The sequence below is a fragment of the Rhizobium sp. BK512 genome (assembly GCF_014194915.1).
Lineage (GTDB): Bacteria > Pseudomonadota > Alphaproteobacteria > Rhizobiales > Rhizobiaceae > Rhizobium.
In genome coordinates, this window is the sequence record NZ_JACIAS010000003.1 from 342,769 (window position 1) to 400,439 (window position 57,671).

Genomic DNA, 57,671 nt, shown 5'->3' on the forward strand with positions numbered 1-57,671 from the left:
TCTAGACTTCTCAGCTCATGCTTTAGCCCGCTCGCCCGCCGGTGCAGCGCAGGATTCACGAAGGATCAGGTTTGGAGAAAAGATCGTCCGCGCACCGCTTGGCGGCGTCCTGCTGGAGATCTCGCTGAGAAGGGTGGAGATGGCCTGCTGCGCCATATCGAGCACCGGGGCGGCAACGACTGTCGGCGGCGGGTTCATGATGTTAGCAAAATCGAAATCGTCTATCCCGATGACCGAGACGTCATCAGGCACTCTGAAACCCAATTCGCGCAGCGCATTCAGGACGCCGAGCGTCATCATGTTCGATAATGCAAAAATCGCGGTCGGCGGATCAGGTTCGCGCATGCGGCGGATCGTGCTGTCATGCGCACGCGCCTGGTCGAAACGCCCCTCAAGCAACAGCCCCGGATCAACGGGCAGGCCATGGGCGGCATGGGCCTGCATATAGCCGGCAAGACGATCTTCACCGGTGATGATGTTGGCGCGTCCCGCAGTGACGGCGATCCGTCTGTGGCCAAGGCTGATCAGATGTTCCGTGGCCATGCGGCCGGCTGCGATATTGTCGAGCTTGATCACGTCATAGGGCAGGCCCTCGATGAAACTGTCGAGCAGGATCGTCGGCACATGGATCTTGTCGACCATGCGGGCGCCATGCTCGGCATCCGAGCGTGTCGGAATGATGATGAGCCCTTCGACGCGCTGCATGCGCATCATGGTCAGGATCTGCTGCTCGCGGTCGTGATCCTCGCTCGTCGAATAGACCGCCGCCATGTAGCCGGCATTGAGGCAGGCGGACTCGACGACCTTGGCGACCTTGGCAAAATGCGGGTTGGTGATATCAGGCAGGATCAGACCGATCAGCCGGGAGCGGCCCATGCGCAGGCTGCGCGCGCCGCCATGCGGGATATAACCGATGTCGCGGACAGCGGCCTCCACCTTGGCGATCACCTCGTCGCTGACGGGCGCTGAACGATTGAGTGCCGCCGATGCCGTCGATATGGCGACACCCGCTCGTTTCGCCACATCCTTGATGGTGGCCATGCATCCTCCAGCTTTTTCTCAGGCCCTCTTGCCACCGGGCCGTTCTGATGCTCTTATACGAAACGTTTCGACTAAGCAAATGACGCCATGCGGGACCGGGGAGGAACTGGGTCCGCAATATTTCAGTAGGAATACACGAAACGTTTCGACCGGTGGAGGCCGGGATACGTGGCAACGCGCCGGAGGAGGCGCATCAGGGAGGATCACATGCATGAGTTCTCGCGGCGTTCGCTGCTGATTTCGTCTGCCGCTCTTGCTGTCGGCGCAAGTGTCGGGCGCGCCTTCGCGCAATCGGATGTCACGGCGACCCTGAAGATGCAGGGCTTCGGCGGTGACGCCGAGCTATCGGCCATGACCAACGCCATTGCGCGTTTCAACAAGAAATACCCGAACGTCAAGGTCGAGCTTTCCGTCGACCCGATTTCGACGGGCTGGGGCGACTACGTCACCAAGGTCTTCAGCCAGTTCAACTCCGGCCAGCAGGCCGATGTCTACGGCACGGCGATCGAGACCTTCCAGAGCTTCTCGTCGCGCGGCCTCTTTCTGCCGCTCAATGATTTCGTTGCCGCCAATCCCGGCTTCTCGGATTTCGCTCCGAGCCTCTTCAAGCAGTCGAGCTACAAGGGGGATATCAACTATATCCCGATCGGCTGGAACAACATCATGATCAACTACAACAGGGATCTGTTCGACAAGGCCGGCATTGCCTATCCCAAGGACGGCAAGTGGACCTGGGATGAGTTCCGCGACGTCGCCAAGAAGCTGACGATCAAGGATGCCTCCGGCAACGTTACCCAGTTCGGTTATGAAGTGCCGAACCAGAACTTCTTCATCCAGCCCTGGTTCTTCTCGAATGGCACGGGCATCATCAACGACGAGTGGACGGCGTCCAACATGCTCGACCCCAAGGTCGCCGAAAGCCTGCAATTCCTGCATGACCTCATCCATGTCGACGGCGTCTCGCCAATCCCCGGCAAGGATACGATGGACAACCAGTTCATGGCCGGCCAGGTGGCCATGATCAGCCGCGGCCACTGGATCATCCAGAGTGCCAAGAACAACAAGCTCAACATGGATGTCGCCATTCCGCCAAGCAAGGAAACCGACACAACCGTGATCGGCTTCGGCGGCTATGCGGTCGCCAAGACGAGCAAGCAGCCGGATCTTGCCAAGGCGCTGATCCTCGAACTGACAAGCGAGGAAACGCAGAAGGAGGAAGGGGAGAAGGGCGGTGGTGTTCCCGGCCGTAAGTCGGCCGCCGAGACGCCGGGCTTCCTGAGCTTCCCGCCGAGTGCCGCGCTCTATTACCAGACGTTGCCGAACACCAAGGCTGTGCCGTCTCCTGCCAATTTCCAGGAAGTCGAGAAGATCTTCATCCGCTATTACACGGCGATGATGGCCGGCGAGGTCAAGATCGCCGACGGCGTGAAGCAGGCGGATGCCGAGCTCAACGCTTCCTTCGAACGGCTGAAGAAGCGCATGGGCGGCTGATCGATCAAGGGTTCTCACGATCTTCCTCCCGCCGTCGCGGCCGGGTGGCAGGTTGCCGTGACGGCATCTGCCATTCCGGGCGCGGCGAATGACAAACCATGTCCGCTATCCGAACCAGGTGCCATGACCGCGACCATTGAAAGACGCCAGACATCGCAGCTGCGCCGTGCGCAGGCTGCAACCGGCTACCTCTTCGTGCTGCCAGCGACAGTGCTTTATCTGACTTTCGTCATCGCGCCGGTCATCGTCACGACGATCCTCGCCTTTGCCTATTACGATCCCATGCTCGGCTCGCAATGGGTCGGTTTCGACAACTTCATTCGCTTCTTCACCGATCAGCGTTCGCTTCAGATCCTCTGGAACACCCTGCGCTTCGCACTCTTTGCCGTCACGTTCAACGTGTCTATCGGGCTTGTGCTGGCGCTGGCACTGAACCGCGCCATGCCGGGCTGGCTGCTCTATTTCTTCAGGCTCGCCTTCTTCCTGCCCGTCATCATCGCTGCAGCCTTTGTCTCGATCGTCTGGACCTATTTCTACGGCGATGATCTTGGCGTCATCAATTATTACCTGCGGCTCATTGGCCTTCCTGGCGTGCGCTGGCTCACCGATGCCGGCCAGGCCATGACCTCGATCATCATCATGGACGTCTGGAAGAATACCGGCTTCTTCATGATCATCTTCATTGCCGCCCTTCAGGGTGTACCGAAGAACATCCTGGAGGCGGCTGTGATGGACGGGACGCCGGCCTGGCGTCAGTTCTTCCGCATCACGCTGCCCTATATCTCGCCCGTCGTTTTCTTCTGCATCGTCTATGCCTCGATCGGTGCTTTGCAGGTGTTCGAATCTATCGTCATCCTGACACAGGGCGGTCCGGGCGACGCCACGCGCTCGCTGTCTATCCAGATCGTCGAGGAAGGCTTCGGCAGTTTCCAGATCGGCTATGCGGCCTCGATCTCTGTCGTCATGACCGTGATCATCCTCATCATCACGGCAATCCAGCAGATCCTCTCGCGTAAGTGGGTGCAGCAATGAGCAATATGATGCAGACTCGCGCCGCCCAACGCTGGATCGACTGGGCGATCATCGCCACCATGGTGGTGATGGCGATCGGCATGCTCTTGCCGTTCCTCTGGCTGTTCTCGATGTCGTTCCGTCCGGTTTCGGATGCCTACAAGCTGCCGCCGAGCTTCCTGCCGCCGAACTTCGATCTCACCAACTACCGGCAGGTACTGGCCTCGCGTGTACCGTTCCTGGAAATCTACTTCAACTCGGTGATGATCGCCGTCATCGTCACCGTCGGCCAGATGGTGACCTGTACGCTTGCGGCCTTCGCCTTCGCCAGGCTGAATTTCCGCGGCCGCGACACCCTGTTTTTCATCCTGCTCATCGGGCTGATGTTTCCAGCACAGGTGACGATCCTGCCGATTTATCTCGGTTATGCGCGCCTCGGCCTGCTCGACAAGCCGATCGGGCTGGCGCTCATGTACCTCACCTCCAGCTTCGGCATCTTCCTGGTGCGGCAATTCATGCTCAGTCAGCCGAAGGCACTGGAAGAGGCGGCGCTTATGGATGGTGCCGGCTATTTCAAGATCTTCTGGCGGATATCGCTGCCACAGCTTCGCCCGGCGCTCTCGGCGCTCGGCATCATCACCTTCACCCAGACCTGGAACTATTATTTTCAGGCGAAAGTGCTTTTGAGCTCGAATGAATCGCTGACGCTTCCGGTCGCGATGGATGTGCTGCGCGGCTACATGGCGTCAGGCAATCTCTCGGTCGTGATGGCCGCAATGAGCATGTCCATCCTGCCCGTCGTTCTCCTCTTTCTCCTCGCCCAGAAATTCGTGATCGAAGGCATCACGATGAGCGGTATCAAGAACTAACATCAGGGATATTGATTTCATGTGGGATGATCTCGCCTCCATAGAACCCCGCTTTGCCTATAAGGGCGAGCGCACGCGCTATATCGCCTTTCCGCTCGGCGGCATCGGCTCCGGCGGCCTGTCTATCTCCGGCAGCGGCCGGCTGATTGATTGGTCAATCCGCAACCGGCCTGCGCTGCAGGGCTATAACGGCTACTCGCATTTCGCCATCAAGGCCGAGAAGAATGGGGAACTCGTCGATGCCCGCGTGCTGAACGGGCCTTATGACCTGAACCCTTCCGGAGCGCCGGGGCTGCGCAAGATGTTCGATGGCTTCGGTCATGGCGCCAACCGCCAGACGCTGGTCGGCGTGCCGCATTTCCGTGAGGTCGATTTCTACGGCCGCTTCCCGACCGCCGATCTCGTGTTCAGGGATCAGCGTTTTCCGGGCGGTGTCAGGCTGGCGGCATTGAGCCCCTTCATTCCCCACAACGACCGCGATTCCTCGATGCCGGTGGCGATGTTCGAATTCGAGATCGTCAACGATACGGCGGACGAACTGACCTACACGCTTGCCGGCACGCTCGGCAATTACGGCTCGAACAGCGGTATCCATACCTTCAGGCAGGAAGGCGGCATCAGCAGCCTGCATCTGACTTCGTCCGATACGACGTTGTCGGCAACACAACGCGGCGATCTGACGATCGCAACGGACGCTGACGATGTCGACCATACGGACCATCATTATCGGGGCCAATGGTTCGATGATCTCTCTGTCTACTGGAAGGAGTTTGCAAGACCCGGTCGCCTGCCGAAACGGCACTATGATGAGCCTCGCACCTCTCGACATATGAGCCTGCAACCGGAACACGGCACGCTCGGTGCCCGCTTCGCCGTCGCCCCTGGCGAACGCAGGAAGGTGCGCTTCGTCATCACATGGAACTTCCCGCATGGGGATGTCTATTGGGCCTATCGCGACAAGCCGGATGGCGCCATTCCCGATCGGCCGACGCCGAGCTGGACGAACTATTATGCGACGCAATGGGCAGATTCCACCGCTAGCGCCACCGAGGCGCTAACATGTTGGGACACGTTGCATGCGAATACCGCGGCCTTTCGCGATGGATTGTTCGACACAACGCTTCCGGCGGAAGTCAAGGATGCGGCGAGTGCGACCCTGGCGCTGCTGCGCACTGCCACCTGCATCCGCCTGGAAAATGGCGCGCTCTGGGCCTGGGAGGGCCAGCATGCCCAGGATGGCTCCTGTGAGGGAACCTGCACCCATGTCTGGAATTACCAGCAGGCGGTCTCGCACCTCTTTCCCGCCATCGAGCGGACGCTGCGTGAGACCGAATTTACCTATAATCAGTTGCCGACCGGGGGGCTGACCTTCCGCCAGAAGCTGCCGCTGGGTTCCGGCTTCGATATTATCGGCCCCTGCGCCGACGGCCATTTCGGTGCGATCATCAAAACCTACCGGGACTGGAAGCTCTGCGGCGATACGGATTGGCTCCGCCGCTACTGGCCTAGTGTCAAACGGGCGATCGAATATGCCTGGTCGTCCGAAAACCCTGACCGCTGGGATCCCGACCAGACCGGTATTCTCTCCGGCCGCCAGCATCAGACGCTCGACATGGAACTGTTCGGCCCGAATTCTTGGCTCGCCTCCATGTATGTGGCGGCCCTGCTCGGTGTTTCCGAAATGGCGGCGGTCCTCGGCGACACGGAACTGTCGGAAAAGACGGCGCGCATGGGCAAGGCTGGTGCGGCCTACATCAATTCCGAGCTCTTCAACGGCCGCTGGTTCATCCAGAAGGTCGACCTCTCTGACAAGGGCGTGCTGATACCCTTCGATGTCGGCCGCGCGGCCGGGGTCCTCGCCGACGGTTTCATGGAAACCTATTGGTCGGAGGAGTTTCAGGAGCTCAAATATCAGATGGGCGAGGGCTGCATTTCCGATCAGATCCTCGGCCAGTGGCATGCTGAGGTCGCCGGTATCGGCGGGTTCCTTGATGCAGACAAGGTGAGGACCGCGCTGAAATCGGTGCACAGGAACAATTTCCGCCCGACGCTTGAGGATCACTTCAATCCCTGCCGCAACTATGCCTATGAAGACGAGGCAGGGCTTTTGATCGCAACCTATCCTGAAGGCATCCGCCAGCCGATGGTCGCGGCTCCCTATGCCGAAGAAGTCTGGACCGGCATCGAATATATGGCTGCCTCGCATCTCATCATGCACGGCCTTGTCGAAGAGGGCATGGATATCGTCTGCGGTGCGCGTAACCGGCATGACGGTTCGCGCCGCAATCCCTGGAACGACATCGAATGCGGTTCCTATTACGCACGCTCGATGTCGGCCTGGCAGTTGGTCAATGCCTTCTCGGGGCTCACCGCCGATTTCGTCTCGGGCACGCTCGCCTTCACACCGAAAGTGAAGGGCGATTATCGTCTGTTTTGGTCAGCCGGCAGCGCTTTCGGCACATTGACCCGCGAAGGTGACGGCCTCATTCTCGCCGTGCTCGGAGGCAACCTCAATGCCGCCGAAATCTCGGTGGACGGGCTGACGCATCGTCTTGCGAGCACGACGTCCATCGCAGCGGGCCAGTCGATCGAACTTAAGACGGTGGCATAATGGCCGGTATTGAACTCAGGGCAGTCCGCAAGGCCTTTCAAAGTCTCGAAGTCATACACGGCATCGACCTGACTATCGCCGACGGTTCGTTCACCGTCTTTGTCGGGCCTTCGGGCTGCGGCAAGTCGACCCTGCTGCGCATGATGGCAGGGCTGGAGGAAGTCACGTCGGGGGAAATCCGCATTGATGGCATGCGCTGCGACCATCTTCTGCCATCCGCGCGCGGCATGGCGATGGTCTTCCAGTCCTATGCACTTTATCCGCATATGAGCGTCGAGCAGAACCTCAAATTCGGCCTGGAGAATCAGAAGCTCGCCAAACCGGAAATTACCGCCCGCGTCGCCAAGGCGGCCAATATTCTGCAGATCGAGCACCTTATGGCCCGTCGCCCGAGCCAGCTTTCCGGCGGCCAGAGCCAGCGCGTCGCGATCGGGCGCGCCATCGTCAAGGAACCGAAGGCCTTTCTCTTCGACGAACCGCTCTCCAATCTCGATGCCGAGCTGCGTGTGAAGATGCGCGGGGAACTGATCAGCCTTCATCGGCGGCTGAAGTCGACCATGGTCTACGTCACCCATGATCAGGTTGAGGCAATGACCATGGCAGACCAGATCGTCGTGCTCAACGAAGGCCGCATCGAACAGGTCGGCCCGCCGATCGAGCTATACGCACGCCCGGCCAACCTCTTCGTCGCCCGCTTTCTTGGTGCGCCGCCCATGAACCTTCTCACGGGCCGCATCGCGCGCATTGGTGGCCTGATGGGGATTACGCTGGAGGACGGCACCCATATTCCCTTGCCCGGTCGGCAGGTCGATCTGCCTGACGGCGCTCCGGTCACGTTCGGCGTAAGGCCCGAACATTGCGAGATCGGGGAGGGCAGCCTGGAGATCACTGTCGGCGACACCGAAATCCTTGGATCGGAAACGATCATCCACGCCGAGACTGCGACCGGAAATGGCTTTACCGTGGCACTGCGCGGCATCAGCCGGGCAGCCGCCGGCGCACGAATACCGATCGTCATCCGCGAGTCTTTCGTTCATTTGTTCAACGAGGCCGGTGTGACGATCGGTTCAGACGGTGATTGGCGTGATGCCTATCTGAACTGAACCAAGCTTAAAGCAGCCACTGCAGTATCGGTCGGTGCCGAGTCCTTGATGGGCTCTTTCCCGCAGGCTATTCCGGCGCCGACCGACGGCAGCATTCGACGTCAGCGAGACAGGAAGTTTGAGACCGTCAGGTCGACGAGTTCGTCTCCACGGCCGTTCATCACCGCGCGAATGGCCCAGAGACCGAAACCTTTCACCTGCGCCGCTTCGATCCGGGGTGGCATCGACAGTTCCTGCGTATTGGTGACGACGTCGAGCAGTGCCGGACCAGGATGCGCCAGAATTTCCCTGATGGCACCGTCGAGTTCGCCCGCGCTCTCCACGCGAACGCCATGGACTCCCGCCGCCCGAGCAACAGCTGCAAAATCCGGATTCTTGAGTTCGGTACCCGTCTCGAGGAAGCCTGAAGCCTTCATTTCCATTGCCACGAAACCGAGAACGGAATTGTTGAATACAACAACCTTCACCGGCAGGTTCTGTTGAACGAGCGTCAGGAAGTCGCCCATCAGCATGGCAAAGCCGCCATCGCCGGACATGCTGATGATCTGGCGTCCCTTGTATGTTGCCTGCGCCCCGATCGCCTGAGGAAGTGCGTTGGCCATCGATCCGTGAACCAGGGATCCGATGAGGCGACGCTTTCCGTTCATTTTCAGGTAGCGGGCCGCCCAGATCGTGGGGGTTCCGACATCGAAGGTGAAAACCGCATCGTCGGACGCATGCTCGCTCAGAAGGCGTGCCACATATTGCGGATGAATCTTGCCGCCCTCTCGGCCTGTGGCGAGGTCGTCGAGACCCTCACGTGCCTTCCTGTAGGCGGCAAGGCAAGCATCGAGATGATCCCTGTCGGTTCGCTCCGTCAGCTTCGGCAGCGTTGCCGCCAGTGTCGACTTGACGTCGCCGACGATTGCAAGATCGAGCGAGGCCCGGCGGCCGAGATTCTCCGGTCGAATATCCACCTGCACAATCTTGGCGTCGGTTGGGTAGAACTGCCGGTATGGGAAATCGGTGCCGAGCATGAGAAGCGTGTCGCACTCCAGCATGGCCTTGTAGCCCGAGGAGAAGCCGATCAGACCGGTCATGCCGACATCGAAGGGATTGTCCCACTCGACATGTTCCTTGCCGCCGAGCGCGTGGACAACAGGCGCCTTCAGCCGGTCCGCAAAGGCGATCAACTCGTCATGCGCTCCTTCGCAGCCGCGTCCACACAGAAGGGTAACCTTCGAGCTGTTGTTGAGTAGTTCCGACAGTCGATCGATCTGATCGTTCGCCGGCACGACGTTCGGTTGGGCCAGCGTGAGTGCGGCCGGTGTCGAAATCTTCGCCGTGAAATCGGTCAATGCCACGTCGCCCGAAATGACCACGACGGCAACGCCTCGCTTTCCGATGGCGGTGCGAATGGCCGTTTCGATGACTGCGGGCAATTGCTCGGGATGGCTGACAAGCTCGCAATAGTGGCTGCATTCCCGGAAAAGCTGGTCCGGATGCGTTTCCTGGAAATAGCCCCTGCCGATTTCGGCCGACGGTATCTGGGCGGCAATGGCGAGGACCGGGACGCGTGAGCGATGGCAATCGAACAGGCCGTTGATGAGGTGGAGGTTGCCCGGGCCGCAGCTTCCGGCGCACACGGCCAGTTCGCCGCTGAGATGAGCTTCGGCCCCGGCCGCAAAAGCGGCTGTCTCTTCATGGCGGGTATGAACCCACTCGATGTCGCCTCTCTTTCGCAGCGCTTCCGTGAGCCCGTTCAAGCTGTCGCCGACCACCCCATATATCCGCTTGACGCCGGCCGAATGCAGCACCTCTGTCAGGACATCAGCTACTTTGGATTTCATCGAAAGGCTCCCGGGCTCTGGGTTTCAGGTGAATGGTAAAAGGAAGCTAGGCCTCGCTCTGAGCTTCTCAACCCGGAGAGATATCAGAGTGGTGGAGACACCCAACTGGACCTTGGTATAGGCGCTCGCCGTGAAAGGGCCGCTTGCCTGATATCCCGTGGAACGGCCTGCCAGCCGAGCGCACAGGCGCGCTCGGCTCTCCCATTAGCGTCCTTTTATCGCGACCTATGCCTCGATCCGTTCCCGCCCCTTCATCGCTTCCGCGACAAGTTTCATGAAACGCGGATCCTTGCGCAGGTTGTCCAGGTCTGAATCATGAGTGAACCATTTGATATGGTAGACCGAAGTGCGGGGCAGCAAGCCCTCCAGGATATCGATCGCACGTTCCACATGGCCGAGCACGGAGTGGACGCAGGCGAGATTATATTGGGCGACGATATCATCGGGATCGATGGCGCTCGCCCGAGCGGCCCAGTCGCAGGCTCGCGCTGCTTCGCCGAGATGGGCAAGGGCAAGCGCGCCGCGATGGGCGGGGCCGGAATTTTCCGGGTTCTGATTGAGCGCCCGCTCGGCTCTTTCAATACCTTTTCGTGCCCAGCTTTCCCGGTCCGCCGTCCGTCCGAGAGAGTGGTATGAGGACATCAGATGGATCGGCGAAACATAGTCGTCGGGGCGGATTTCGGCGGCGCGGCTAAAGTAATGCACCGCTTCGGCGAAATTCCCGTGCATGAAGAAGATGCGGGCATAGTGGAAATTTGCTTCATAGAGGTTGGGATCGAGGGAAAGCGCCCGTTCGAAGCATGCCGTTGCCTCGTCGTCCTCGCCCTTCTGATGCAGTGCGAGGCCGCGGGAGGCATGGGCCTCGGCGAGGTCGGGATCGAGTTCCAGGGCCTTGGCGCTCATGGCGAGGATGCGCTCCAGGGGCACATCGTCGGGGGCCCAGTCGCGGATCGCTGCATCGCAATCGGCAATGCCTGCATAGGCACGGCCATAATCCGGATCCAGTTCGACGGCCTTGTAGAACATGCGCCGGGCAAGCTGCAGATAGGACTTGGTCCAGCTATGGGAGAGCTGTCGGCCTCTCAGGTAGTAGGTATAGGCCTCGACATTGGCCGTCGGCTCGGCGGCAATGGCCTTGCGCTCTTCCGGCAGCAACCGCACCTTCAATTGGCTGACGATCGCGTTGGTGATCTCATCCTGGATGGCGAAGATATCGGTGAGGTCTCGATCAAAGCGTTCGGCCCACAGATGATCACCGTTCGCCGTGTCAATCAGCTGGCCGGAGATGCGCACCCGCGTGCCGACGATGCGCACACTGCCTTCCAGCATGTAACGCACGCCGAGTTCCTGGGCGACCTGCTTCACCCTCACCGATGTGCCCTTGTACGTGAAGACGGTATTGCGCGGCACAACATGGAGGCTGGAGACCTTGGAAAGATCGGTGATGATGTCCTCGGTGATGCCGTCGGAGAAGTAATCCTGATCGGCATCGCCGCTCATGTTGGTGAAGGGCAGGACGGCGATGAAACAGGTATTGCGGTTCTGCGCGACAAAGCGGGTAGAACTCGGCTTGTCGAAGGAAACCGTGTAAACCTGCACCGGCTGCCGGATGTTTTTGAACACGTGTTCACCTAAAAAATCGAAGCCGAGATTGAGGCGTGTACCGACTTGATCCCGCACGATTGCCGACACCGCAATGCCGCCGGCCGGAGCAATACCTTCCAGACGCGCGGCAACGTTGACGCCGTCGCCGAAGATATCGTCATTTTCGACGACGACATCGCCGAGATTGATGCCGATGCGGAATTCGACGCGCTCTTCCTTGGCCACGTTTTCATTGCGCACGGCCATGGTGCGCTGGATTTCTGCGGCGCAGGCCACGGCGTTCACGACGCTCTGAAACTCGGCCAGGATGCCGTCGCCGGTCAGCTTGACGATGCGGCCCTTGTAATCGGATATGCGGATGTCGACCAGTTCGCAGCGATGGCGGTTCAAAGCCTGCAGAGTGCCCGTCTCGTCTATGCCCATGAGCCGGCTGTAACCGACCACATCGGCAGCGAGGATGGCACTCAATCGCCGCTCCATGATCCTCTCCATGGATTGTCTCATGTCAGTGTCTCGCTTTTTCCAGATTTTGACCGCGCTAGGGCTCCCTCCCATGCAGCCGAAATCTTTCGATTCGGCATGCTGTCACGGCGGCGCAGAGCCTATATCGTTACGGCTCAGCATCAATACTCCGAACGGGCGAAGATTGCGCCAAACGATAGCTCTTTCGGATGGGAAAGACCCCGGCCTTGTCGTGGTGCTCAATTTTGAGGCCGTGCATCGATTTTGGACGGCGTCTCGGAGGAAGGGATCCGGAGCACATCGTTCGAAGCGGCCTCGGGTGTCGTCTCGTTGCCCGTTGCTCGGAAGAGCGACTTACGTTCCGCGAAGAGGATTTGGCAATGGAGAGCGACTGATTGCCAGTTGCTAAGTCTCCAAGGCAGCAAGCTTTGCCGGGTTTGCCAGCAACGATTCGCAATGCGAAGCAGATCCGACCGTCGCACCGCTCGTCCCTCGGCGAAAGGCAAGTTACGGCTCTGCGCAAAAGGCCGTTTGCCTTAAAGGATGCCGCCTCTAGGTCAAAATGGGTAGGATATACTCGTCCATTTTCGATTATAATTGGAGGTCCGCGTATCGAACGATCCTCATAGATTTGGTCCTGACAATTTCGCGAGAGGGCACGCCATGTATCGCAACGCTCGCCGGTGGGCTTCGCGCTCACTTCTGCTGGATTCGTGGGCTCCCCGTTGGTTGGGTGTCGGTGGAAAGGCAAAGCATGGTAAGAACGCCGAGCGGCCCGAGGATAGTGCTCAGCTTGCCACCTCCGTGCAGACAACGGGCGAAACCACGGGCAGCACCCTTGTCGGCAGTCCCGACGACAGCTCTGCGCTCAGCGGACATGATAAAGAATCAAGAGCGGACGCGATCGGCGAAGCAGATCTTCAGAGCGATCTGGACCCCGTGTCCCCATCCTTGGCCGAGGCTTTCGCGGCCGCGCGCGAAACGGGCGTTCGAAGCGGAGGCTTAGCCGCGTCTGTCCTGTCGGCCCATGGACCGGTTTTTGCAGCTTTTGGGCAGAACGCGAATGGTTACCGCAGTTATGCCGGCATTGGCACCATGGGCGAGGATCCCCTGGCCCCGTATCTGCCGCAGAGCCCCGGACCGGCAGTATCAGGACAAGGTTCCGCTGCCGTAGCAGGCGGGCGCTCTCACTCCGGCAAGGTGGTCATCCTCGAATCGAGCCCGTCGGCAGCAGCGGTGGCTGCACATCACGGCGGATCGAATTCACTGGCGTTCGGCATGCCTTTCGGTGTCTGCGGCTGCGGCTACTTCACATCCCCCACGCGGATTCTCGATTGGGCCCATGGCGGCGCCCTGCTTCAGCAGGATGGTCAATTGCCGGGGACAAGGCTGACCGAAGGGCCGGACTATGTAGCCACGATCAAGCGAGCCATCGGCGCATCAGTCAGCGACCCGCTTCTCGATCGCAACTTATCCCCGCTGTCGAACTGGCGGGCGACCGTTACCTCGACGAATTTGTCGAACTTCAACGGATCGTTGCCCGGCGGCGGAGAAATGGGAACGTTAACCGGCACCAAGGGTCGAGGGGTCCTTTCCGGCTCGGTCACCACACCCCCGATCACGCAGCGGTCTTTGGCGACGCAAAGTCTGGCAGCCGCAGCGGCGCCCGCCAACAAGGTCGTGGCGGAAAATCTGCTGCAGGGCAATCCGGAGAGCGAGTGGGGCATCGACGGCGCCGGCAGCTCCAATATCGAGGGATTCGCGACCGATATCAGCGTCGATAACGGTAAGACGATCAGCTTCAAGATCGACACCGATTCCAACAATTACAGGATCGATATCTACCGCCTCGGCTATTATGGCGGCATGGGTGCGCGCAAGGTCACGACCATTCAGCACACCGGCGTGCAGAACCAACCCAATCCGTTGCGCAATGCCACGACCGGCACCGTGGATGCCGGTAACTGGGCCGTGTCGGCCTCTTGGACCGTGCCTGAAGATGCCGTTTCAGGCGTTTATATCGCCAAGCTCGTGCGACAGGACGGCACCTTCGGCGAAAATCAGATCCCTTTCATCGTGCGCGACGACGACAGCCACAGCGATATCGTCTTCCAGACCGCTGACCAGACCTGGCAAGCCTATAACGGCTGGGGTGGTGCAAACTTCTACGGCGGCAATGGTCCGGCAACGGGGCAGGGCGCTGGTCGCGCCTATGCTGTCAGTTACAACAGGCCGATTGCGACCCGTGGCGGGGTTGGCACGTATGCCGGTCCGCAGGACTACCTGTTCGGCGCTGAATATGCAGGTATCTACTGGCTGGAGCAGAACGGCTACGATGTTTCGTACCTGTCAGGTGTGGACGTCGACCGCTATGGCAGCCTGCTGCTCAATCACAAGACCTATATTGATGCCGGGCATGACGAATACTGGTCCGGTCAGCAGAGGACGAATGTCGAAGCCGCGCGCGATGCGGGCGTCAACCTGATGTTTTGGAGCGGTAACGAGGTCTATTGGCGCACCCGTTGGGGCAATGCCTACAGCGCCGACGGCACGCCTTATCGGACCCTGATTTCCTACAAGGAGACCTGGTCGCCCGGCGCCAGCATCGATCCTTCCAACCAGTGGACGGGTACCTTCCGCGATCCGCGTCTCAGCCCACCCGCGATCGGCGGCGGAAACCCGGAAAACTCGCTGACCGGGCAGTTGTTCAAGGTCGATGATGTCGGCAGCAATCTCAGCGCGATCACCGTTGGATATGATGATGCCAACCTGCGTTTCTGGCGCAATACCAGCGTCGCCAATCTTCAGCCCGGCCAGACGGCAACGCTGACCAAGAACTATCTTGGCTACGAATGGGACGAAGCGCCTGACAACGGCTTTGATCCGGCCGGCCTCGTCAAGCTGTCGTCGACGACGCTTCCGGTCAGCACCTATTTGCTCGATTACGGAAACACGACCGGCAACGCGACCGCGACCCACAATCTGACGCTCTATCGTGCGCCGAGCGGCGCACTGGTGTTCGGCGCCGGCACCGTCTACTGGACATGGGGCTTAAGCAACAATCACGATAACGAGGCAACCCCGACCGATCCCCGCGTACAGCAGGCAATGGTCAATCTGCTGGCCGACATGGGCATTCAGCCCGGGACGCTGCAGTCCGGCCTTGTCGCCACGACAGGCTCCACCGATCACGTCGCACCGACTTCCATCATCACCGTGCCATCAACGGCGACCGTTGGCTCTACAGTTACGATCACCGGGACCGCCACCGACACGGGCGGCGGCGTCATTGCCGGTGTCGAGGTCTCGACCGACAATGGGGCGAGCTGGCATCCGGCGACGGGCGATGAGAACTGGACATATACATGGTCGCCGCAGGTGGCGGGCAGCTACACGATCCGGTCACGGGCCGTCGACGACAGCATCAACCTTGAGACCCCTTCGGCGGGACGCACGGTTACCGTCACCGGGGCGAGCTACACGTCGCTCTTCGGCTCGGCGACGCCGGCTGTCGTCAACACCGATGATACGTCGGCTGTTGAGCTCGGGGTCAAATTTCAGACCTCCGCGGCGGGCACCGTCACCGGCATTCGCTTTTACAAGGGCAGCCAGGATACCGGCACGCATACCGGTTCACTCTGGTCGAGCACCGGTACGCGGCTTGCGACTCTCACCTTCACGAACGAAACTGCCAGCGGCTGGCAGATCGCCTACTTCTCGAGCCCGGTGGCGCTGACGGCCGGGCAGACCTACACGGCGTCCTACCACACCGACACCGGCCACTATTCGACAACCGCCAATTACTTCGTCTCCAACGTGACGAGCGGCTCCCTGACGGCGCCGGCCAGTGGCAACGGCGTATATGCTTATGGCAGCAACAGCCTCTTTCCTACGAGCACCTTCGAACAGACCAACTATTGGGTCGACGTGATGTTCACCACGCCGGGCTCCAACACGACGCCAACGGCGGTTGCCGATGCTGGCGACGCGACCGAGAAGGGTGGGGTTGCCAATGGTTCGGGCGGTGCGGTTGCGAGCGGCAACGTGCTGACCAACGACACCGATCCGGATGCCGGCGACACCAAGACGGTCACGGCCGTGGTCTTCGGTTCGACATCGGGCACGCTCGGCACGGCGCTGAACGGCACCTATGGCAGCCTCGTGCTTAATGCATCGGGTGCCTACAGCTATGCCATCAACGAGACCAATACCGCCGTCCAGGGACTGCGCCAGTCGACCAATACGCTGAGCGATGTCTTCAGCTACACGATGCGTGACACGGCCGGGGCCACCGCCACGGCCAGCCTGACCATCACCATCCATGGCGCCAATGACGCACCGGTGCTGGCCGTCCAGACGGCGACCCAGAATGCCACCGTCGGCTCTGCCTTCTCCTTCGCGGTTCCGACCACGACCTTCACCGATGTCGACAGCGGCGAGACGCTGACCTACTCGGCAACGGCCGCCGACGGTACGGCACTGCCCACCTGGCTGAGCTTCAACGCCACGACCCGGACGTTCAGTGGTACGCCGACGACGGGCGGAAGCTATGGCGTCAAGGTAACGGCGACTGATCTCGGCGGTCTCGCAGCCAACGAGACCTTCAGCATCGCCGTATCGACGCCCGGCAATGCGACGCCAACGGCGGTTGCCGATGCGGGTGACGCGACCGAGAAGGGTGGGGTTGCCAATGGTTCGGGCGGTGCGGTTGCGAGCGGCAACGTGCTGACCAACGACACCGATCCGGATGCCGGCGACACCAAGACGGTCACGGCCGTGGTCTTCGGCTCGACATCGGGCACGCTCGGCACGGCGCTGAACGGCACCTATGGCAGCCTCGTGCTCAATGCATCGGGTGCCTACAGCTATGCCATCAACGAGACCAATACCGCCGTCCAGGGACTGCGCCAGTCGACCAATACGCTGAGCGATGTCTTCAGCTACACGATGCGCGACACGGCCGGGGCCACCGCCACGGCCAGCCTGACCATCACCATCCATGGCGCCAATGACGCACCGGTGCTCGCCGTCCAGACGGCGACCCAGAACGCCACCGTCGGCTCTGCCTTCTCCTTCGCGGTGCCGACCACGACCTTCACCGATGTCGACAGCGGCGAGACGCTGACCTACTCGGCAACGGCCGCCGACGGTACGGCGCTGCCCACCTGGCTGAGCTTCAACGCCACGACCCGGACGTTCAGTGGTACGCCGACGACATCAGGCACCTATGGTGTGAAGGTAACGGCGACCGATCTCGGTGGTCTCTCGGCCAACGAGACCTTCAGTGTCGCAGTGTCGGCAGCACCAACGACCTACAGCCTGTTCTCCGCCTCCAGCACGCCGACCCAGACGAACCTCAACGATGGCCAGCAGCTTGAGTTGGGCGTCAAGTTCCAGTCGAATGTTGGCGGCGACATTACCGGCATCAAGTTCTATCGCAGCGCCAACGACAACGGACAAAACGTCGTCGACCTGTGGAGTTCCACCGGCACCAAGCTCGCGACAGCCACCTTCACCAACACCACGGCAAGCGGCTGGCAGACGGTCAACTTTACAACACCCGTCACCATCACAGCCAATACCACCTATGTCGCCTCCTATCACACAACAGGCGCTTACGTCGCGACGGATGCCTTCTTCAACAATGCCGTGACAAATGGTCCGCTGACGGCCCAGTCCAGTGCCGCGGCCGGCGGCAACGGTGTCTACGCTTATGGCGGATCGGCGACCACGGGGCTCTTCCCGAGCAATACCTATGATTCAGCCAATTACTATGCCGATGTGATCTTCCGCCCGCAGCTTGCCGCATGACCTATCACAAGGAGATTACGAAGGATTCGAAGGAGGCTTATACGACGCAAACGCCAATCGCTCCGGGCGGCCATATCCAGGGCATGCCGATGAACAGGATCGAGCGGCTGCCGGTGACCGTGCTTGCCGGCTTTCTGGGTGCTGGCAAGACGACGCTTCTCAGTCACGTCCTGAACAACCGGGAGGGTTTGCGGGTTGCCGTCATCGTCAACGACATGAGTGAAGTGAACATAGACGCAAGCCTCATTCGAGACGGCGGCTGCAACCTTTCGCATACGACGGAGGCATTGGTCGAGCTCAGTAACGGCTGCATATGCTGCACCTTGCGCAACGACCTGCTGACGGAAGTGCGGCGACTGGCCGAAGAGGGGCGGTACGATTATCTGTTGATCGAGGGTACTGGCATCGCCGAGCCCCGCCCAATCGCAGCAACATTTTCCTTCCGCGATGAAAACGGTGTTTCGCTTTCCGATTTTGCCAGGCTCGACACGATGGTCACTGTGGTCGACGCCGCGAACCTGTTAGCCGACTACGGTACTGCCGATCTGCTTGCCGACCGCGGCCTGCAACGCGACGGCGAGGACCGCCGCACCCTCATTGACCTGCTGGTCGACCAGATCGAGTTTGCCGATATTGTGGTTATCAACAAGATCTCGGACGCGACTGAAGAGATCCGCGCGGAGGTCCGCAAGATCGTTGCGTCCCTCAACCCCGATGCACGCCAGGTGGAGACGGATCTCGGCAAGGTCTCCCTGGCAGCAGTTCTCAATACCGGCCTTTTCGATGAAGAAAAGGCCGCTGCGCATCCCTTGTGGCACAAGGAACTGTACAGCCCGGGCGAACATGTTCCGGAGACGGAGGAATATGGGGTATCGAGCTTTGTCTACCGCACGCGGCGTCCCTTCGACCCCAAGCGGTTTCGCGCATTCCTCGACGAGCCCTGGCCGGGAGTGCTTCGCGCCAAGGGCCATTTCTGGCTTGCCACACGTCCGCGCCACGTAGGCCTGATGTCGGCTGCCGGGGTGCAACGTCGGTGCGAACCCATGGGTCTCTGGTGGGCGGCCGTTCCGCGACAGGATTGGCCGAACCATCAACAGTTTCAACAACACCTGCAGAGCCGATGGGACAGCGCCTGGGGCGACCGCCGGCAGGAACTGGTATTCATCGGCGTTGGCATGGACGAGACGGGCGTGCGGACCGCACTGGACGATTGCCTCGCGAGTGCCGACCCGCGCGACTGGGCGGACCTCGAAGATCCGTTCCCGGCCTGGTAGGCGAAAGCTCTCAGTCGTCGAGATAGCGTTCAGTTAGCCGTGCCCACATCGCGGCGCCCGCCGTCAGGGATTTGTCGGCAAAGTCGTATTTGGCGCTGTGCAGGATCGCGGATTCCACACCGTTGCCGAGCCGCAAGAAACTGCCGGGTTTGTGCTCGAGGAAATGCGAGAAGTCCTCACTACCGGGGATGAGGTTGCAGAGGGCTACCTTGTCGGCACCGACCAGCTCTTCTGCAACCTTGCGGGCGAATTCGGTTTCCGTCTCCGAATTGACGACCACGGGGTGTCCGCGCGTGTATTCGATTTCCGCGGTTGCGCCGTAACCGTCTGCAATCGTCTCAGTGAGCCTGCGGATCCTGGCCTCCAAGGTGTCGCGCACCTTCGGATCGAAGGAGCGGATGCTGAGCAGTAGTTTTGCGCTTTCGGGGATGACGTTTGCGGCTTCGCCGGCGTGGATTGCGCCGACCGTGACGACGGCGGTCTGCGTCGGATCGATGCTCCGGGAGACGACCGATTGCAGGCTGACGACGAGGTTGCAGGCAACGACCACCGGATCGACGGTCAGATGCGGCCGCGAGGCGTGGCCGCCCTTGCCCCTGATGACGATCTCGGCGCTGTCGGCAGCGGCCATCAGCGGGCCCGATCGCATCAGCCAGGTGCCCTCGGGTGCGCCCGGATGATTGTGCAGACCGAAAATGACGTCGAAGGGGAAGCGTTCGAACAGCCCGTCGGCGATCAAGGCGGGTGCGCCACTCAATGCGCCTGCCTCTTCAGCGGGCTGGAAAATCAGATTGACGGTGCCGTTGAAGCGGCGCGTGCGCGCCAGATATTCGGCTGCACCGAGAAGGATCGTCGTGTGGCCGTCATGCCCACAGGCATGCATCTTGCCGGCAACCGTGCTGGCATAGGGGCGACCGGTCTCCTCTGTGATCGGCAGGGCGTCCATGTCGGCGCGGATGGCGATGCTCTTCTTTCCGGCTCCGACCGTCATGCGCGCAACCACGCCATGGCCCCCGACATTGCGGGTCACTTCATAGCCCCAGGATTCGAGCTTTTCAGCAACGAAACGGGCTGTTTCGGTTTCCTCGAAGGAGAGCTCGGGGTGGGCGTGGAGATGCCGGCGGATGGCCGTCAGCTCCGCTTCCATAGGTTCGAAATCGGAGAGGCGGGCAAAATCATTGTCGAGGGACATGGCAATTCCAGTTTGATGGGCGCGGTATCGCCGGCCGGCTCACGCTAAAGCCAGCCCGCAGGGCAAGAGCATGGGAGCCGCCGCGCTAGATGAAGCGCGACAGGAAGCTTCTGGTACGGGGGTGCTGCGGGTTGCCGATCACGTCTTCCGGCTTGCCCTGTTCCACGACCTTGCCGCCATCCATGAAGACGACGCGGTCGGCCGCTTCCCGCGCAAAACCGATCTCATGGGTGACGACGATCATCGTCAGACCCTGATTTGCCAGATCCCGCATGGTAGCGAGAACCTCGCCGACCAGCTCGGGGTCAAGTGCCGAGGTCGGCTCGTCGAAGAGCATCAGCTTCGGCTTGATGGCCAGCGCTCGGGCAATCGCCACGCGCTGCTGCTGGCCGCCGGAAAGCTGACGCGGATAGCTGTCGGCCTTGGCCGAAAGCCCGACCCGTTCGAGCAGTCTGAGGGCATTTTCGGTTGCGACCTTTCGGCTTTCGCCATGTATGCCGACCGGTGCCTCGATGATGTTCTGCAGCGCCGTCATATGCGGGTAGAGATTGAACTGCTGGAACACCATGCCGATCTTGCGCCGCTGCAGAGCGATCGCATGGTTCGACAGCTGCAGCAGCCGGTCCTTGTGCAGGCGGTAGCCGATCTGTTCGCCGTCCACCTCGATCGAACCCTGATTGATGGATTCGAGGTGGTTGATACAGCGCAGGAACGTCGACTTGCCGGAGCCGGAGGGTCCAAGGACGACGACGACCTCGCCGGGCGCAACGTCGAGATCGATGCCCTTCAGCACTTCCAGATCTGCGAAGGACTTGTGGACATTGCGTGCCTTGACGAGAGGCTCGATCGTGGAGATCTCGTTCATGCGCCTGCCTCCGTTGCCTGTGCCATGATGGCAGATTCCTTTACAGGCTTGGCAGCACCCGTGCGGCGATCGCCGCGGCTGTAATAGCGCTCGATATAGGCCTGACCGACATTGAGGACCGACGTGATGAGCAGGTACCAGAGGACGGCGACCAGCAGCATCGGCACGATCTCGAAGGTGCGGTTGTAGATCGACTGCACCGAATAGAGGAGATCGGCCATGGCGATGACGCTGACGAGGGAGGTGGCCTTGATCATGCTGATCAGCTGGTTGCCGGTCGGCGGAACGATCGAGCGCATGGCCTGTGGGATGATGATGCGGCGAAGCGCGCGGATGCGCGTCATGCCGAAGGCTTCAGCCGTCTCGAACTGACCCTTGTCCACCGAAAGCAGGCCACCGCGGATGATTTCCGCCATATAGGCGGACTCGTTAAGGGCGAGTCCCGCGATCGCGGCCGTCATCGGGCTGATCACCGAATTCGTATCCCAGCTCATGAAAGTCGGGCCGAAGGGGATGCCGATCGACAGCGTCGGAAAGAGCGTCGAAAGATTGTACCAGAAGATCAACTGCACCAGGAGCGGTGTTCCGCGAAAGAACCAGATGAACAGAGAGGCGAGGGTGCTTGCGAGGTGATCCCTGGACATTCTCGCGACGGCCAGCACGAGGCCGAGAGCGATGCCGATGATCATCGCAACAACCGTCAGGCCAAGCGAGACGTAAAGGCCGCTGATGACGGTCGGGTCGAAGAAATAGTGTGCGACGACCGGCCAGCCGAAGTTCTCGTTGTGCGCGACCGACCAGGCGCAGTAGGCGGCGATCGCAAGCGTGATGGCCCAGGCCGCAACGCGGCCTTTGGGGAAGGGCTTGTGGGCATGGGCCACGTCCCGGCTTCTCGCATCGCCAGGGGGCGATGCGAGTGTTTGCGTTTGTGTGCTCATTTCGGAAGCGTCCCACCGAGGTTGATGCCAGGCTCCTTGATCATGTTGTTCTCAAGGCCCCACTTCTTCATGATCGCGGCATAGGTGCCGTTGTCCATCAGCACCTTGACTGCGTCACGCAGGACCGGGCCGAGGGGCGAGCCCTTTGCGACAACCGCGCCTTGGTAGAGGTTCTCGAAGCCGTTCTTCTGTCCGACACCTGTCAGTTCCAGCTGGCCGTTGGCCTGGGACACGAAATAGGTGAGCGGTGCCTGAGAGGAGAAGAAGGCATCCGACCGCTTGGAGCGGACGGCCAGGATCGAGCTCGGCTGGTCGGTGAAGGACTGCACTTCAATCGCGCCCTTGCCATCGGTCTTGCACTTTTCAGCCTGCACCTGGATGACCTTTTCGGCCGAGCCGCCGGCCATGACGGCAATGCGGTTGCCGCAAGCGGTATCGAGGGAGCTGATACCTTTCGGATTGCCCTTCTGCACCGAGAAGACCACGAATTCCTGCACCCAGTCGACGAAGTCGTTAGACTCTTCGCGGCTCTTGAAGTCGCCGACGGGACCGAAGGCAAACTGGTAACGGCCAGAATTCACACCGGCGAGCAGCGCCGGCAGGCCGCCGACGGTCTCATGCTCGATCTTGACCCCGAGAATCTGGCCGAGCGCATCGGTGAGATCGGCGCTTGCGCCGGTCATCTCGGTGCCCGTGACGATTTCATAGGGAGGGAACGAGCCATTGTTGACGGAGATCATCTTGCCGGACGTGCGGATCGCTTCGGGCAACTGCGCATGGAGCGCATCGTTGACCGAAAGCTTGGGCAGGGCCGCGTCTTCAGCGAAGGCCGTTCCCGAGATCATCACCGCGCTCGTCAGAGCAAGGTATGCAATTTTCCTGATCGACATTGTTCATTCCCCTGTTTGGTTCGAATTATGCGTTTCGTCTTGCGTTCAACCGATGCGGCTACCGTCCACATCGAAGGAGAAGAGATCCTCCGGCGTCATCAGCTGCGGCAGGATGCCCTGGACGTGAAGCTCGTTGGCGAAATCGGCGATCATCTTGCGGTTGACCGCAAAGCCGCTGGCCTCCCAGCCGGCCGGGAGCTCGGCCGCAGACTTCAAAAGCTCGTCCATCATGAAGGGCGAGGTGTCTGCGTATTTGCGGCGTTTGCTCAGCCACATCCGCTGCGATTCATCGATCAGCTTGCTGAGTTCTTCGATCACCCACGGGTTCTGCGCGACGATGCCCGCTTTGATGCCGATCAGATGCATGCCAGGAACATAGCCCACATCGGCGAAATATCGACGTTCGGCACTTCTGAAATCGGAAACGACCTGCCGGAACGGCGATCCGCCGCCGAAGTAGCCTTCAGGCATGAAAGGCGTGAAGATCGCGTCAAGGAAGCCTTCCTCGAGCAGGTCGACCATGGGACGCTCACCGGGAGCCGCTTCGATGCGGCCGGGCCGACCGAACCCGTCGAGGCGATCGACGACGGGATGGGCTTGCGTCAGGCGGCCCGCATACCACATGGCATCCTCGACGCCGACACCCTCGCGGCGCAGCGCCGCTCTGGTCCATGTGTTTCCGGAGTCGCGCCATCCGGTGACGCCGATGCGCTTTCCGGCCAGTTCACCGAGTTCGGTGACGGGGCTGTCCTTGCGGGTGATGATGCAGCGGTGACGGAAGCCGCGCATGATAAAGTTCGGAATGCCGACGACGCTCTCGTCGCCATCGATGCGCAGCTGCGTATAGCGGCTGAAGGACATCTCCGCGACATCGTAGTCGTCGCTCTTGCCGACATGCGAGAGCAATGTGCCGACGCGGTCGACCTTGATGTCAAGCTTGGGAGAGGAGACATCGCCGAGAACCAGGGGCGTCATGTAGTCCCAGTCACGCAGGGCAAGTCGCAGGCTAAGAGGCATTGGCATTCACTCGCAAAGACCTTGTTTTCGAGATAATTAAATGTTCAAATTTGTCTGATCAAATGTTATTACGTTATTGAACATTAAAAGTGGTGATTAAATGAGCGATGTTGTCGATGCGGCGTGGTTTGCCCAAAAATTGACCGATCGGACAATTCGAGGAATTGCGATTGAAACCAGTGCCTTGATCCGGGCCGGGGCGCTTCCCGTCGGGACGAAGCTGCCGCCGATCCGCGATCTCGCCTTTGCGCTCGGAATCAGTCCGGCAACGATCTCAGAGGCCTGGAGCGAGCTGAGACGTCAGAAAATCATTAGCGGCAGGGGACGGAACGGCACCTGGGTGAGCGGCGACCGTTTCGTGGCAAAGCCAGAACGGCTCGGCAGTTCCGGCCGTTATGGAGCCGACGTGCTCGACCTGACATCGGCGGTACCGGATGTCCGGCTTTTGCCGCAGCTTACGCAAGCCATGGCCTACGGAGCGTCGGCGGAAAATCTCAACAGCTATGAGCGGAGCCGTATCCTTCCGGAACTCGAAGAGATTGTGCGAAAGACCTGGCCATACGAACCGGAGGCATTCCTGGCGACGAACGGGGGCTATAACGCAGTCTACACGCTCATCCAGGCGCTCGTCATGCCCGGTGCCTCCGTTGCGATCGAGGATCCGACCGCCATGCGGCTTCTTGATATTCTGGAGGATCGGGGCGTGCGGATCCTTCCGGTCCAGTGCGATAGGGAGGGGCCGCAGCCTGCATCTCTCGAAGCCGCGATGAAGCTGCGGCCCGTCGCCTTCATCTTTCAGCCGCGGCTTCACTCAGTGACCGGTCAGAACGTTAGCAGCGAGCGATTGCAAAGGCTTGGAGACATTCTCGACGGCACCGACACCTTGATCGTCGAGGATGACGGTGTCGCCGACATTTCCACGGCTCCGCGTCATTCACTCGGCGGCCGGTTTGCCGACCGGACAATTCATATTCTCTCTTATTCAAAGACGCATGGTCCGGATCTGAGGCTTGCCGTACTCTCAAGCTCGCGGGCGATCGTCGAACAGATACAGTCCTACCGCAGCTTCAGCGCTGGCTGGACAAGCCGTATTCTCCAGGCGGCCACGGCTTGGCTTCTGAGGGACCCTCTGACGGAAGCCTCGTTGCAGCGCTCTCGTGACATTTATTTCCGGCGTCGGGCCGATCTGGTGGATGCCCTGGGCGAGCGTGGGATCGAGGCGCAGCATGGCAGCGGACTATGCGCCTGGGTGCCAGTCTCATCCGAACCCTTCGCGATGGTCACGCTGGCGGCGCGGGGTATCGCGGTTCATCCCGGTGCGAAATTCTCCATCCTTCCAAGCGCACATCTTCGCGTGGCAACGGCCATCCTATCGGATCGCGTAGATGCCGTGGCCGACTCGATCGCCCTCGCGGCCAGTCCGGCCTAGTCTTCGGCGTCCTGTGGCTTTCGTATAGTCACTGGCGCATCGGCGGTAGGGCGAATCAGTGCAGCTCGATATTCATGTCCGAAAGCAGAGGCTCCAGACCGGGAAGATCCGCATCGGTTGCCCTGCGCAGCTCGCGCGTGACCGCCGTCAATGCCGCGTCGAGAGATTGAGCGCTCGGTCCGATCTTCAAATCTTCAGCGACCGCTTTTGCATAGGTGATCATCCGAGCCAAAGCCATCAGCTCGTCAAGATTATCCATGGCTGCCGCCGATTCGTACAGGCGCTTTCCCGACCCTATGACCGACATATCGATTCTCCAGATTGCCCAGAGGACAATAAGGACAGTTCGGTACCAAAGTGTGTGAAAAACGCGTGAAACACGTTGTGGGTGTATTGGCGCTCAAGCCTTTAAGCGGGTCAGTTGTTCTGACCAAAGCGTGGTTCTTCTGAATTCCCAGTCGCGATTTGTCGACACGCGCTGATCATCCCGGTCGCGAACAGCTTCGAGAAGAGCGAGGGCGTCGATCCGTTTCTGGTCGATCGCGTGCATCCTCAGCATGTCGAGCCAATACTGCTTTTGCGATGCCGGTATTACCGCACATGCGCGAACGATGAGAGCCCAGGTTCTCTTTTTGAAGAAGAGGTTTAGAGCTGCCTGTTCGAGAGCCAGGCGAAAGGCGTTATCGAAGAGCCGCAGCCTTTCCATCTCGTCCAAAGTGCTTCTCACATTGACCATCGGCACGGTCAGCGCTCTGCTGCCCAATTCTATCGGCTCGTGTAGAAGCGCGACATCGGCATCATCGACGACGGCTCCGCTGACATAGTCGTTGTAAATCCGGCCAATGCCGATCATTCCAAACGCCCGGCATTCGGCTGCGCGCAGCGCCCCCATGCTGGCGGCGCCGAGGACCGTGACATTAAGGGAAAGGGCGAAGAGAATTTCCTTATGCCAAACCGGGGCGGTATTCTCAAAGCCGCCGTCTACCAAGCCAATGATGTTGGCGCCATCTTCCACCGCCCTTAGCACATCTCCCTGCACAGCCGGCGGGCGGAGAGCGATATCCGTGCCGGCGTGCTTGGCCGCGTCAGGCAGGCTCGGGCCAACGAAGACGACTTTCACGCGCGCATAGCCCTTGCAAGGGCCCGCTGGCCGAAACGATGAAGCCTGTTGCCTGCCGGGTTTTCAAGATCGGGTATGAATATCTTCACCACCGAAAATGGAAGGTTCGCTGGCGTCAGGGGGAGTGCGATTACCGAGCCGATCCCGCCGGCGCGAAGTCTCTCCAGCAATTCCTGCAACAGATCCGACACGGTCCCGGCTGGTCTTGCGGTGGCGGCCGCAGAGACCGAAGCGGGGACGGCAAGAAAGGCACTGCGGGTCTGTATCGGAAGCGGTGTCGTGAACAGTTCGGGCCAGACATCGTCGCGGGCGCCGCTGATATAGGTCAGTCTCGACTGAAGCGCTTCCGTTACAGCGCGGATTGCCGCTCGCACGCCCCAGGGATGAGCGCCGCTTCCGCCTGTAACCTCGACGAACCGGAGCGGTATTTTGCCGTTGATTGTTGATGGAGCGACGAGCGCGGTAAAGCAGGGGATACCAATATCGCTCGTGATATCGAAGAGTTTCAAGATGAGCCCCGCGGCCTCGATCCTGTCGATCAGGTCTGAGAGCACGACATCGGCAAAACTTCTCGGATCGACGCAGGATGCGTCGCGCTGGTGATCGCTGACGATCTGCCACAGGACGTGGGCATCGCGCTCGATGCGCTCCAGGATGCCATGAAACATTGCCTCTTCCAGCGTATTGCCCGAGGCAAGCCCGTCCGACGACATCCAGAAACGGTTCGGTCGCGTCCGATCGAGGAGGGCGGCATCCTGTGGAACATGGATCGGTCGATCGTGAAGCAATTCGGTCGCCAGGCTCCAGGTCAGCACCTCGTCCTCGGCCACGGTCTGCTCTCCGCTTGCGATCAGGCAATCGAGCGGTTCGACGCGATCGCCTTGGCGTCGCAGGTCACGCGCCGATGAAACCGTAGTGGTGGTGATAGGCTCACCCGCCACAGCGCGCTCCAGGGCTTCCATTGCCGCCGAGACCTTGGCGTCGATATCCTCAAGTCCTTTGCCTTGAGCGATGACAATGGAGCGGGAGTTTGGCGTATAGGCGCACCAGACCGGAAGACCGACACAATCGAGATCGGTCTGTCGTGACAGGCGCGTGATGCCCATCGCCTCCAAATAGGGCGCGACGCGGGACAACGTGTCCCGCGGCGCAATCGTTCGATCGGAATAAAGGTCGGATTGACCGGTCAGCGTCGCGCGCCTTAGCCGTCCACGTGGCCGGAGAAGACCGTATCAGCCGAGGAGACGGCAACTGCGAAATCGACATTCTTGATGAAGACGCCGCCGGCATCGCGCTGCTTGACGGCTGCCGCCAGATCACCGCTGGCAGGCACCTGCACCGGTGTTACGGTGCCCGCGGCGATATCCACGAGCCAGAGTCCCTTTTCGCCTGTTACGCCCAATACAACAACTTTTGCCATAGTATTTCTCCCTTAGGTTTTTGAAAATCCGGCCTTGAAAAGACCGTCCCGGTAAAGCTCTTTTTGCCACCGCTCCTTGAAAGGCACCAAGGCGAGCCATTTCTCGACCTCGAAAGCGGGATTGAGGAGCTCGGCGCGTTGCCGATAAAACTGCGCCCGTTTTCGATCGCCGATCATCGCGCAGCTGGCCGCCGCAATGCGATAGGCTGGTGCCTTGTCCTTCATCCGATCGACAAAGCCGAGCGCGTCTTCGTAGCGTTCAAGGAAGTAGCTCGCCCCGGCCGCGCACCAGAGGTAGGCGTCGGGTGCGATCGGATTGAGCGAGATGGCTTTCTTGATTTTCTCCAGCGCATCTTGCGGCCGCGATGCATGGACCAGTGTGTCCGCATGGCTATAGATCACATCGGCATAATGCGGGCTGAGGCTTTCGGCGAGGTCAAGTGCTGCAACGCTGTCATCGACCGCTCCCCGGTAGAGCTTCGCAACACCCAGTTCCCGATGCCCGGCTGCCGATTCCAGATCCCTCTCTATCGCACGAAGCGCCTGATCTTCCGCAAGCTGCAGCAGGGCGGGATCGCCTTGCGCGGTCACCAGCCACTCGCTGGTGAATGTCCGCGCCAGGCCTGTGAAAGCAGGGGCATAGTCTGGAGAAAAATGCAGTGCGCGCTTGAAGGATTTTCGGGCACGGCGGATGTCCGGCAGGCTGAGCTTGGTGAGCAGGCCTGCGCCTACGAGATAGGAATGATAGGCCTGCGGATCAGCCTCGTTGCGAAGGCGAATGCTTTCATTTCGTTTCAATTGTCCGGAGACGGCGTCGGCAAGTCTCTGGGCAATCGAGCGCCTCTGTGCCGGCAGCGTTTCCACCGCCATGTCAAATCGGGCCGCCCACAAGATCTCGTCGGTTGGAAAATAGATGAGTTGCGCATACAGGCCCTCTCCGGAAAGCCGCGTATCCAGGAGGTAGGAAATCGAGTGCCGCTGAACGATCGTGGCCTTGTCGGAGTCGCGACGAATCTGCTCGGCCGTATGGGGTGCGACGACGGATATGTTGCGCAGGGCGCAGAGCTCGATCGTGACATCCTCGATGAGGGCGTCAGCAATTGACGCCTCCCGCGACAGCGCCGTTGCACCCGGAGGCAGCAGCACAAGCCGCGGTGTTGATGCTGCGGTTATGATTTGCGGAATTCCGGCGTCTTGTTGCTCGGCGATGCGGCTGCTTGCCATTGCCACGGCGCGCGCCGCCTGTGGCCGGTATTGCGAATGATCGTCCGCCGTACCGCGAAGGACCGAGCGGATCTGCTCGTCACCGGGAAAGGCTTCAAGAAGTTGAAGTCCCGAGCGGCGCAGAAGGCGACGTTCCTCGTCATCGCGGATATGATCCGCGGCCTTGACGAAGATATCCCGCAGGGTGAGCAGATGGAGTTGCCGTTCGCGCTCGATCCACCCATCGATTGCTCTGGTTGACGCGTTCAGACCGGGAATGAAGCCACGTTGCACGAGATCGCTGACGGCCGCCAACTGCGCAACCGGCTGTTCTTCCTGGCGCAATATGTCGAGATCAACCGATAGGACATTCTTGTTCAGGGTGACGAAAGGCGGCCCGAAATTCAGGATCTGTTCGTCGGATGTCGTCGTGTCGCGAATGCGCGATATCAGCTTCCGCAAATTGAGATCTGCAAGATGATCTCCCGTCTCGTTCCACAAGAACCGCGCAAGCTCTTGTCGGCTGCGCTGCTGGTCCGGTGAGCAATGCAGATAGGCAAGCATCACCAGGGCCTTGACCGGATAGCGGATCGGTGTGCCCAAGCTGTCCGTCAGTCGCAACTCGCCAAAGGTCTGGAGGTGAACCACAAGAGCCCTCAGGCGCCGGTTTCGGGATGGATGATGTCGTCGCTGTCAGGCTGTGTGCTCCTGGCCAGGCTCTTGGCAAGGGCAACGAGCTTCTGCCGGATAGCCGGGCTCTCTATCGCCATGAAGGCTCGGTTGAGGGCTTGGGCATCCTTCGACGTCAAGAACGCATTCAGATCATCCTTGCCGTTGCTGACAAGGTTATAGGTGGTTGGCTCGGTGTCATTTTCGAAGAAGAATTGAACGGGCACGCCCAATGTCTCGGCGATCGTTTGCAATCGGCTCGCGCCAATGCGGTTTATGCCTTTTTCGTATTTCTGGATCTGCTGGAAGGTGACGCCGATTCGTTCCGCAAGCCCGACCTGCGACAGCCTGAGCAACTTGCGGCGTGCCCGCACCCTGCTGCCGACATAGGTATCGATCGATGTGGGCGACTTGGCCTTCATGGCTGGAACCTCCGGTCAACGGCGATCATTGCGAGGTTTGCGCCAAAATGCAACCGAAAGTAATATAATAATTTCTGTGATCGACGCTGCGGCACCAGTAACGTTTTGTTGAAAATAGCTTTTCTTTATCGGAATCATTCGGTTGAATAACTCTGACCTAGGCCAGGACAGTAAAAATATTGGCTAGGAACTGTAAATCCGGGAAAAGCTTCGCTTGTCCGCTTTCGCGTGCAATAGGGCCGGGTGCTTTCCTCGCAGGATAAGGCGTGGAAGAAAGAGTCCTGGAGTTGGTTTGCGAGAAGGGGTTGCAACGAGCAGCTCCGACGACCGGTCCAAGGTCGCGCAGCCGAACCGACTGGATGAAGTCGTGCATAACAAGGATTGCTCAATGCGCGCCGCGATGGCGCCATTTCGCCAGTATAAAGGCCTGATGTGTCGCCATCCACAAGAGCGCGGACCTCCTTCTTCGTGATCGTCAATTTTGGCTGAGGCAGATTGATCAGAGTCCTTGCCGGATCTGGGTGGGGCACTGTAGGGAAGGTCCTCCACGGAGAACGTTATGGGCAGGACCATCAAACGAGACGCAGATCTACTCATCACCGACGAGAAAGAGCCGGTGAAACACAGGCTGCGCGAGCGAGGTGCTGCCGAACGGCCGGTGGAGCTCGAGAATTTCCTGAACCTGCTGGCCCGCGCGATGCTGCATCCTTCGGCCTCGACGATGGCGAGTTTTGTCGCGGGAAAAGTCTTTCAAAAGCTGGAACGCACGGGAACGCTACGCGACAAGCGGCCCCCGGATACGGGAATTCCTTCAGGCCTCGAAGCGGCTCTTCAAAATGCAATCGCTGCTCGAGACATCTACGCCGAAGTGGCGCAAAGTGTTTGGCGTCTTGCGGAAGCGCTCGTTTGGATCAGAGGCAGAAGCGGACCATTTGCCAGCCTGAATTTTGAAAGAGCCCACGCGCATAGCGTGATTGTTGGCCCGGGCGGCCTGGAAGACCGGGCGGATATCCGGGTCGGCCTGACCTACATGGAACCCTATAGCCGTTTTCCGGATCACGTGCAGCGGTTTTCAAGGGCCTTCCTGCTGCTTTCTCCCTGCGAGCTTTCGATCGCCGGGGAGAGCTGGTTTTCGACCGGAATAGGCGGCGTCTTTGCCGCTGAAGCGGGCCAGTCCTTTGCCATGCGTTGCACCACCACCCCGCTTCTGGCGGTCTGGTGCCACGTTGAAGAGATCGGAAGGTGAATGGCAAATTTGCCGAGCTGGTCGTGAGGGGTGTTTCTCTGTTGCTGCAGCGCTCCAGATATTAGAAAGGCGCAGGCACGTTGTTGATGCCGGAAAGCCGCTAATTGAGGGAGACGTTCCATGACTGCACCGCATCCTCCAAGAACCCATATCGGCAATCATCCTCTGCATCCGGAAACCCAGATGCTCAACTATGGCTATGATCCGGAACTCTCCGAAGGTGCGGTCAAGCCGCCCGTCTTCCTGACGTCCACCTTCGTTTTCAACTCCGCCGAAGACGGTCGCGATTTCTTCGACTATGTCTCTGGCCGGAAAGAGCCGCCGGAAGGCAAGGGTGCAGGTCTCGTCTATTCGCGCTTCAATCATCCCAACAGCGAGATCGTGGAAGATCGTCTGGCGGTCTACGAGCGAGCCGAGAGCGGCGCGGTGTTTTCATCGGGAATGTCGGCCATCGCGACGGTACTGCTCGCCTTCGTTCGTCCGGGAGATGCGATCCTCCACTCGCAACCGCTTTATGGCGGGACGGAAACATTGCTTGCGAAGACCTTCCTCAATCTTGGCGTTGCCGCCGTCGGCTTTGCAGACGGCGTCAGCGAGGCCTCGGTAAAGGCTGCGGCCGAGCAGGCAATGGCCAAGGGCCGCGTTTCGATTATCCTCATCGAGACGCCGGCAAACCCGACCAATAGTCTTGTCGACGTCGCGATGATCCGACGGGTTGCAGATGTGATTGGTCAGAAGCAGGGCCATACACCTATCGTCGCCTGCGATAACACGCTGCTCGGCCCGGTCTTCCAGCGCCCGATAGAGCATGGCGCAGACATTTCCCTCTATTCCCTGACCAAATATGTCGGCGGCCATTCGGATCTGATCGCCGGAGCAGCACTCGGCAGCCGGGCGTTGATCAAGCAGGTGAAGGCGCTTCGCGGTGCCATCGGCACGCAGCTCGATCCGCATTCATGCTGGATGCTCGGGCGCTCGCTCGAAACGCTGCAGATCCGCATGGAGCGGGCCGACAGCAATGCGAAGGCAGTGGCGGATTTCCTGAGGCAGCACCCCAAGGTCGAGACGATCCATTACTTGCCTTACAGCGATCCCGGCTCTGCTGTCGGCAGGACATTCGCTGCCCAGTGCAGCGGCGCCGGTTCGACATTCTCATTCGATATCCAGGGCGGCCAGCCGGCCTCGTTCCGGTTTCTCAACGCGTTGAAAATCTTCAAGCTTGCCGTCAGCCTCGGCGGAACGGAATCCCTGGCCTCGCATCCGGCAACCATGACCCATTCTGGCGTACCGGCCGAGGTACGCCAGCGCATTGGTGTTCTCGATGCAACGATCAGACTGTCGATCGGCATCGAACATCCAGACGACCTCATTGCCGACCTCACCCTGGCACTCGACGCAGCGTAGGTCGCAACCTTCAGCGTCGCTGCCAACAGTGCACCGGAGGAGGCGGGGAAATGCGCGCGTAGCCATTGCCGTTGGAGCGCGGCGCGCCATCTGATTGCTCCTGGCAACAGCTTGACGGGAGGGTCAGATGGCATCGAATGAGGATCGTATCAGACAGCGCGCCTACGAGATCTGGGAACGGGAAGGTCGGCCGCACGGCGAAGATCTGAAGCATTGGCTCCGGGCGTTTCAGGAAATCGCGGCGAGCGGCGAGGCTAACCGTCAGCCCGCCAAGAAGTCTCGCCCAAAAAAGGCCACCACTGCTGGCACTCCTGCGAAGCCGAAAAGCACAGCGAAGGCTAAAAGCGTTGGGAAGACCAAGAGCGATGCCCAGAGTGTTTCTACGACACCTCCGCCGGCGAAGCCCGCCAGAGCTTCCGGGGGCGTCACCAAGCACTGAGGCAATCTGGCCGATATCGCGCGCCGACCTTTAGCTCGTGTCCTGTGCTGTCTTCTTGTGTCCGATAGGTCGTGCCTGTCGGATACGACGAACCCAGGTCCCGAATTGCGGCTGCGCGCCCAGAAACGTCGGCGAGTTCTCGACGAACCATATCCATCTTTCGAGCCTCCGGCTGGATGATCTCCGTCACCGACGGCGGTCGGCCAAGCGACAGCCTTTGGGCGCTAATGTGAGGGCGGCACGTGGCGGCCATGAGAAGGCAGAACTTGCCCTGGGCAGAAGTCCCCATCTTTCAACATTGACATCAAACCTACTAGAAGGTAGACATTGATATGCTTCCGAATGCATATCTTCACGCCGAAGACCCATCTCTGAAACTACCGACTAGTAGGTAACTAATGTCGGTATCGCACGGCTTCAACTGACCCAAACAACCGAGATCGATTATGACGACAAGTTCTCTCACGGGCCTCGGCTCCTCCACGGTGGGCAACCCGACCACGGCGCAGCAGAAGGCGATGGTGAATTATGACGACTTCCTGCAGCTCCTCATCGCGCAGTTGAAGAATCAGGATCCGACCGACCCCGTGGATGCCAGTGAACAACTGGCCCAGCTCGCCAGCTTCTCGCAGGTCGAACAGACGATCCAGACGAATCAGAAGCTGGATGCCCTGCTGGCAGGTTCCAGCCTCGCTCAGGCCGAAGGCTATATCGGCAAATATATCGAGAGCGCGGATGGCACGGTCAAAGGTACGATTGCTTCCGTCAAGATCTATAGCGACGGAATCATAGCCACAACGACGGAGGGCGGGAAGATTCTTATCCAGCCTGGCGTCAGCCTCTCGCAACCGGACGGTCGCAACGCAGCGAACGAAGGACCCTGACCTTCACCGAGGCACTTTTGCGCCGCGGAAAGATCTTTCGGGCAAAGATCTTCGGCGAGTGCGACACATCTGCGAAACCAATCGTTGATCGGCTGTCTCCGTCAAAGACCCGCAGTGCCCTTCCCATCTGACGCGCTCCAGCGCAGCCAGGGTTACGGGAGTTCACCGGGTCAGCCGCGCTTGCTTCCATGATCGATGTGGCCACAGCAGGCATCCTGCCGCCGGGAAGAAAATATGACCATTGAGATTCTTTTACCGCTGTTTCTATTCGTTTTTGCGGCGACCATCACACCCGGCCCCAACAACATTATGGTCATGACATCAGGGGCAAATTTTGGACTTAAACGCTCGCTGCCGCATCTCCTCGGAATTTCGGGAGGAGTTTCGGGAATAGTCCTCGTGATGGGCCTGGGTCTTATAACGCTTCTGGACGCGCTCCGTTTCTGGTTGGACTATTTGAAATCGCGTCAGTCCTCTATCTTCTGTGGCTTGCATACAGGATCGCAACTGCGCAGGCGGCGAGAAACAGCGCCGCGGGGGCAAGGCCCCTATCGTTTGTCGGTGCCGCGGCCTTTCAGGTGATCAATCCCAAGGTCTGGGCAACCGGGGTGTCGGCGATAACCCTGTTTGATCCGGATCGTTCGATCGGTTCGGCAATGATAATTGCTGCTGCCTACGGAGTGATCGGTCTCCTATCCAACGTGATCTGGGCCTGGACCGGCACAGTTCTCAGGGGATGGTTGTCGATCGGGCGCAGGTTGAGGTTATTCAACGTTACGGCTTCTGTCATGCTCGTTGCGTCCCTCTACCCCGCCATTCATCATGTTCGGGATATTTTCCAAAAATAAAAGGGGAAGTGGGGTTGATTATCTACCTACTGGAAGGTAGAAATTATTTATGAGCAATCTTTCGACCACCTATGACGAAATCCTGGACAGTGCAGAAAAGCTGATCGTATCGGGCGGCTATAACGGGTTCAGTTATGCCGACATCGCTGTCGTTGTCGGAATCCGCAAAGCCAGCATCCATCATCATTTTCCAAGCAAGGTCGATCTGGTGCGCACGCTTGTCGCCCGCTATCGCGCAAGGGCCGAGACTGGTTTGGCCGAGGTTGAAAGCAGGTTCAGCGATCCGCTCGAGTTGCTGAAGACCTATGCCGGTTTTTGGGCGCAATGTATCGAGGATGCGAGCCGTCCATTTTGTGTCTGCGCGCTTCTTGCAAGCGAGCTGCCCGCCCTTCCTTTGGAGGTGGCGATCGAAGTGCGGGCCTATTTTCAGCATCTCTCCGGATGGCTGACATCGGTCATCGAGCGCGGTGACCAGCAAGGATCCCTGGTAATCTCGTGCCCGGCGCGCATAGAGGCGGAGGCTTTCATGGCCACTGTCCATGGAGCAATGCTATCGGCACGAGCCTATGGGACGCCCGCTGTCTTTGAACTCATTCTCGAGCCTAGTCTTCAACGGCTGCGGCCGCGATGATCTCATTCCTGTCGGCGGGGCGGTGCGTCGACGGAAATATCTGGCAAAATAGCACCGTCGAAACTACCAACTAGTAGGTAAGGAATCTCACATGTTGCGCAGACTTCTTCCAGTCATCATGGTCGCCGGCTTGGCCGGCATTCCGCTAACGCTTCTTTCGCCAGCCGCTGCCCAGGCCGAAGAGAAGAAGGCCGAACTCCACATACGGGGCAGTGTCGTCGACTTTGCAGGTTCTAACTTGAAAGTGAAGACGCGCGAGGGAGAAACCGTCGATGTCGCTCTCGCCGACGGCTGGCAGGTTGCCAGCGTCGCCAACGCAAAGGTCACCGACATCCAGCCCGGAGACTACGTAGGCATCGCCTCCCTGCCGAAGGATCAGGGTGGAGATGGCGCTCTTGAAGTTCTGATCTTTCCGCCCGCGCTCAAGGGAGCCGGCGAGGGAAGCTTTGGATGGGACCTCAAGCCGAACAGCAGCATGACCAATGCCACCGTCGCCGATGCAGTCAAGGATGTCGACGGACGGACCGTTACCGTGTCCTACCACGGCAAGGAAAAGAAGATTTCCATTCCGGACGGCACGCCGGTGGTGACGATCGCCCCTGCAACCAAGGACGACCTGGTTGCAGGGGCGGTGGTCTTCATATCGGCCGAGAAGGCTTCGAGCGGCACAGTCGCGCATCGCGTTATCGTCGGCAAGAATGGCGTGGTGCCTCCCATGTGAGCCACGTCGCCGCCGGTCGGCTTCCGCCCCCATTGGCCGACCGGCGGCATCCAGCATTGCAATAGACCCAACAAATCAATCTGACCGGAAGGCCGCATCCGTGAGCGACAGTCCCGACAACGACAATATGCGATATCCCCGGATCCTGATGATCCATCGTCATTCCCTGGTCACGCGGCTGACGCATTGGCTGAACGTCATCTGCCTGAGCGTCCTGCTCTTGAGCGGATTGCAGATTTTCAACGCTCATCCCGAACTTTACTGGGGCCACTATGGTGCAGACGGGGATCCAGCTGTCCTGACGATCGGCTCGAGCGGACAGGGCGACGATATCAGTGGTTTCGTCCGGATCGCCGGCGTCGAGGTGCCGACATCAGGTGTTCTGGGCGTCTCGACCTTCGAGGGGAGCCCGACGCCGCGGGCATTTCCGGCCTGGGCGACCATTCCATCGTTTCAGGATCTCGCAACCGGCCGCCGCTGGCACTTCTTCTTCGCCTGGGTATTTCTCGTCAACGGCATTTTCTATCTCGGCTTCGGCATCCTGAGCGGCCATTTTCGGCGTGACCTCGCACCGGCGCGCAGGGATCTTTCCCCGCGTCATCTGTGGCGCGAAATCCTCGACCACGCACGTCTGCGCTTCCCGCGAGGGCAAGAAGCGAAGCGCTACAATGCGCTCCAAAAGCTCACTTACCTTGCAGTGATCGTCATTCTGCTGCCGACGATGTTGCTGACCGGCCTGACAATGTCTCCCGGCTTTGATGCGATCGTGCCGGCCCTGGTGGATATTTTCGGCGGGCGCCAGTCGGCTCGCACGATCCACTTCATGACCGCAACGCTTCTCGTCCTCTTCGTGCTCGTCCATGTGGCGATGGTCGTGCTGTCGGGAACCTGGAACAACATGCGCTCGATGATCACGGGTCGCTATGCCATCAGAGAAAAAGGTCCACATTCATGACACGCGACTTCCTGACCCGCAGGCGCTTTCTTATCGGCAGCACGCTCGGCGCCTCGGCACTCACGCTCACAGGCTGCGACATACTGCAACAGAACGCCGGCGTGGCAAGCGTTATCCGCTCGGCCGAAAATCTGACGATGAAGGCGCAAAGGCTGCTGCAGGGGCGCGATGCTCTCGCCCGCGAATTTGCCGAGACGGATATTTCTCCCTCTTTCCGGGTGAACGGCACGAGCGCGCCTGACAGCGAGGACTATGCCGAACTCGTCGAAGGCAAATTCGCAAACTGGCGATTGAAGATCGACGGACTTGTCGATCGGCCTCAGGAACTCTCCCTCATTGATCTCAAGAGGCTTCCGGCTCGCACCCAGATCACCCGCCATGATTGCGTCGAGGGGTGGAGCGCGATCGGGAAATGGACGGGAGTACCGCTTGGGGCTGTCCTGAGCTCGGCGGGACTGAAGCCGACCGCCCGATTTGCGGTCATTCACTGTGCCGACGAGCTGGAGAAGACACTTGATGGAAGTGGCCGCTACTATGAGAGTATCGACCTCATCGACGCGTTTCATCCGCAGACCATCCTGGCCTATCAGATGAACGGGAAGGATCTGTCTGTCGGTCATGGCGCGCCTCTCCGGCTGCGGGTCGAACGGCAACTCGGCTACAAGCAGGCCAAATACATCATGCGCATCGAGATCGTCGACAGCTTTGCCGGGTTGTGGGGCGGCAATGGCGGTTTCTGGGAAGACCGCGGCTACGAGTGGTACGCAGGGATCTGAGCGATCCCGTGCCCTCGTGCTATAATCGTCTTGTATTGAAGTCATCAGGAAAGGCAGTTCGGGATCTCTGCCCTTGGCTGCTCAAAGCCAGTTGATCCGTTTAAGGACCATCAGCGTTGCAACGGACGTGACCGCAACAAAGCCAACGATGATGATGAAAGCCCAGGTATCGTTGACGCCAGGGATACCGCCAACATTCATGCCGAAAAGACCGGCGACCACGCTCGGCGGTAGCAGCAGGGCGGCGAGCGCGGCGAGGCGATTGGAATTGCGGGCAATCCTTTCGCTGATGACCGTGGACAGGTCGTCATGAAGAATGCCGGTACGGTCACGGATGGCGTCGAGATATTCGATGAAGCGCATCAGCTTGTCGATGACCTCGCGGAAACGCAATTTGTCGCGCTCCTTCAGCCACGGTGCGTCGTCATGCTCGATGCGGTTCAGGGCGTCGCGCTGAGGGGCGAGATAGCGCCGAAGCTGCACGGACCGGCGGCGAAGCTGCTTCAGCCGCTCGCGGACTTCGCTGGCTTCGCCGTGAAAGATCAATTCATCCAGCTCGTCGACCTCTTCGTCCATCGTGTCGAGCACCGGTTCGAGGTCGCGGACCAGCTTTTCGCTGACAAGGGCGAGCAGTTCCCCCGTCTGTTTCGGCCCCTTGCCCTTGTCGAGCGCAAGGCGGATATCGCGCAAGGCGGTTATATAGTGGCCGCTGTCGCGCAGGGTCACCAGCCGGCGCTGATCGGCCCATACGTGAAGGGGAACGAGATCGATTTCCGCCGACCTGACCTCCGCCTCTTCCGGCGGAGCGGCACAGACGCCGCGAAGAATGATCAGCAGCCCGTCATCGATGGCTTCGACGCGCGGCCGCGTTTCCTCTTCCAGCAAGGCGTCGGCGACGAGCGGGTCGAAGCCGCCTCTGGTCGTCACCCATTCGGCAGCGGCTGGATGATCGCGTTCGAAATGCAGCCAGATGACGCCGTCATCCGGCGTCCATCGGCGCACTGCTTCCATGTCGAGGGTGCGACAGCCGCCATTGCCGTCAAGAAGCACGGCGAAACGCAAACCCGGCTCGACGCCGTAACTTGCGATGTTCACCACCTGCTCGCCCATGAATAACCTCCAGCAGCCAAAGCCCACCTCCCGTAAGCACAGATCAACAGCTTAGCGAGTCGCTGTCAGGCGGCAAGATGGTCTGTGTCCGGAGAACAAGGCTGCAGGCATTCGTCTGAACTTGAGGTGCTAGATCGAATTCCATAAATCCTGGTCGCGCCGGCGATTTTGTCGCGGGATACATTCTATCTTCAATTGATCGCCTACCGGCCGCGGCCGATGCTCGCATACATGCCGGTCGTGCGAAACTCCGTCGGCGTGATGCCGTAAACGCGCCGGAAGACCTTGGCGAAGTAATTGGCGTCTTCGAAGCCGCACATGATCGAGACTTCCTTGACCGGCAGGAAATCCGCCTTGGTCAACAATTTTGCGGCGCGTTGCAGGCGCTGCTGCAGGACATATTCGGCGGGCGGCACGCCTTCGCTTTCGGCGAAGCTGCGAGAAAAGTGGGCGCGGCTCAAGCCGACGATCGCCGCAAGCTCGCTGACCGGAAGCGGTTTTTCCAGATTGGCGTTGATATGGTCGGTCACCGCCTGCATGGCGCGTTGTTCGGCCATCGAGGCGGAGGCGCCGAAGATGTCATCATAGAGCGCCATGGCGGCTTCATAGGCGACCGCCGAGGCCGAGCCCGGCGTGTTTGCGCCTTTGACGAGCCGCAGGCTGCAGTCCGCCAGATGATCGATGGTCGATTGCTGCAGCTTGAAGACCGGCCCGGCGAGTGCCAGCACCATCTTGTGGATGCGCAGCGTTTCTTCACCGTTCATCGAGATCCAGAAATATTCCCAGCGGTCGCCCTTTTCCAACCAGTAGCGGTGATTGTGCGGCACGAGCACCATCATCGTGTCGCCGCTCTGGAGCTTGTAATTGCGATTCTGGTAGCGCAGGCGGCCGGTGCCGCTGATGGTATGCTGCAGCACCGTGAAGGGTGTCAGGCCGCGCTTTCTGCCGTCCCAATCATAGGTCTCGTTTTCACGCACCTCGTAACCGGCGCTCGTGGGCATGGCATGCAAACGCTGCCGTCCGCGCGGCAGCGAAACGGTTCTCATCGACTGGCCGTTGGCGATCAAATCATGCAGCACAAAATTACCCTCGAAAGCATAATCCTTCTCTGGCCGCTCCTGCGAATATGCGCATAATCCCCTCTCACAAGAGGAAGAGATCGCGGTCGAAAGAACGGCCGGGAGGAATACAGGCGCTATTTCCCGGTATTTTCAGACGATGTGCGAAAGCATGCCGCCTGATCCTCCTTTGCCGTCTTTTTACCTAGCATTTGATCGGATCGAGGTGAAGGATATGAGTTTCAAAATCGCTATTATCGGGGCAGGCAGTGTCGGTTTCACCAAGAAGCTGTTCACGGACATTCTCTGCGTGCCGGAATTCAAGGACATCGAATTCGCGCTGACCGACCTCAGCGAGCATAACCTCCAGATGATCAAGGCGATCCTCGACAAGATCGTCGAGTCGAACAAGCTGCCGACAAAGGTGACGGCCACGACAGATCGCCGCAAGGCGTTGGAAGGCGCGCGTTATGTCATCAGCTGCGTGCGCGTCGGCGGGCTGGAAGCCTATGCCGACGACATCAGAATTCCGCTGAAATACGGTATCGACCAGTGCGTTGGCGATACGATCTGCGCCGGCGGCATTCTCTATGGCCAGCGCAATATTCCCGTCATCCTCGATTTCTGCAAGGATATCCGCGAGGTCGCAGCACCGGGCGCGAAGTTCCTGAACTATGCCAATCCGATGGCGATGAACACCTGGGCGGCCATCGAATATGGCAAGGTCGATACGGTCGGCCTCTGCCACGGTGTCCAGCATGGCGCCGAACAGATTGCCGAAGTGCTGGGCGCCAAGTCGCAGAGCGAGCTTGACTACATCTGCTCCGGCATCAATCACCAGACCTGGTTCGTCGATCTGCGTCTCAACGGCCGCAAGATCGGCAAGGATGAGCTGGTCGCCGCTTTCGAGGCGCACCCTGTCTATTCGCAGCAGGAGAAGCTGCGTATCGACGTCTTGAAGCGCTTCGGCGTCTATTCGACGGAAAGCAACGGTCATCTCTCCGAATACCTGCCCTGGTATCGCAAGCGGCCGGACGAAATCACCCGCTGGATCGATATGTCGGACTGGATCCATGGCGAGACCGGCGGCTATCTGCGTCACTCGACAGAGACCCGCAACTGGTTCGAGACGGAGTTCCCGCAATTCCTCGCTTCGGCCGAAAAGCCGATCGATCCGGCCAAGCGCTCCAACGAGCATGCGAGCCATATCCTGGAGGCGCTGGAGACCGGTCGGGTCTATCGCGGTCACTTCAACGTCAAGAATACCGGCGTCATCACCAACCTGCCATCCGACGCCATCATCGAGTCGCCCGGCTTCGTCGATCGCTTCGGCATCAACATGGTCTCCGGCATCACCATTCCGGAAGCCTGTGCTGCGACTTGCATCTCGTCGATCAATGTCCAGCGCATGTCGGTGCATGCGGCGATTTCCGGCGATATCGATCTCCTGAAGCTCGCCGTACTGCACGATCCGCTGGTTGGTGCCGTCTCGACCCCGGAAGAGGTTTGGCAGATGGTCGATGAAATGGTGGTCGCCCAGGCGCGCTGGCTGCCGCAATATGCTGATGCCGTTCCGGCTGCCAAGGAGCGGCTGGCAAATTCCAAGGTGAAGACGAGGGAGTGGGAAGGCGCTGCGCGCCGCCATGTCCGCTCCATCGAGGAACTTCGCGTTGAAAAGGCCGCGCTGAAGCAAGCCGTTTAAGTCAGGTGAGGGAGGCTGCGGCGGTTCTTCGGGAGGAAGGCCGTCGCGCTGGAGCTTCCTTCATTACCGTTTGAGGAGAAGCGGAGACGCGTACAAGCGCTCCGGAACAAGAGGGAGAGACGATGACGAATTTCCGTAAGATCGGCATCCTGGCAGGACTGGCGCTCAGCGTTTCAGTCGCGGCCCTGAATGCCTATGCGTCCGAGCCTACAGTGCCGCCAGCCCCGCCGGCTTTCCCGGCGGAAGGCAAGATCAAATATGTGTCCCGCGACTCCATCCTGGAGTTCAAGGCGCTGCCCGAATATCATGAGCCGGACTGGGTAACGAAGAATTTCGTCGACACCGGCAAGCTGCCGGCGGTCAAGGATCGCCTGCCCAAGGAACCGATGGTCTTCAAGACCGAGAACATGCCTGACGGTCCCGGCGTCTATGGCGACGTGATGCGCCATGTCATCGGCGGCCGGCCGGAAGGCTGGAACTACGGTGCCGGTCAGACGCAGGGCTGGGGTGGCATCGATATCGGCCTCTCCGAATGCCTGACACGCACAGCACCGCTCTTCCAGGTGGAAGCCAAGGATACCGAGCCGTTGCCGAACCTCGCCAAGGGCTGGGAGTGGTCGCAGGATGGTCACAAGCTGACCATGCACCTGATCGAAGGCGCCAAGTGGTCCGACGGCGCGCCCTTCAACGCCGATGACCTCATGTTCTATTGGGAAGACGAAGTCATCGACCCGAACGTTTCGCCGCTCGGCGGCGGCGCGTCGCCGGAGGCCTTCGGTGAGGGAACGACGCTCACGAAGATCGACGACTACACGGTTGAATGGACCTTCAAGGAAGCCTTCCCGAAGCAGTATCTCTATACGATGGCCTACCCCAACTTCTGCCCGGGTCCGTCGCATATTCTCAAACTCCAGCACCCGAAATATTCGAAGAACACTTACGACCAGTTCAAGAACGCCTTCCCGCCGGAATTCATGAACATGCCGGTCATGGGCGCCTGGGTGCCGGTCGAATATCGGCCCGACGATATCATCGTCATGCGCCGCAATCCCTATTACTGGAAGGTCGACGAGAAGGGCAATCAGCTGCCTTATCTCAATGAGCTGCACTACAAGCTCTCGACCTGGGCCGACCGTGACGTACAGGCTGTAGCCGGTTCTGCCGACTTCTCGAACCTCGAGCAACCGGAAAACTTCGTGGCCTCGCTGAAGCGTGCCGCCGAAAAGACCGCTCCTGCGCGTCTCGCCTTCGGCCCGCGCCTCATCGGCTATAACCTGCGCATGAACCTGTCGGGCAATGGCTGGGGTGATCCCGACGCCCGCAGTCAGGCGATCCGCGAACTCGACCGCAACGAGGACTTCCGCAAGGCTATAACCATGGCGGTCGACCGCAAGGCGATCGGCGACTCCCTCGTCAAGGGACCGTTCACGGCAATCTATGCAGGCGGCCTTTCCTCCGGCACGAGCTTCTATGATCGCAACTCGACCGTCTACTATCCCTTCGATCTGAAGGGTGCGAAGGCACTGCTCGCCAAGGTCGGCCTGAAGGATACCGACGGCGATGGCTTCGTGAACTTCCCGGCCGGAACAGCTGACGGCAAGAACGTCGAGATCGTGCTTCTCGTCAACAACGACTACACCACCGACAAGAGCCTTGCCGAAGGTGTCGTCGGCCAGATGGAAAAGCTCGGCATCAAGATCATCATCAATGCTCTTGATGGCCCGAAGCGGGACAATGCGCATTATGCCGGCCAGTTCGACTGGCTGATCCAGCGCAACACAACCGAGCTCGCCTCCGTGGTGCAGAACACCGAACAGCTTGCCGCTGTCGGCCCGCGTACCAGCTGGCACCATCGCGCCGGCAAGGACAATCAGCTCGACCTCCTGCCTTACGAAAAGGAGCTTGCCGACATCGTCAACAAGTTCCGCACGAGCCAGGACAATGACGAGCGCGTGGCGCTCATGAAGCAGTACCAGAAGACGGCGACCGAACACGTCGATACCGTCGGCCTGACCGAATATCCGGGCGCGCTGATCATCAACAAGCGTTTCTCGAATATTCCCGAGGGCACGCCGATCATGATGTTCAACTGGGCCGAGGACTCCGTCATCCGCGAGCGTGTGTGGGTGGCCGCCGACAAGCAGGGCAAGTACGAACTCTTCCCTCAACAGCTTCCCGGTAAGCCCGGGGACAAGGGTCCGATAAACTAAGAGCTCCCTCCCGAATGACAAGAGCTTCCGGTCGCGCGTGCTGCGCGCGGCCGGTCAGAATCAACAAGCCGGCCGCGCTGAGACGAGCGACTGGCGGCAAGGAGAAGCGAACCGTCTGATGTTACGATTCCTGCTCATGCGCATCGCCTCGGCGATCCCCGTCCTCTTCATCCTCAGCGTGGTGACCTTCGCGATTATCCAGGCACCCCCCGGAGATTATGCCGACTACATCCGTTCGCAGTTGATCAATCAGGGCGGCGCTTCCTTCGCGCAAGCCGATGCCCAGGCTCAGGCCTATCGTGTCGAACATGGCCTCGATCAGCCGCTGGTCGTCCAGTACGTCAACTGGATCACGGGAATCGTGACCAGAGGCGATTTCGGCTACAGCATGTTCTACAACAAGCCGGTTGCCGACGTTGTCGGCGAGCGCCTGCCGCGCACGCTGGCCCTGGCGCTGGTCTGCCACATTTTCGCGTCGATCCTCGGCATCACTTTCGGCATCTGGGCGGCGACCCGCCAATATAGCTGGATCGACAGCCTGCTCTCCGGCATCTCTTTCCTCGGCATGACGGTGCCGCGCTTTCTGATGGCGCTGATCATCGTCTACCTGCTCGTCTTCCAGTTCAACGTGACGGAAATCGGCAGCTTCTTCTCACCGCAATATGGCGGAGCGCCGTGGTCCTGGGCGAAATTCATGGATCTCGTGAGCCACGTCTGGCCGGTCGTCGCGATCGCCACCTTCGGCGGGCTCGCCTACAATATGCGCGTCATGCGCGGCAATCTGCTCGATACGCTGAACGCCCAATATGTCGAGACGGCGCGTGCCAAGGGGCTTTCGGGCGGCGCGGTCGTCATGCGCCACGCCGTTCCAAACGCGCTCCATCCGCTCGTCATGTATCAGGGTGTCGTGCTTCCCTACATGCTGACCGGCGAGATCGAGACCGCGATCATCTTCGCTCTGCCGACCGTCGGTCCGGCAATCGTCGGCTCCATGGCGATCGGTGACGTCTATGTCACCGCGACTTTCATGCTGGTGCTGTCGGCCACGCTGATCGTCGGCAACATCATCGCCGACATGCTGCTTGCCATGCTCGATCCGCGGGTCCGTCAATATGGAGGAGCCTGATATGTTTGCCTTCGACTCTTCCACACCGCCGCCGCCACACGAGGAAACGGTCAAGAATACCAGCCATGGCAATGAGAGCTATATGGCGCTGGTCTGGCGCCGGCTGCGGCGCTCCTGGACGGGCATGATCGGCCTCATCCTCGTCGGCCTCCTGATCATCATGGCGATCTTTGCGGATTTCTTCGCGCCGATGGACCCGAAGGCGACCGATGTCGGCTTTGCGCCGCCGCAGCTGATCAGCATCCACGACAAGGAGGGCAGTCTCGTCTGGCCGCGCGTCTATGCGCTTGCGGATTCCGAAGAGCTCGATCCGGTCACTTTCCAGCCGGTCGTCGGCCTGGATTATGACAATCCGCGTCTGCTCGGCTTCTTCGTGAAGGGTGCTGACTATAATCTACTCGGTCTCATCCCGGCCAATCGCCATTTCTTCGGCACGGTCGATGGCGAACCGGTGCATTTCCTCGGTACCGACAAGTTCGGCCGAGACGTGCTGTCGCGCGCCATTATCGGCTCACGCATCTCGCTGATGATCGCGCTGACGGTGGTCTTCATCGTCACGGTCGTCGGCACCACTGTCGGGATGGTGTCAGGCTATTATGGCGGTGCCTTCGATGTCTGGGTGCAGCGCTTCGTCGAGCTGGTGCTCGCCTTCCCGCAGCTGCCGCTTTATCTGGCCCTGACATCGCTGATCCCGATCACAGCGCCGACCAACATCTTCCTCGCCTTCGTGATCTTCGTCATGTCGGCGCTTGGCTGGGCGCAGATGTCGCGCGAGGTGCGCGGCAAGACTCTGGCCCTGGCGCGTATCGAATATGTGCGGGCAGCAATGGCCGTTGGTGCCACCGACCGGCGCATCATCTTCCAGCATATCTTCCCGAATGTGATGAGCCACGTGATCGTCGCCGTCACCATCCACATTCCGAGCGTCGTGCTGCTCGAATCCTTCCTCGGCTTCCTCGGCTTTGCCGTGAAGCCGCCGCTGATCTCCTGGGGGCTGATGCTGCAGGATACGGCGAATTATTCCGTCATCGGAACCTATCCCTGGATTCTCTCGCCCGTCGCCTTCGTGCTGGTCACCGTCTTCGCCTTCAATGCTTTGGGCGACGGTCTGCGCGATGCGGTCGATCCCTATTGAGGTGATGAAGATGGCTCTTGCTCTAGTCAGTTCCTTTGCCCCGCCCGTCCGTCACGATCACGACGGCCGCAAGGAAAGCCCTATTATCGATGCGCGCAATATCGGCGTGAATTTCAAGGTCGAGCATGGCACCGTCGAAGCCGTGAAGGATATTTCCTTCCAGCTCTATCGCGGCGAGACGATCGCTATCGTCGGTGAATCCGGCTCCGGCAAATCGGTAACGGCACGCACCGTCATGGGGCTTCTTTCCAAGCGCGCGGTGATCTCGCCGCGTTCGAGCGTCGAATATGACGGCAACAATATCCTGAAGTTCTCCGAGAAGGCCCGCCGCAGGCTGCGCGGCGACCGCATCTCGATGATTTTCCAGGAGCCGATGAGTTCGCTGAACCCGATCTACACGATCGGCAGCCAGATCGTCGAAGCGATCCGCGTTCACCGCAAGATGAGCCGCAAGCAGGCCAATGCCAAAGCGCTGGAGCTTTTGAAGCAGGTGCAGATCCCCGATCCCGAAGCGCGCCTGCGGCAATATCCGCACCAGCTTTCGGGCGGCCAGCGCCAGCGCGTGATGATTGCGATGGCGCTTGCCAATGATCCCGATGTCCTGATTGCCGACGAGCCGACGACGGCACTCGACGTGACCGTCCAGGCGCAGATCCTCAACCTCATCCGCAATCTGCAGACGGAATTGCGGATGGCAGTGATCCTGATCACCCATGACCTGACGGTCGTGCGTAAGTTCTCGGACTATGTCTATGTGATGCAGCATGGCGAGATGCGCGAGCACAACGTGACCGAACAGCTTTTCGCCAATCCGCAGCATCCTTATACCAAGCATCTTCTGGGATCCGAGCCGCGCGGCCAGGCCAACCCGCTGCCGGAGGGATCGGACATCATTCTCGACGCCCGCGGCGTGCGCGTCTCCTTCATGCTGCGCCATGGCGGCTTCTTCAGGCCGGAACTGCGCGAACTGGTTGCCGTCGACAGTCTCGATCTGACGCTGCGGCGGCACGAGACGCTGGGCCTTGTCGGTGAATCCGGTTCGGGCAAAACCACCTTCGGCCAGGCTATTCTCAGGCTCAACGACACTGATAATGGCGAGATCTATTTCGACCGGCAGCCGATCCACGGCAAGTCACGGTCGGAAATGCGCCCCTTGCGTTCACGCATGCAGATCGTCTTCCAGGATCCGTTCTCCTCGCTCAATCCGCGCATGACGATCGGCCAGATCATCGAGGAAGGGCTTGTCGTCAACAAGCTTGGTGCCACCAAGAGTGAGCGGCTGGACCGCGTACGCGAAGCGCTGACTGCCGCCGGCATGCCGGGCAATATCCTGTCGCGCTTCCCGCATGAATTCTCTGGCGGCCAGCGCCAGCGCATCGCCATTGCGCGGGCGATCGCACTGGAGCCGGAATTCATCCTGCTCGACGAACCGACCTCGGCGCTTGATTTGTCCGTCCAGGCGCAGATCATCGAACTCCTGCGCAAGCTGCAGGATGAGCGAGGCCTGAGCTACCTGTTCATTTCGCATGACCTGAAGGTCGTGCGTGCCCTCTGCCACCGTGTCATCGTCATGCAGCACGGCAAGATCATGGAAGAGGGACCCGTCAACGAAGTCCTTTCCAATCCCAAGACACCCTACACCGAACGGCTCGTCAAAGCCGCTTTCGAGGTAGCGTAATTTCAGAATGCCGGAGGTTCATATGGCAAATCCCAGAATAACGTTCATCGGAGCTGGCTCCACCGTTTTCATGAAGAATATCGTCGGCGATATCCTGCAGCGTCCGGCGCTGTCAGGCGCCACGATCGCGCTCATGGATATCAATCCGCAGCGACTGGAAGAAAGCGCCATCGTCGTCAACAAGCTGATTTCGACGCTTGGCGTGAAGGCGAAGGCGGAAACCTATTCCGATCAGCGTAAGGCGCTCTCGGGCGCCGATTTCGTCGTCGTCGCCTTCCAGATCGGCGGCTACGAACCCTGCACGGTGACCGACTTCGAAGTGCCGAAGAAATACGGCCTGCGTCAGACGATTGCCGATACGCTCGGCGTCGGCGGCATCATGCGTGGTCTTCGGACCGTGCCGCATCTCTGGAAGATCTGCGAGGACATACGCGCTGTCTGCCCTAACGCCATCATGCTGCAATATGTAAACCCGATGGCGATCAACACCTGGGCGATTTCCGAAAAATATCCCGACATCAAGCAGGTCGGCCTATGCCATTCCGTGCAGGGCACGGCGATGGAGCTCGCCCACGATCTCGACATTCCCTATGACGAGATCCGCTACCGCTCGGCCGGCATCAACCACATGGCCTTCTACCTGAAGTTCGAGCATCGCCAGCCTGATGGTTCCTACAGGAACCTCTATCCGGATCTGGTTCGCGCCTATCGCGAAGGCCGCGCGCCGAAGCCCGGCTGGAACCCGCGCTGCCCCAACAAGGTGCGCTACGAGATGCTGACGCGGCTCGGCTATTTCGTCACCGAAAGCTCGGAGCATTTTGCCGAATACACGCCTTACTTCATCAAGGAAGGCCGCGAGGATCTGATCGAGAAATTCGGCATTCCGCTCGACGAATATCCGAAGCGCTGCATCGAGCAGATCGCCCGCTGGAAGGGGCAGGCGGAAGCCTATCGTTCGGCCGACAAGATCGAGGTCAAGGAATCGAAGGAATATGCTTCCTCGATCATCAATTCGGTCTGGACGGGTGAGCCCTCTGTTATCTACGGCAATGTGCGCAACAATGGCTGCATCACGTCGCTTCCGTCCAATTGCGCGGCCGAAGTGCCCTGCCTGGTCGATGCCTCCGGGATCCAGCCGACCTTTATCGGCGACCTGCCGCCGCAGCTGACGGCGCTGATCCGCACCAATATCAATGTCCAGGAACTGACGGTCCAGGCGCTGATGACGGAGAATCCGGAGCATATCTATCATGCCGCGATGATGGACCCGCATACGGCCGCCGAACTTGATCTCGACCAGATCTGGTCTCTGGTGGACGAGCTGCTTGCCGCTCATGGCGACTGGCTGCCCGAATGGGCGCGACCGAACAAGGTCCGCGCGGCCTGAGAGCCCGTAAGGCAATCGGCGCCGGTTTAAAGTCGGCGCCGATCACACCAATCGGTCAGGACAGCCTGCCTTCGTCGTCGATCAAGGTCAGGCGGCAAGGAGCTTTATCGCTCCATTGCCAGAGCACGAGATTGAGGTCGTCGGCTCTCGCCGCCGGCGCAAGGCTTCTGACCAGCAGCCCGTGATAGCCGTCGGACAGGAGTTGGCGCGCAAGCATTTGCGTCATTGCTTCGCCCTTGGCCTTCATTTCATCGCGCCAGCTTGCTGTGGCGAGCGCTGCAGCATCGATGCCGAGCTCTAGAAGGGCGGTCGCGTCCCTGGTGTCGAAGATCCGTTCGATATCGGCCTCGTAGGAGACGAGTGTCGTCGGCTGCAGGCTGCCGACCTGATTGGCCTCCCGCAGTGCCGTCAGCACCGAGAGCGACGTATAAAGCGCTGGCATTCCCTTGGGGTTGAAACGACCGCCATAAAGTTCTGCGCCCCGGCCGGAGAGCGGCTGGCGTGCATAGATCGGGTTCAGTGCGCGATATAGCTTTCCTTCGTAGCGCATCGGCCGGGATCAGGCGTGGATACCGGCATCAATCGCATCGATATAGTCGAGGACTTCCTCCGCCCTTCCGTCGCGAACGAGCTGCATAGCCGTCTGGCCGGAAAAGCCTGAAAGGGGCTCGGAACGATACCAGGCATAGGCCATCAGCGCCGAGCCGAAGCGGGGCTCGACCTTGTTGACGACCTCGATCATCTCGCGCAGGCGCCGTTGCGTCTTGTCGGAGCGCAGGCGGTCCTTGCGCTGGATTGCATCCTTGCCGAGACCTGCCGTGCGGGCAATTTCCTCGCTCGTCGTGCGAAAGGCATCGGCGATCTTGCGCGGGGCAAACAGCCCGTCATCTGCATATTGTGCCAAGCCCATGATCCATCTCCATGCCAGTATTACTGACACTATATAGCGTCAAAATGAGCGGCATTCAATGATCGCGGCGTTTTATCGATGTCGCCGGCCGATCATGTCGGCCGCCTTGGAGCCGATCGCCATGGCTGGCGCGTTCGTGTTGCCCGACGGAATAAAGGGAATGATCGAGCAATCGATCACCCGCAGGCCATCGACCCCCCGAACCTTGAGCGTGCCATCGACCACTGCCATCGGATCGTTATCCGGCCCCATGCGCAGGCTGCCGGAGGGATGATAGTTGGTCTTGACCGTCTGGCCAGCGAATTTCGTGAGCGCCTCCTCATCCTGCAGCGCCTTGCCGGGCAGGATTTCCATGGCGATCTTCGAACGGAAAGGCTCGGTTTTCAGAAGCCGCCGCGCCGTTTTCAGAGACGCCAGGGTGAGGCGCAGGTCATCGGGGTCGCCGAAGAAATTGCAGTCGACGAGCGGCTGCTCGGCCGGGTTTGCGGAGCGCAGCTTTACGCTGCCACGCGCCTTCGGGCGAAGCAGGCAGGAGGTGAAGGTCACGCCCCAGGTCGGCTTGGCGGAGGAGACATCACGATCGAGGTAGACGATCGGCGCGCAATAGAGCTGGATCGTCGGCCGCTCACCGCCATCGGGATCGTAGAAGAGGCAGGACTCGATGCCTGTCGTCGTCACCGGCCCGGAATCGAAGAGCAGATACTGAAGCCCGTTGCGGATCATCGGCCAGCCCTTGTCCTCGCCGAAATAGCCTGATTTGCCTTTCGTGGTGGCGATGACCGGAACCTCGTGATGATCCTGCAGATTGGCGCCGACACCTGGAAGGTCCGCTACCACCTCGATGCCGTGTTCGCGCAGGTGGTCGGCAGGCCCGATGCCCGAGAGCATCAGCAGCTTGGCACTGTTATAGGTTCCCGACGCGACGAGCACTTCGCGTTCGGCCATGGTCTCATGCGTCTGGCCAGCCCGCGTATAGGAGACGCCGACGGCGCGGCCGTTCTTGATGATCAGGCGATCGACGCGGGCTTCGGTGATGATCTCCAGCCTGCTGTCGCCCGAGAGCGGATCGAGGAAGGCTTTCTTCGCATCCGAGCGTTCCGTGCGCCGGTCCCATTTGGCGAATGTGTGTTGCATGATGCCGACGCCATCCTGCCTGACGCCGTTGAAATCGGGATTGTAGGGATGGCCGAGCCCCTGGGCCGCAAGGATGAAGTCCTCGGTCGTATCCGAGATATGGCGCGGCTCGGAGACGCGCAGATTGCCGGAAATGCCGTGGAATTCGTTATTGAAACGGCTGTTTGCCTCGATGCCTTTGAAATGCGGCAGCATATCCGCATAGGACCACTCGGCCCCGTTGCCGAGATAAGCGGCCCAACTGTCATAGTCCTCCTTCTGTCCGCGCATATACACCATGGCATTAACCGCGCTGCCGCCACCAAGCGCTTTTGCGACCGGCACGATCGGGCCTCGGCCGCCGAGTTGCGGCTGTGGCACCGTGTGGTGCATCTCGAGGAAATCGTCGCGGGCAAGGTATTTCATGTAACCGGCAGGAAAGGACATAAGCCTCGTCGTATCGCGCGGTCCGCGCTCGATGATGAGCACCGAAAACCCAAAATCCCGCACCAGCCGCATCGCGGCAACCGAGGCCGCGGATCCGCCACCAGCAATGATGAAGTCATAGCTCTTGCTCACATTTCCTCCGAACCGGGATGATGGTATCCGCCGACTCGCAATCGACTGACAAAACGAGTGACAACAATGACATAGATGCCACTGGCGATCGTCAAGGCGCTTTGCGCTCAGCGCCCAAAGAATAGCGTTTCGGCATTCTCGATGAAGATTTTACGGGCAAGCGCGGGGTCGCCGATTGCATCCTGCATCCCATCGATCAGGTCGGCATCATCTGGCATATCGCTCCAGAGTTCGGTGTGTGGCCAATCGCTGCCCCAGAGCAGTTTTTCCGGATGGCTGGCCGCAAGCGCGCGGACCACTTCGGCGAAGCCGGGATAGCCGCGGTCACGCGTCAGCCGATAGGGCGCCGTCAGCTTGATATATCCGCCGGCATGATCGGCTAACCGCTGCAGCGCCGGAAGATGCTGACGCCATGCGCTGTCGGTGAGCGGTATGAAGCCCAGATGATCGATGACGAAGCGGACACCGAGAGGCGGCAACCGCCCGGCGAGATCATCGATCTGGTCCGGATTGATCTGAAACTGCAGCGACCAGCCGAACTCACGGACGGCTGCAGCAAGCTTTTCGGCGGCTGACAGCGGCAGGCCGCCCTTGTTGCGGGTGTTGATGCGCACACCGCGGACGCCGAGCCCGTCGAGGCGGGCGATCTCTCCCGCATTGGTCTCGGGATCGATGACGACAATGCCGCGAAGGCGTTTCGGAAAGGCAGCCAGCGCCTCGGCAAGCACCCGGTTGTCGAGGCCGTAGACGCTCGGCTGCACGAGAATGCCCCTGCCGATACCGAGCCGGTCGGCAAAGGCGATCCAGTCGGCCGTCGTCGCGATCTCTGGCGTATAGCTGCGCGGCGTGTTGAGGGGTGCGTCCGACCGGAAGACATGGAAATGCGTGTCAATCGTGCCCTGAGGCAGCGGCTTGTTCGGAAGACGGGTCAACGGCAGACGTGGCAGGCAGAATGGCGCTTCACTATCCGGCTGGCTCATTTCCGATCCAGTTCCTCATGCTGGAGGAAGTCGAAATCGACGCCTTCATCGGCCTGCAGCACGCGCGTATGGTAGAGTTTCGCATAACCGCGCACGGGCTCGGCAGCCGATATCTCTCCAAGTTCCGCCATCCGCCGGTCGAATTCTGCCTGGTCGACGGCAAGGTCAATGCGTCTCTCCTTGACGTCGAGTCGGATGCGGTCACCGGTTCTGACGATCGCCAAGGGTCCGCCGGCGGCAGCTTCGGGGGCGATGTGGAGTACGATGGTTCCGAAGGCGGTGCCGCTCATGCGGGCATCGGAAATCCGCACCATGTCCTTGACACCTTGCCGGGCGAGCTTGCGCGGGATCGGCAGGTATCCGGCTTCGGGCATGCCCGGCGCGCCTTTCGGACCGGCATTGCGCAGGACGAGAATATCGTCGGCGCTGACGTCAAGGTCGTCGCTGTCGATCCGCAGGGTCATGTCCTCGACGGAATCGAAGACGACCGCTCGCCCCTCGTGCTGCAGCAGGTCCTTCGATGCGGCAGATTGTTTGATGACTGCGCCGCGAGGCGCGAGATTGCCATGGAGTACGGCAATGGTGCCGATCGGCTTCAGCGGCTTTTCGACGGTACGAATGATTGTCTGCCCAGGCTCATCGGGGGCGGCGTCGATCACCTCGCCAATGGTCTTTCCGTAGACCGTCTGCTGGCTGCCGTCGATCTCGTGACGAACGGCTTTCAGCAGCGTCTGCACACCGCCGGCCTCGTGGAACTGTTCCATATAGTGCTGGCCGGAGGGCTGCAGATCGACGAGAAGTGGTATGACCTTGCCCAGCCTGTCGAGCTCGGCCATGTCGAGGCGAATGCCCAGCCGCCCGGTAATGGCGGCAAGGTGGACGACGGCATTGGTCGAGCCGCCCATCGCCTGCAGGGCGACAAGACCGTTGCGGATGGCCGCTGGGGTCAGGATATCGCGGACAGTCGGTGCATCGGGGTTGGCTGCAAGCGCGGCGGCGACACGGCCCGTCTCTTCGGCAAGCCGTACCCGCTCGGATTCGGCCGCGGGTGCCGACCCCGCCCGCGGCAGGCAGAGACCCATCACCTCGGTCAGGTTGGCCATGGTGCTCGCCGTTCCCATGACCGTGCAGGTGCCGATTGAGCTTGCGAGCTTGTTATTGACATCAGTGATCTCCGCCTCGTCGATTTCGCCTGCGCGGAAGCGGCCCCAGAAACGGCGGCAATCGGTGCAGGCGCCGAGCCTTTCGCCCTTGTGATGGCCGACGGCCATCGGCCCTGTCGGCAGGAAGATCGCCGGGATCTCGCTGCTGGCGGCGGCCATGATCTGCGCCGGCAGGGTCTTGTCGCAGCCGCCGATCAGGATCACTGCATCCATCGGCTGGGCGCGGATCATCTCCTCGGTTTCCATTGCCATCAGATTGCGCAAATACATCGAGGTCGGCGAGGCGAAGCTCTCGTGGATGGAAATGGTCGGGAAGACCATCGGCATGGCGCCGGCCAGCATGACGCCGCGTTTGGCCGCTTCGATGAGCTGCGGGACATTGCCGTGGCAGGGGTTGAAATCGCTGTAGGTATTGGCAATCCCCACGATCGGGCGATCGAGGGCATCGTCCGAATAGCCCATTGCCTTGATAAAGGCCTTTCGGAGGAAAAGGGAAAAACCCTGATCGCCGTAACTCGTCAGCTTGCGACGAAGACCGCTCGACATTGTTCCTCCCTCGTCCCTTAAATTGATCTCAAGCCTAGTGGGATATGCAGGATTGTCAATAAATAAGATATGGCGACACGCATGCGAATTGGCTTGGTCGGCGATTTTTATAAAGAAAACTCAATATAATTCACGATATTTTCCGTTTTTTATCTGCATTACGCATTGGCTTTCCGGCCGGCGGCGCTTAGATTATCGATAAAACAGGGTGCGGTGATTTATGGAAGAGATCAGGCGAAGGCGTGTAGGGATTATTGGCGCCGGCTGGGTGAGTGAATATCATCTGCCGGCATGGGCAAAACAGTCGGCGCGCGCCGAGATCGTCGCGATCGCCGATCCCTCCACCGAGGCGCGCGAGGCCAAAAGCCAGCACTTTGGCATTCCACGCGCTTACGCGACTGCCGAGGCGATGCTGGCGAATGAAGCGCTCGATGCGGTCGATATCTGCGCGCCGCGCGAGGCCCATGTTGCGCTTGTGCGGCTTGCCGCGGCAAGGGGCCTCGATATCATCTGCCAGAAGCCGCTCGCGCCCAACTACGATCAGGCCGCTGCTCTCGTCGCCGGTTTGCCGCCGTCGATCCGGTTGATGGTGCATGAAAACTGGCGGTTTCGCGCTTACTATCGCCGGCTGAAGGGATGGCTGGAGGAGGGCATCGCGGGCGCCGTCAGGCAGGTCCAATTCGAATTCCTGTCGAGTGGGATGATTGCAGACGGTGAGGGCAGAAGGCCGGCGCTCGTCCGCCAGCCGTTTTTCCGCACACAGGAACGCCTTCTTGTCATGGAGGTGATGATCCATCACCTGGATACGCTGCGCTACCTGTTCGGCGAGATGGAGGTTGTTGCCGCACATATCGAGCGCAGCAATGACGACATTGTCGCCGAAGATGTTGCGTCCGTCGTCCTGCGCCGTCTGGACGACGGGGTGATCGTCACTGTAAACGCCAATCTCGCGGTGCATGGCGCTCCGCCGGCGCCGCGTGACCATCTGCGGATTTTTGGTACACAGGCGACGCTGGAACTGGACGGCATCAGTCTTTCGGCGAAGGGGCAAATCCAGCGCCTGGAGGAATTTGATGCGGATGCGGTCTATCAGGGCGCCTATGATGCAACGATCGCGCATTTCCTCGACGGGCTGGAGGGGCGTGCGGCGATGGAGACTGTTCCCGACGATAACATGAAGACGCTGGCGCTGGTTGAAGATATCTATCGGCTGAGCCGGTTCGACGCTCGAGGCAAACCGCGATAAGATGGCCAGCCGCCGGAGGATTATGGATGCAGATGCTTGACGATATCAGTGAAGGCGAGATCGAACACGACGACCTGAGCATCGCGCGTGCCCTTGAGGAAGACATCATCTTCGGACGGCTGGCGCCAGGCACGCGGCTGACCGAAGACACGCTGCTGGCGCGCTTCCATGTCACCCGCCATTTCGCCCGCCAGGCGATTGTACAATTGGAGGCGATGGGCATTGTCGTGCGCGAGCGCAACAAGGGTGCGACTGTCCGTTCGCTGACCCCTCGACAGGTGCAGGAGATCTATGACGTGCGCGAGCTGCTGCAGCGGCAGGCCGCGCTCTGGATTCCGTTGCCGGCACCCGACGAGTTGATCGCTGAACTGACGGTTCTGCATGAAGAGCACGGCCGGCATGTGGAATCCGGCTATCTGCGCGGCGTGCACGAGACGAACGACCGGTTCCACCTGGCGCTCTTCGGGGCCTGTGGCAATTCCCATCTCGTCCAGTCGATCGAACTCTATATGCGCCTCAGCCTGCCGGTGCGCGCCAATTCCATGTCCAGCAAGGAATCGCTGCAGATCTCACACGAACATCATCGGCTGATGATCGAGATGCTGAAAGGCAGGGACAACTGGGTCTTGGCGCAGCTCTGTGTCGATCACCTGCAGCCGAGCAAGAAGCGCTACCTCGCCTATGTGAGCGAAAACTGAGGTCCTAGATGGATTGGCCGGCAATCATATCGGCTACCGCCGTTGGCGTGCGATCGCCATCCCCCAGCAAAGCCGAAACCTCGGCACGCTGCGGTGCGCCGAGCCGCCCGCCAAAGGTGCTGCATTTCAACGCTGCGGCGGCAGAGGCCATCCGGATGGCCGCATTTGTCGTCAATCCCTCCGTGACCGCCAACGCATAGGCGCCATGGAAAATATCCCCGGCCGCCAGTGTGTCGACCGTCTTGACCCGAAATGCAGGCACATGTGCGACGTCAGCTGTTTCCTCGTTCCACCAATAGCTGCCGCGCTCCCCGGCGGTGACCACGATCAAGGCCTGCGGATATTGCGCCTTGAGATGCGGTACCATGCCGGCCGGATCGTCGATCTGCGAAAGGCTACCGGCTGCCGGCTCTGAAAAGATGATGTGGTCGGCGTGTTTCGCCAGCATGTCGATGGTGCGAGGCGCCGCGACATCGCCATCGAGGATTGCGGGCTTTCCGGCTGCCCTTGCTGCTTGCAGGACCTTCAGGGCAAGAGCGGGCCAGCGCACATCCACCATGACGGCATTGAACGCCGCGAGATCGTCGGCCGTGACCTCCTTAACGTGTTCGTGCAGTCGCGGATCGTAGAAGGGAACGATCAGCCTTTCGCCATCGTCGTCGATGAGGATCATCGAAACGGCCGAACGGGCGCCGGCAACCCGGGCGCTGCCGCCGACATCAATTCCCGCTTGTTCGAGCTCTGACAGGATCTGCTGGCCGGCCGGATCGTCGCCGACTGCACCCCACAGGCTTGCAAGACCACCGAGGCGCACGATCGCATAGGCCGCACTGGAAGCCATGCCCTCGGCCACT

Annotated in this window: 47 protein-coding genes (1 of these 47 running past the window's edge); 25 read left to right on the top strand and 22 right to left on the bottom strand. The window is 60.2% G+C overall.

Annotation, left to right across the window (positions count from 1 at the left end):
- Positions 1–15: 15 nt before the first annotated feature.
- Complete coding sequence (locus tag FHX06_RS12505) at positions 16–1,041, bottom strand: LacI family DNA-binding transcriptional regulator (protein WP_113015582.1); 1,026 nt, start codon at positions 1,039–1,041, stop codon at positions 16–18.
- A gap of 207 nt (positions 1,042–1,248) precedes the next feature.
- On the opposite strand from FHX06_RS12505, the gene FHX06_RS12510 reads away from it, so the two are divergent.
- The 5 genes from FHX06_RS12510 to FHX06_RS12530 all read left to right on the top strand — a co-directional run bounded on the left by FHX06_RS12510 (position 1,249) and on the right by FHX06_RS12530 (position 8,126).
- Complete coding sequence (locus FHX06_RS12510) at positions 1,249–2,532, top strand: ABC transporter substrate-binding protein (protein ID WP_113202771.1); 1,284 nt, start codon at positions 1,249–1,251, stop codon at positions 2,530–2,532.
- Between the two features lie 123 nt (positions 2,533–2,655).
- Positions 2,656–3,564: a carbohydrate ABC transporter permease gene (locus tag FHX06_RS12515; RefSeq protein ID WP_113145084.1), complete on the top strand. Its 909-nt coding sequence runs from the start codon at positions 2,656–2,658 to the stop codon at positions 3,562–3,564.
- Positions 3,561–4,412 carry a carbohydrate ABC transporter permease gene (locus FHX06_RS12520; protein ID WP_113212036.1) on the top strand — a complete coding sequence of 284 codons (852 nt, stop codon included), beginning with the start codon at positions 3,561–3,563 and terminating at the stop codon, positions 4,410–4,412. The genes FHX06_RS12515 and FHX06_RS12520 overlap by 4 nt, the downstream gene beginning before the upstream one ends.
- 19 nt (positions 4,413–4,431) lie before the next feature.
- Entirely contained in the window at positions 4,432–7,023 is a 2,592-nt protein-coding gene (locus tag FHX06_RS12525) for a GH116 family glycosyl-hydrolase (RefSeq protein WP_183879486.1), read from the top strand.
- Positions 7,023–8,126 (top strand): ABC transporter ATP-binding protein, encoded by a 1,104-nt coding sequence (locus tag FHX06_RS12530; RefSeq protein WP_183879488.1) that lies wholly within the window; start codon positions 7,023–7,025, stop codon positions 8,124–8,126. The genes FHX06_RS12525 and FHX06_RS12530 overlap by 1 nt, the downstream gene beginning before the upstream one ends.
- Positions 8,127–8,227: 101 nt before the next feature.
- On the opposite strand, the gene poxB is transcribed toward FHX06_RS12530, so the two are convergent.
- Entirely contained in the window at positions 8,228–9,955 is a 1,728-nt protein-coding gene (gene poxB, locus FHX06_RS12535; protein WP_183879490.1) for a ubiquinone-dependent pyruvate dehydrogenase, read from the bottom strand.
- 225 nt (positions 9,956–10,180) lie between these two features.
- A complete protein-coding gene (locus FHX06_RS12540) occupies positions 10,181–12,040 on the bottom strand; it encodes a TPR end-of-group domain-containing protein (RefSeq protein WP_113212161.1) in 1,860 nt (619 codons plus the stop codon).
- Between the two features lie 645 nt (positions 12,041–12,685).
- On the opposite strand from FHX06_RS12540, the gene FHX06_RS12545 reads away from it, so the two are divergent.
- Both FHX06_RS12545 and FHX06_RS12550 read left to right on the top strand, forming a co-directional pair.
- The gene (locus FHX06_RS12545; protein ID WP_183879492.1) at positions 12,686–17,833 is read left to right on the top strand and encodes a DUF4082 domain-containing protein; all 5,148 of its coding nucleotides are present in this window, start codon (positions 12,686–12,688) and stop codon (positions 17,831–17,833) included.
- An 89-nt stretch (positions 17,834–17,922) separates the two neighbouring features.
- Complete coding sequence (locus FHX06_RS12550) at positions 17,923–19,107, top strand: GTP-binding protein (protein ID WP_049800918.1); 1,185 nt, start codon at positions 17,923–17,925, stop codon at positions 19,105–19,107.
- Positions 19,108–19,117: 10 nt separating this feature from the next.
- On the opposite strand, the gene FHX06_RS12555 is transcribed toward FHX06_RS12550, so the two are convergent.
- The 5 genes from FHX06_RS12555 to FHX06_RS12575 form a co-directional block, all read right to left on the bottom strand.
- Positions 19,118–20,299 (bottom strand): M20 aminoacylase family protein, encoded by a 1,182-nt coding sequence (locus FHX06_RS12555; RefSeq protein ID WP_018115310.1) that lies wholly within the window; start codon positions 20,297–20,299, stop codon positions 19,118–19,120.
- An 85-nt stretch (positions 20,300–20,384) separates the two neighbouring features.
- The gene (locus FHX06_RS12560; RefSeq protein WP_018115311.1) at positions 20,385–21,164 is read right to left on the bottom strand and encodes an amino acid ABC transporter ATP-binding protein; all 780 of its coding nucleotides are present in this window, start codon (positions 21,162–21,164) and stop codon (positions 20,385–20,387) included.
- Positions 21,161–22,102 (bottom strand): amino acid ABC transporter permease, encoded by a 942-nt coding sequence (locus tag FHX06_RS12565; protein ID WP_029616495.1) that lies wholly within the window; start codon positions 22,100–22,102, stop codon positions 21,161–21,163. Before FHX06_RS12565 ends, FHX06_RS12560 begins: the two co-directional genes overlap by 4 nt.
- The gene (locus FHX06_RS12570; RefSeq protein ID WP_018115313.1) at positions 22,099–22,992 is read right to left on the bottom strand and encodes an ABC transporter substrate-binding protein; all 894 of its coding nucleotides are present in this window, start codon (positions 22,990–22,992) and stop codon (positions 22,099–22,101) included. Before FHX06_RS12570 ends, FHX06_RS12565 begins: the two co-directional genes overlap by 4 nt.
- 45 nt (positions 22,993–23,037) lie before the next feature.
- Positions 23,038–24,009, bottom strand: coding sequence for a nitrate ABC transporter substrate-binding protein (locus FHX06_RS12575; RefSeq protein WP_183879494.1), 972 nt, complete (start codon positions 24,007–24,009; stop codon positions 23,038–23,040).
- A 100-nt stretch (positions 24,010–24,109) separates the two neighbouring features.
- On the opposite strand from FHX06_RS12575, the gene FHX06_RS12580 reads away from it, so the two are divergent.
- Positions 24,110–25,438 carry a PLP-dependent aminotransferase family protein gene (locus FHX06_RS12580; RefSeq protein WP_112971792.1) on the top strand — a complete coding sequence of 443 codons (1,329 nt, stop codon included), beginning with the start codon at positions 24,110–24,112 and terminating at the stop codon, positions 25,436–25,438.
- Between the two features lie 55 nt (positions 25,439–25,493).
- Here FHX06_RS12580 and FHX06_RS12585 read toward each other — a convergent pair whose 3' ends face one another.
- The 6 genes from FHX06_RS12585 to FHX06_RS12610 form a co-directional block, all read right to left on the bottom strand.
- Positions 25,494–25,745: a hypothetical protein gene (locus FHX06_RS12585; protein WP_112971791.1), complete on the bottom strand. Its 252-nt coding sequence runs from the start codon at positions 25,743–25,745 to the stop codon at positions 25,494–25,496.
- A gap of 93 nt (positions 25,746–25,838) precedes the next feature.
- Positions 25,839–26,558, bottom strand: a complete 720-nt coding sequence (locus tag FHX06_RS12590) for a TfuA-like protein (RefSeq protein ID WP_183879496.1) — start codon at positions 26,556–26,558, stop codon at positions 25,839–25,841.
- Entirely contained in the window at positions 26,555–27,712 is a 1,158-nt protein-coding gene (locus FHX06_RS12595) for a YcaO-like family protein (RefSeq protein ID WP_183879924.1), read from the bottom strand. Before FHX06_RS12595 ends, FHX06_RS12590 begins: the two co-directional genes overlap by 4 nt.
- Positions 27,713–27,759: 47 nt before the next feature.
- On the bottom strand, positions 27,760–27,978 hold the full coding sequence (locus tag FHX06_RS12600; RefSeq protein WP_183879498.1) for a hypothetical protein: 219 nt from the start codon (positions 27,976–27,978) through the stop codon (positions 27,760–27,762).
- A 12-nt stretch (positions 27,979–27,990) separates the two neighbouring features.
- Complete coding sequence (locus tag FHX06_RS12605) at positions 27,991–29,829, bottom strand: peptide antibiotic resistance protein (RefSeq protein WP_183879500.1); 1,839 nt, start codon at positions 29,827–29,829, stop codon at positions 27,991–27,993.
- An 8-nt stretch (positions 29,830–29,837) separates the two neighbouring features.
- Positions 29,838–30,272, bottom strand: coding sequence for a helix-turn-helix domain-containing protein (locus tag FHX06_RS12610; protein ID WP_112546370.1), 435 nt, complete (start codon positions 30,270–30,272; stop codon positions 29,838–29,840).
- Between the two features lie 559 nt (positions 30,273–30,831).
- Between FHX06_RS12610 and FHX06_RS12615 the strand changes: the two genes are divergently transcribed.
- The 9 genes from FHX06_RS12615 to FHX06_RS12655 all read left to right on the top strand — a co-directional run bounded on the left by FHX06_RS12615 (position 30,832) and on the right by FHX06_RS12655 (position 38,176).
- The gene (locus tag FHX06_RS12615) at positions 30,832–31,518 is read left to right on the top strand and encodes a dimethylsulfonioproprionate lyase family protein (RefSeq protein ID WP_183879502.1); all 687 of its coding nucleotides are present in this window, start codon (positions 30,832–30,834) and stop codon (positions 31,516–31,518) included.
- A gap of 120 nt (positions 31,519–31,638) precedes the next feature.
- Positions 31,639–32,922: a cystathionine gamma-synthase family protein gene (locus FHX06_RS12620; protein WP_113145099.1), complete on the top strand. Its 1,284-nt coding sequence runs from the start codon at positions 31,639–31,641 to the stop codon at positions 32,920–32,922.
- A gap of 127 nt (positions 32,923–33,049) precedes the next feature.
- Positions 33,050–33,361, top strand: a complete 312-nt coding sequence (locus FHX06_RS12625) for a DUF2934 domain-containing protein (protein WP_113115711.1) — start codon at positions 33,050–33,052, stop codon at positions 33,359–33,361.
- 446 nt (positions 33,362–33,807) lie between these two features.
- Positions 33,808–34,245: a flagellar hook assembly protein FlgD gene (gene flgD, locus FHX06_RS12630; protein ID WP_183879504.1), complete on the top strand. Its 438-nt coding sequence runs from the start codon at positions 33,808–33,810 to the stop codon at positions 34,243–34,245.
- Positions 34,246–34,479: 234 nt separating this feature from the next.
- A complete protein-coding gene (locus FHX06_RS12635) occupies positions 34,480–34,827 on the top strand; it encodes a LysE family translocator (protein ID WP_183879506.1) in 348 nt (115 codons plus the stop codon).
- A 315-nt stretch (positions 34,828–35,142) separates the two neighbouring features.
- On the top strand, positions 35,143–35,724 hold the full coding sequence (locus FHX06_RS12640) for a TetR/AcrR family transcriptional regulator (RefSeq protein ID WP_113213099.1): 582 nt from the start codon (positions 35,143–35,145) through the stop codon (positions 35,722–35,724).
- Positions 35,725–35,842: 118 nt separating this feature from the next.
- Complete coding sequence (locus tag FHX06_RS12645; RefSeq protein WP_409564404.1) at positions 35,843–36,445, top strand: hypothetical protein; 603 nt, start codon at positions 35,843–35,845, stop codon at positions 36,443–36,445.
- A 127-nt stretch (positions 36,446–36,572) separates the two neighbouring features.
- The gene (locus FHX06_RS12650; protein ID WP_183879926.1) at positions 36,573–37,400 is read left to right on the top strand and encodes a cytochrome b/b6 domain-containing protein; all 828 of its coding nucleotides are present in this window, start codon (positions 36,573–36,575) and stop codon (positions 37,398–37,400) included.
- Positions 37,397–38,176, top strand: coding sequence for a molybdopterin-binding protein (locus FHX06_RS12655; RefSeq protein WP_183879508.1), 780 nt, complete (start codon positions 37,397–37,399; stop codon positions 38,174–38,176). Before FHX06_RS12650 ends, FHX06_RS12655 begins: the two co-directional genes overlap by 4 nt.
- Before the next feature lie 81 nt (positions 38,177–38,257).
- On the opposite strand, the gene FHX06_RS12660 is transcribed toward FHX06_RS12655, so the two are convergent.
- Positions 38,258–39,286 (bottom strand): zinc transporter ZntB, encoded by a 1,029-nt coding sequence (locus FHX06_RS12660; RefSeq protein WP_112971780.1) that lies wholly within the window; start codon positions 39,284–39,286, stop codon positions 38,258–38,260.
- A gap of 203 nt (positions 39,287–39,489) precedes the next feature.
- Positions 39,490–40,365, bottom strand: a complete 876-nt coding sequence (locus FHX06_RS12665; protein ID WP_112546381.1) for an AraC family transcriptional regulator — start codon at positions 40,363–40,365, stop codon at positions 39,490–39,492.
- A 214-nt stretch (positions 40,366–40,579) separates the two neighbouring features.
- On the opposite strand from FHX06_RS12665, the gene FHX06_RS12670 reads away from it, so the two are divergent.
- The 6 genes from FHX06_RS12670 to FHX06_RS12695 all read left to right on the top strand — a co-directional run bounded on the left by FHX06_RS12670 (position 40,580) and on the right by FHX06_RS12695 (position 49,582).
- Positions 40,580–42,046 (top strand): alpha-glucosidase/alpha-galactosidase, encoded by a 1,467-nt coding sequence (locus tag FHX06_RS12670; RefSeq protein WP_113115791.1) that lies wholly within the window; start codon positions 40,580–40,582, stop codon positions 42,044–42,046.
- Between the two features lie 122 nt (positions 42,047–42,168).
- Positions 42,169–44,256, top strand: a complete 2,088-nt coding sequence (locus FHX06_RS12675; RefSeq protein WP_112546382.1) for an ABC transporter substrate-binding protein — start codon at positions 42,169–42,171, stop codon at positions 44,254–44,256.
- 118 nt (positions 44,257–44,374) lie between these two features.
- A complete protein-coding gene (locus tag FHX06_RS12680; protein WP_112546383.1) occupies positions 44,375–45,382 on the top strand; it encodes an ABC transporter permease in 1,008 nt (335 codons plus the stop codon).
- A 1-nt stretch (position 45,383) separates the two neighbouring features.
- The gene (locus FHX06_RS12685) at positions 45,384–46,517 is read left to right on the top strand and encodes an ABC transporter permease (protein WP_112546384.1); all 1,134 of its coding nucleotides are present in this window, start codon (positions 45,384–45,386) and stop codon (positions 46,515–46,517) included.
- A gap of 10 nt (positions 46,518–46,527) precedes the next feature.
- Positions 46,528–48,195 (top strand): ABC transporter ATP-binding protein, encoded by a 1,668-nt coding sequence (locus FHX06_RS12690; RefSeq protein WP_113213111.1) that lies wholly within the window; start codon positions 46,528–46,530, stop codon positions 48,193–48,195.
- Positions 48,196–48,217: 22 nt separating this feature from the next.
- On the top strand, positions 48,218–49,582 hold the full coding sequence (locus FHX06_RS12695; RefSeq protein WP_113213097.1) for an alpha-glucosidase/alpha-galactosidase: 1,365 nt from the start codon (positions 48,218–48,220) through the stop codon (positions 49,580–49,582).
- Positions 49,583–49,637: 55 nt separating this feature from the next.
- Here FHX06_RS12695 and FHX06_RS12700 read toward each other — a convergent pair whose 3' ends face one another.
- From FHX06_RS12700 to FHX06_RS12720, 5 genes are all read right to left on the bottom strand, one after another.
- Positions 49,638–50,132: an RES family NAD+ phosphorylase gene (locus FHX06_RS12700; protein WP_183879510.1), complete on the bottom strand. Its 495-nt coding sequence runs from the start codon at positions 50,130–50,132 to the stop codon at positions 49,638–49,640.
- Between the two features lie 9 nt (positions 50,133–50,141).
- Positions 50,142–50,492 carry an MbcA/ParS/Xre antitoxin family protein gene (locus FHX06_RS12705; RefSeq protein WP_112546387.1) on the bottom strand — a complete coding sequence of 117 codons (351 nt, stop codon included), beginning with the start codon at positions 50,490–50,492 and terminating at the stop codon, positions 50,142–50,144.
- Positions 50,493–50,564: 72 nt separating this feature from the next.
- Entirely contained in the window at positions 50,565–52,184 is a 1,620-nt protein-coding gene (locus tag FHX06_RS12710) for a GMC family oxidoreductase (RefSeq protein WP_183879512.1), read from the bottom strand.
- 107 nt (positions 52,185–52,291) lie between these two features.
- Complete coding sequence (locus FHX06_RS12715) at positions 52,292–53,164, bottom strand: amidohydrolase family protein (RefSeq protein WP_113213095.1); 873 nt, start codon at positions 53,162–53,164, stop codon at positions 52,292–52,294.
- Complete coding sequence (locus FHX06_RS12720) at positions 53,161–54,873, bottom strand: IlvD/Edd family dehydratase (protein WP_113213094.1); 1,713 nt, start codon at positions 54,871–54,873, stop codon at positions 53,161–53,163. The genes FHX06_RS12715 and FHX06_RS12720 overlap by 4 nt, the downstream gene beginning before the upstream one ends.
- Before the next feature lie 220 nt (positions 54,874–55,093).
- Between FHX06_RS12720 and FHX06_RS12725 the strand changes: the two genes are divergently transcribed.
- Complete coding sequence (locus FHX06_RS12725; protein ID WP_183879514.1) at positions 55,094–56,119, top strand: Gfo/Idh/MocA family protein; 1,026 nt, start codon at positions 55,094–55,096, stop codon at positions 56,117–56,119.
- 32 nt (positions 56,120–56,151) lie between these two features.
- Entirely contained in the window at positions 56,152–56,817 is a 666-nt protein-coding gene (locus FHX06_RS12730) for a GntR family transcriptional regulator (protein ID WP_409564405.1), read from the top strand.
- Positions 56,818–56,821: 4 nt separating this feature from the next.
- Here FHX06_RS12730 and FHX06_RS12735 read toward each other — a convergent pair whose 3' ends face one another.
- On the bottom strand, positions 56,822–57,671 hold the 3' portion of the coding sequence (locus tag FHX06_RS12735; RefSeq protein ID WP_113213092.1) for a PfkB family carbohydrate kinase. It continues 137 nt past the right edge of the window; the window shows 850 of its 987 coding nt (coding positions 138–987); its start codon lies beyond the right edge, outside the window; its stop codon occupies positions 56,822–56,824.

What these genes read in the sequence shown, in the direction of transcription:
- FHX06_RS12625 (WP_113115711.1), top strand. Translation starts at nt 33,050, where the DNA reads ATGGCATCGAATGAGGATCGTATCAGACAGCGCGCCTACGAGATCTGG.
- FHX06_RS12645 (WP_409564404.1), top strand. Translation starts at nt 35,843, where the DNA reads ATGGTCGCCGGCTTGGCCGGCATTCCGCTAACGCTTCTTTCGCCAGCC.
- FHX06_RS12635 (WP_183879506.1), top strand. Translation starts at nt 34,480, where the DNA reads ATGACCATTGAGATTCTTTTACCGCTGTTTCTATTCGTTTTTGCGGCG.
- flgD (WP_183879504.1), top strand. Translation starts at nt 33,808, where the DNA reads ATGACGACAAGTTCTCTCACGGGCCTCGGCTCCTCCACGGTGGGCAAC.
- FHX06_RS12525 (WP_183879486.1), top strand. Translation starts at nt 4,432, where the DNA reads ATGTGGGATGATCTCGCCTCCATAGAACCCCGCTTTGCCTATAAGGGC.
- FHX06_RS12640 (WP_113213099.1), top strand. Translation starts at nt 35,143, where the DNA reads ATGAGCAATCTTTCGACCACCTATGACGAAATCCTGGACAGTGCAGAA.
- FHX06_RS12510 (WP_113202771.1), top strand. Translation starts at nt 1,249, where the DNA reads ATGCATGAGTTCTCGCGGCGTTCGCTGCTGATTTCGTCTGCCGCTCTT.
- FHX06_RS12540 (WP_113212161.1), bottom strand. Translation starts at nt 12,040, where the DNA reads ATGGAGCGGCGATTGAGTGCCATCCTCGCTGCCGATGTGGTCGGTTAC.
- FHX06_RS12660 (WP_112971780.1), bottom strand. Translation starts at nt 39,286, where the DNA reads ATGGGCGAGCAGGTGGTGAACATCGCAAGTTACGGCGTCGAGCCGGGT.
- FHX06_RS12695 (WP_113213097.1), top strand. Translation starts at nt 48,218, where the DNA reads ATGGCAAATCCCAGAATAACGTTCATCGGAGCTGGCTCCACCGTTTTC.
- FHX06_RS12550 (WP_049800918.1), top strand. Translation starts at nt 17,923, where the DNA reads ATGAACAGGATCGAGCGGCTGCCGGTGACCGTGCTTGCCGGCTTTCTG.
- FHX06_RS12615 (WP_183879502.1), top strand. Translation starts at nt 30,832, where the DNA reads ATGGGCAGGACCATCAAACGAGACGCAGATCTACTCATCACCGACGAG.
- FHX06_RS12560 (WP_018115311.1), bottom strand. Translation starts at nt 21,164, where the DNA reads ATGAACGAGATCTCCACGATCGAGCCTCTCGTCAAGGCACGCAATGTC.
- FHX06_RS12530 (WP_183879488.1), top strand. Translation starts at nt 7,023, where the DNA reads ATGGCCGGTATTGAACTCAGGGCAGTCCGCAAGGCCTTTCAAAGTCTC.
- FHX06_RS12580 (WP_112971792.1), top strand. Translation starts at nt 24,110, where the DNA reads ATGAGCGATGTTGTCGATGCGGCGTGGTTTGCCCAAAAATTGACCGAT.
- FHX06_RS12725 (WP_183879514.1), top strand. Translation starts at nt 55,094, where the DNA reads ATGGAAGAGATCAGGCGAAGGCGTGTAGGGATTATTGGCGCCGGCTGG.
- FHX06_RS12620 (WP_113145099.1), top strand. Translation starts at nt 31,639, where the DNA reads ATGACTGCACCGCATCCTCCAAGAACCCATATCGGCAATCATCCTCTG.
- FHX06_RS12650 (WP_183879926.1), top strand. Translation starts at nt 36,573, where the DNA reads ATGCGATATCCCCGGATCCTGATGATCCATCGTCATTCCCTGGTCACG.
- FHX06_RS12670 (WP_113115791.1), top strand. Translation starts at nt 40,580, where the DNA reads ATGAGTTTCAAAATCGCTATTATCGGGGCAGGCAGTGTCGGTTTCACC.
- FHX06_RS12675 (WP_112546382.1), top strand. Translation starts at nt 42,169, where the DNA reads ATGACGAATTTCCGTAAGATCGGCATCCTGGCAGGACTGGCGCTCAGC.
- FHX06_RS12515 (WP_113145084.1), top strand. Translation starts at nt 2,656, where the DNA reads ATGACCGCGACCATTGAAAGACGCCAGACATCGCAGCTGCGCCGTGCG.
- FHX06_RS12730 (WP_409564405.1), top strand. Translation starts at nt 56,152, where the DNA reads ATGCTTGACGATATCAGTGAAGGCGAGATCGAACACGACGACCTGAGC.
- FHX06_RS12555 (WP_018115310.1), bottom strand. Translation starts at nt 20,299, where the DNA reads ATGTCCCTCGACAATGATTTTGCCCGCCTCTCCGATTTCGAACCTATG.
- FHX06_RS12570 (WP_018115313.1), bottom strand. Translation starts at nt 22,992, where the DNA reads ATGTCGATCAGGAAAATTGCATACCTTGCTCTGACGAGCGCGGTGATG.
- FHX06_RS12610 (WP_112546370.1), bottom strand. Translation starts at nt 30,272, where the DNA reads ATGAAGGCCAAGTCGCCCACATCGATCGATACCTATGTCGGCAGCAGG.
- FHX06_RS12690 (WP_113213111.1), top strand. Translation starts at nt 46,528, where the DNA reads ATGGCTCTTGCTCTAGTCAGTTCCTTTGCCCCGCCCGTCCGTCACGAT.
- FHX06_RS12600 (WP_183879498.1), bottom strand. Translation starts at nt 27,978, where the DNA reads ATGGCAAAAGTTGTTGTATTGGGCGTAACAGGCGAAAAGGGACTCTGG.
- FHX06_RS12545 (WP_183879492.1), top strand. Translation starts at nt 12,686, where the DNA reads ATGTATCGCAACGCTCGCCGGTGGGCTTCGCGCTCACTTCTGCTGGAT.
- FHX06_RS12575 (WP_183879494.1), bottom strand. Translation starts at nt 24,009, where the DNA reads ATGCCTCTTAGCCTGCGACTTGCCCTGCGTGACTGGGACTACATGACG.
- FHX06_RS12585 (WP_112971791.1), bottom strand. Translation starts at nt 25,745, where the DNA reads ATGTCGGTCATAGGGTCGGGAAAGCGCCTGTACGAATCGGCGGCAGCC.
- FHX06_RS12700 (WP_183879510.1), bottom strand. Translation starts at nt 50,132, where the DNA reads ATGCGCTACGAAGGAAAGCTATATCGCGCACTGAACCCGATCTATGCA.
- FHX06_RS12685 (WP_112546384.1), top strand. Translation starts at nt 45,384, where the DNA reads ATGTTTGCCTTCGACTCTTCCACACCGCCGCCGCCACACGAGGAAACG.
- poxB (WP_183879490.1), bottom strand. Translation starts at nt 9,955, where the DNA reads ATGAAATCCAAAGTAGCTGATGTCCTGACAGAGGTGCTGCATTCGGCC.
- FHX06_RS12680 (WP_112546383.1), top strand. Translation starts at nt 44,375, where the DNA reads ATGTTACGATTCCTGCTCATGCGCATCGCCTCGGCGATCCCCGTCCTC.
- FHX06_RS12705 (WP_112546387.1), bottom strand. Translation starts at nt 50,492, where the DNA reads ATGGGCTTGGCACAATATGCAGATGACGGGCTGTTTGCCCCGCGCAAG.
- FHX06_RS12720 (WP_113213094.1), bottom strand. Translation starts at nt 54,873, where the DNA reads ATGTCGAGCGGTCTTCGTCGCAAGCTGACGAGTTACGGCGATCAGGGT.
- FHX06_RS12715 (WP_113213095.1), bottom strand. Translation starts at nt 53,164, where the DNA reads ATGAGCCAGCCGGATAGTGAAGCGCCATTCTGCCTGCCACGTCTGCCG.
- FHX06_RS12655 (WP_183879508.1), top strand. Translation starts at nt 37,397, where the DNA reads ATGACACGCGACTTCCTGACCCGCAGGCGCTTTCTTATCGGCAGCACG.
- FHX06_RS12565 (WP_029616495.1), bottom strand. Translation starts at nt 22,102, where the DNA reads ATGAGCACACAAACGCAAACACTCGCATCGCCCCCTGGCGATGCGAGA.
- FHX06_RS12520 (WP_113212036.1), top strand. Translation starts at nt 3,561, where the DNA reads ATGAGCAATATGATGCAGACTCGCGCCGCCCAACGCTGGATCGACTGG.
- FHX06_RS12505 (WP_113015582.1), bottom strand. Translation starts at nt 1,041, where the DNA reads ATGGCCACCATCAAGGATGTGGCGAAACGAGCGGGTGTCGCCATATCG.